This window comes from Dietzia sp. 179-F 9C3 NHS (genome assembly GCF_045369825.1).
Classification (GTDB): domain Bacteria; phylum Actinomycetota; class Actinomycetes; order Mycobacteriales; family Mycobacteriaceae; genus Dietzia.
Map to the genome: position 1 here is coordinate 391,869 of NZ_JBIQES010000001.1, position 55,631 is coordinate 447,499.

Annotated in this window: 55 protein-coding genes (1 of these 55 only partly in view); 37 read left to right on the top strand and 18 right to left on the bottom strand. The window is 72.2% G+C overall.

Going from position 1 to position 55,631, the window contains the following annotated elements:
* Positions 1-153 precede the first annotated feature (153 nt).
* The 4 genes from ACH0BZ_RS01940 (at position 154) to ACH0BZ_RS01955 (ending at position 2,808) form a co-directional block, all read left to right on the top strand.
* On the top strand, positions 154-1,275 hold the full coding sequence (locus tag ACH0BZ_RS01940) for an NDMA-dependent alcohol dehydrogenase (protein ID WP_406896217.1): 1,122 nt from the start codon (positions 154-156) through the stop codon (positions 1,273-1,275).
* Positions 1,276-1,424: 149 nt separating this feature from the next.
* Positions 1,425-1,691, top strand: coding sequence for a metal-sensitive transcriptional regulator (locus ACH0BZ_RS01945; RefSeq protein WP_406896219.1), 267 nt, complete (start codon positions 1,425-1,427; stop codon positions 1,689-1,691).
* 83 nt (positions 1,692-1,774) lie between these two features.
* The gene (locus tag ACH0BZ_RS01950) at positions 1,775-2,161 is read left to right on the top strand and encodes a DUF302 domain-containing protein (RefSeq protein WP_406896221.1); all 387 of its coding nucleotides are present in this window, start codon (positions 1,775-1,777) and stop codon (positions 2,159-2,161) included.
* 20 nt (positions 2,162-2,181) lie between these two features.
* A complete protein-coding gene (locus tag ACH0BZ_RS01955) occupies positions 2,182-2,808 on the top strand; it encodes a DUF1707 domain-containing protein (RefSeq protein WP_406896223.1) in 627 nt (208 codons plus the stop codon).
* Between the two features lie 12 nt (positions 2,809-2,820).
* Here the strand turns inward: ACH0BZ_RS01955 and ACH0BZ_RS01960 are convergent, their stop codons facing one another.
* The 3 genes from ACH0BZ_RS01960 to ACH0BZ_RS01970 are packed head-to-tail and all read right to left on the bottom strand — an operon-like array spanning position 2,821 to position 4,921.
* On the bottom strand, positions 2,821-3,336 hold the full coding sequence (locus tag ACH0BZ_RS01960) for a dihydrofolate reductase (protein WP_406896225.1): 516 nt from the start codon (positions 3,334-3,336) through the stop codon (positions 2,821-2,823).
* A 14-nt stretch (positions 3,337-3,350) separates the two neighbouring features.
* Positions 3,351-4,151, bottom strand: coding sequence for a thymidylate synthase (locus ACH0BZ_RS01965; RefSeq protein WP_406896227.1), 801 nt, complete (start codon positions 4,149-4,151; stop codon positions 3,351-3,353).
* A gap of 38 nt (positions 4,152-4,189) precedes the next feature.
* On the bottom strand, positions 4,190-4,921 hold the full coding sequence (locus tag ACH0BZ_RS01970) for an inositol monophosphatase family protein (RefSeq protein ID WP_406896229.1): 732 nt from the start codon (positions 4,919-4,921) through the stop codon (positions 4,190-4,192).
* A gap of 66 nt (positions 4,922-4,987) precedes the next feature.
* Here ACH0BZ_RS01970 and ACH0BZ_RS01975 point away from each other — a divergent pair, with 66 nt between their 5' ends.
* The 6 genes from ACH0BZ_RS01975 to ACH0BZ_RS02000 all read left to right on the top strand — a co-directional run bounded on the left by ACH0BZ_RS01975 (position 4,988) and on the right by ACH0BZ_RS02000 (position 13,381).
* Positions 4,988-9,622 carry an ATP-dependent helicase gene (locus tag ACH0BZ_RS01975; RefSeq protein WP_406896230.1) on the top strand — a complete coding sequence of 1,545 codons (4,635 nt, stop codon included), beginning with the start codon at positions 4,988-4,990 and terminating at the stop codon, positions 9,620-9,622.
* Between the two features lie 66 nt (positions 9,623-9,688).
* Positions 9,689-10,624, top strand: coding sequence for a cation diffusion facilitator family transporter (locus ACH0BZ_RS01980; protein WP_406896336.1), 936 nt, complete (start codon positions 9,689-9,691; stop codon positions 10,622-10,624).
* Between the two features lie 13 nt (positions 10,625-10,637).
* Positions 10,638-11,144: an N-acetyltransferase family protein gene (locus ACH0BZ_RS01985; protein WP_406896231.1), complete on the top strand. Its 507-nt coding sequence runs from the start codon at positions 10,638-10,640 to the stop codon at positions 11,142-11,144.
* Positions 11,145-11,206: 62 nt separating this feature from the next.
* Positions 11,207-11,671 (top strand): GNAT family N-acetyltransferase, encoded by a 465-nt coding sequence (locus ACH0BZ_RS01990; protein WP_406896232.1) that lies wholly within the window; start codon positions 11,207-11,209, stop codon positions 11,669-11,671.
* A 13-nt stretch (positions 11,672-11,684) separates the two neighbouring features.
* Positions 11,685-12,614 (top strand): DNA-formamidopyrimidine glycosylase family protein, encoded by a 930-nt coding sequence (locus ACH0BZ_RS01995; protein ID WP_406896233.1) that lies wholly within the window; start codon positions 11,685-11,687, stop codon positions 12,612-12,614.
* A gap of 11 nt (positions 12,615-12,625) precedes the next feature.
* Positions 12,626-13,381: an SDR family oxidoreductase gene (locus ACH0BZ_RS02000; RefSeq protein WP_406896234.1), complete on the top strand. Its 756-nt coding sequence runs from the start codon at positions 12,626-12,628 to the stop codon at positions 13,379-13,381.
* Between the two features lie 23 nt (positions 13,382-13,404).
* Here ACH0BZ_RS02000 and ACH0BZ_RS02005 read toward each other — a convergent pair whose 3' ends face one another.
* Together ACH0BZ_RS02005 and pgi are read right to left on the bottom strand one after the other, a co-directional pair.
* Complete coding sequence (locus ACH0BZ_RS02005) at positions 13,405-14,934, bottom strand: DUF222 domain-containing protein (RefSeq protein ID WP_406896235.1); 1,530 nt, start codon at positions 14,932-14,934, stop codon at positions 13,405-13,407.
* A 117-nt stretch (positions 14,935-15,051) separates the two neighbouring features.
* Positions 15,052-16,704 carry a glucose-6-phosphate isomerase gene (gene pgi / locus ACH0BZ_RS02010; protein ID WP_406896237.1) on the bottom strand — a complete coding sequence of 551 codons (1,653 nt, stop codon included), beginning with the start codon at positions 16,702-16,704 and terminating at the stop codon, positions 15,052-15,054.
* Here pgi and ACH0BZ_RS02015 point away from each other — a divergent pair.
* Positions 16,693-16,893, top strand: a complete 201-nt coding sequence (locus ACH0BZ_RS02015) for a DUF5701 family protein (protein ID WP_406896338.1) — start codon at positions 16,693-16,695, stop codon at positions 16,891-16,893. The two genes, pgi and ACH0BZ_RS02015, sit on opposite strands and share 12 nt — an antisense overlap.
* Here ACH0BZ_RS02015 and ACH0BZ_RS02020 read toward each other — a convergent pair.
* Positions 16,865-17,176, bottom strand: coding sequence for a chorismate mutase (locus ACH0BZ_RS02020; protein WP_406896238.1), 312 nt, complete (start codon positions 17,174-17,176; stop codon positions 16,865-16,867). The genes ACH0BZ_RS02015 and ACH0BZ_RS02020 overlap by 29 nt on opposite strands.
* A gap of 72 nt (positions 17,177-17,248) precedes the next feature.
* Here ACH0BZ_RS02020 and ACH0BZ_RS02025 point away from each other — a divergent pair, with 72 nt between their 5' ends.
* Entirely contained in the window at positions 17,249-18,673 is a 1,425-nt protein-coding gene (locus ACH0BZ_RS02025; protein ID WP_406896239.1) for an alanine/glycine:cation symporter family protein, read from the top strand.
* Between the two features lie 76 nt (positions 18,674-18,749).
* Positions 18,750-21,230 carry a UvrD-helicase domain-containing protein gene (locus ACH0BZ_RS02030; protein WP_406896241.1) on the top strand — a complete coding sequence of 827 codons (2,481 nt, stop codon included), beginning with the start codon at positions 18,750-18,752 and terminating at the stop codon, positions 21,228-21,230.
* Between the two features lie 34 nt (positions 21,231-21,264).
* Here the strand turns inward: ACH0BZ_RS02030 and ACH0BZ_RS02035 are convergent, their stop codons facing one another.
* On the bottom strand, positions 21,265-22,110 hold the full coding sequence (locus ACH0BZ_RS02035; RefSeq protein ID WP_406896242.1) for a M23 family metallopeptidase: 846 nt from the start codon (positions 22,108-22,110) through the stop codon (positions 21,265-21,267).
* 334 nt (positions 22,111-22,444) lie between these two features.
* Between ACH0BZ_RS02035 and sucC the strand changes: the two genes are divergently transcribed.
* The 6 genes from sucC to ACH0BZ_RS02065 all read left to right on the top strand — a co-directional run bounded on the left by sucC (position 22,445) and on the right by ACH0BZ_RS02065 (position 29,096).
* Complete coding sequence (sucC, locus tag ACH0BZ_RS02040) at positions 22,445-23,608, top strand: ADP-forming succinate--CoA ligase subunit beta (protein ID WP_406896244.1); 1,164 nt, start codon at positions 22,445-22,447, stop codon at positions 23,606-23,608.
* A gap of 22 nt (positions 23,609-23,630) precedes the next feature.
* On the top strand, positions 23,631-24,533 hold the full coding sequence (gene sucD, locus ACH0BZ_RS02045; protein ID WP_406896246.1) for a succinate--CoA ligase subunit alpha: 903 nt from the start codon (positions 23,631-23,633) through the stop codon (positions 24,531-24,533).
* A 138-nt stretch (positions 24,534-24,671) separates the two neighbouring features.
* Entirely contained in the window at positions 24,672-26,081 is a 1,410-nt protein-coding gene (locus ACH0BZ_RS02050; protein ID WP_406896247.1) for a DUF6350 family protein, read from the top strand.
* Positions 26,082-26,192: 111 nt separating this feature from the next.
* Positions 26,193-26,816 (top strand): phosphoribosylglycinamide formyltransferase, encoded by a 624-nt coding sequence (purN, locus tag ACH0BZ_RS02055; RefSeq protein ID WP_406896249.1) that lies wholly within the window; start codon positions 26,193-26,195, stop codon positions 26,814-26,816.
* A complete protein-coding gene (gene purH / locus ACH0BZ_RS02060) occupies positions 26,813-28,393 on the top strand; it encodes a bifunctional phosphoribosylaminoimidazolecarboxamide formyltransferase/IMP cyclohydrolase (protein ID WP_406896250.1) in 1,581 nt (526 codons plus the stop codon). Before purN ends, purH begins: the two co-directional genes overlap by 4 nt.
* Before the next feature lie 85 nt (positions 28,394-28,478).
* Positions 28,479-29,096, top strand: coding sequence for a TetR/AcrR family transcriptional regulator (locus ACH0BZ_RS02065; RefSeq protein ID WP_406896252.1), 618 nt, complete (start codon positions 28,479-28,481; stop codon positions 29,094-29,096).
* A 6-nt stretch (positions 29,097-29,102) separates the two neighbouring features.
* On the opposite strand, the gene ACH0BZ_RS02070 is transcribed toward ACH0BZ_RS02065, so the two are convergent.
* Together ACH0BZ_RS02070 and ACH0BZ_RS02075 are read right to left on the bottom strand one after the other, a co-directional pair.
* Complete coding sequence (locus ACH0BZ_RS02070) at positions 29,103-30,557, bottom strand: amidase (protein ID WP_406896253.1); 1,455 nt, start codon at positions 30,555-30,557, stop codon at positions 29,103-29,105.
* Positions 30,558-30,611: 54 nt separating this feature from the next.
* Positions 30,612-34,229, bottom strand: coding sequence for an indolepyruvate ferredoxin oxidoreductase family protein (locus ACH0BZ_RS02075; protein ID WP_406896254.1), 3,618 nt, complete (start codon positions 34,227-34,229; stop codon positions 30,612-30,614).
* A gap of 193 nt (positions 34,230-34,422) precedes the next feature.
* Here ACH0BZ_RS02075 and ACH0BZ_RS02080 point away from each other — a divergent pair, with 193 nt between their 5' ends.
* From ACH0BZ_RS02080 to ACH0BZ_RS02125, 10 genes are all read left to right on the top strand, one after another.
* Entirely contained in the window at positions 34,423-34,890 is a 468-nt protein-coding gene (locus ACH0BZ_RS02080) for an Lrp/AsnC family transcriptional regulator (RefSeq protein ID WP_406896255.1), read from the top strand.
* 144 nt (positions 34,891-35,034) lie between these two features.
* Complete coding sequence (locus ACH0BZ_RS02085) at positions 35,035-36,606, top strand: carboxyl transferase domain-containing protein (protein ID WP_406896256.1); 1,572 nt, start codon at positions 35,035-35,037, stop codon at positions 36,604-36,606.
* 8 nt (positions 36,607-36,614) lie between these two features.
* Positions 36,615-38,675 (top strand): acetyl/propionyl/methylcrotonyl-CoA carboxylase subunit alpha, encoded by a 2,061-nt coding sequence (locus ACH0BZ_RS02090; RefSeq protein ID WP_406896258.1) that lies wholly within the window; start codon positions 36,615-36,617, stop codon positions 38,673-38,675.
* Positions 38,668-39,813, top strand: a complete 1,146-nt coding sequence (locus tag ACH0BZ_RS02095; RefSeq protein ID WP_406896259.1) for an acyl-CoA dehydrogenase family protein — start codon at positions 38,668-38,670, stop codon at positions 39,811-39,813. Before ACH0BZ_RS02090 ends, ACH0BZ_RS02095 begins: the two co-directional genes overlap by 8 nt.
* Complete coding sequence (locus tag ACH0BZ_RS02100; RefSeq protein WP_406896260.1) at positions 39,813-40,340, top strand: MaoC family dehydratase; 528 nt, start codon at positions 39,813-39,815, stop codon at positions 40,338-40,340. The genes ACH0BZ_RS02095 and ACH0BZ_RS02100 overlap by 1 nt, the downstream gene beginning before the upstream one ends.
* Positions 40,341-40,345: 5 nt before the next feature.
* Entirely contained in the window at positions 40,346-41,203 is an 858-nt protein-coding gene (locus tag ACH0BZ_RS02105) for an HpcH/HpaI aldolase/citrate lyase family protein (protein WP_406896339.1), read from the top strand.
* Between the two features lie 48 nt (positions 41,204-41,251).
* The gene (locus tag ACH0BZ_RS02110; RefSeq protein WP_406896262.1) at positions 41,252-42,898 is read left to right on the top strand and encodes an AMP-binding protein; all 1,647 of its coding nucleotides are present in this window, start codon (positions 41,252-41,254) and stop codon (positions 42,896-42,898) included.
* 33 nt (positions 42,899-42,931) lie between these two features.
* Positions 42,932-43,708 (top strand): CoA transferase subunit A, encoded by a 777-nt coding sequence (locus ACH0BZ_RS02115; RefSeq protein ID WP_406896263.1) that lies wholly within the window; start codon positions 42,932-42,934, stop codon positions 43,706-43,708.
* On the top strand, positions 43,708-44,379 hold the full coding sequence (locus ACH0BZ_RS02120; RefSeq protein WP_406896264.1) for a 3-oxoacid CoA-transferase subunit B: 672 nt from the start codon (positions 43,708-43,710) through the stop codon (positions 44,377-44,379). Before ACH0BZ_RS02115 ends, ACH0BZ_RS02120 begins: the two co-directional genes overlap by 1 nt.
* 59 nt (positions 44,380-44,438) lie before the next feature.
* Complete coding sequence (locus ACH0BZ_RS02125; protein WP_406896265.1) at positions 44,439-45,188, top strand: lysostaphin resistance A-like protein; 750 nt, start codon at positions 44,439-44,441, stop codon at positions 45,186-45,188.
* Between the two features lie 11 nt (positions 45,189-45,199).
* Here the strand turns inward: ACH0BZ_RS02125 and ACH0BZ_RS02130 are convergent, their stop codons facing one another.
* The 5 genes from ACH0BZ_RS02130 to rpmB form a co-directional block, all read right to left on the bottom strand.
* A complete protein-coding gene (locus tag ACH0BZ_RS02130) occupies positions 45,200-46,180 on the bottom strand; it encodes an AEC family transporter (protein ID WP_406896266.1) in 981 nt (326 codons plus the stop codon).
* A gap of 180 nt (positions 46,181-46,360) precedes the next feature.
* Entirely contained in the window at positions 46,361-46,615 is a 255-nt protein-coding gene (gene rpsR, locus ACH0BZ_RS02135; RefSeq protein WP_406896268.1) for a 30S ribosomal protein S18, read from the bottom strand.
* Between the two features lie 10 nt (positions 46,616-46,625).
* Entirely contained in the window at positions 46,626-46,931 is a 306-nt protein-coding gene (gene rpsN, locus ACH0BZ_RS02140; protein WP_406896269.1) for a 30S ribosomal protein S14, read from the bottom strand.
* Between the two features lie 3 nt (positions 46,932-46,934).
* On the bottom strand, positions 46,935-47,099 hold the full coding sequence (rpmG, locus tag ACH0BZ_RS02145; RefSeq protein ID WP_007632789.1) for a 50S ribosomal protein L33: 165 nt from the start codon (positions 47,097-47,099) through the stop codon (positions 46,935-46,937).
* Position 47,100: 1 nt separating this feature from the next.
* A complete protein-coding gene (rpmB, locus tag ACH0BZ_RS02150) occupies positions 47,101-47,337 on the bottom strand; it encodes a 50S ribosomal protein L28 (RefSeq protein WP_406896271.1) in 237 nt (78 codons plus the stop codon).
* A gap of 370 nt (positions 47,338-47,707) precedes the next feature.
* Here rpmB and ACH0BZ_RS02155 point away from each other — a divergent pair, with 370 nt between their 5' ends.
* The 7 genes from ACH0BZ_RS02155 to ACH0BZ_RS02185 all read left to right on the top strand — a co-directional run bounded on the left by ACH0BZ_RS02155 (position 47,708) and on the right by ACH0BZ_RS02185 (position 52,547).
* On the top strand, positions 47,708-47,965 hold the full coding sequence (locus tag ACH0BZ_RS02155) for a type B 50S ribosomal protein L31 (protein ID WP_406896272.1): 258 nt from the start codon (positions 47,708-47,710) through the stop codon (positions 47,963-47,965).
* A 56-nt stretch (positions 47,966-48,021) separates the two neighbouring features.
* Complete coding sequence (gene rpmF / locus ACH0BZ_RS02160) at positions 48,022-48,192, top strand: 50S ribosomal protein L32 (RefSeq protein ID WP_406896273.1); 171 nt, start codon at positions 48,022-48,024, stop codon at positions 48,190-48,192.
* Between the two features lie 138 nt (positions 48,193-48,330).
* Positions 48,331-49,014 carry a response regulator transcription factor gene (locus ACH0BZ_RS02165; protein WP_406896274.1) on the top strand — a complete coding sequence of 228 codons (684 nt, stop codon included), beginning with the start codon at positions 48,331-48,333 and terminating at the stop codon, positions 49,012-49,014.
* Positions 49,014-50,405, top strand: coding sequence for an ATP-binding protein (locus ACH0BZ_RS02170; RefSeq protein WP_406896275.1), 1,392 nt, complete (start codon positions 49,014-49,016; stop codon positions 50,403-50,405). The genes ACH0BZ_RS02165 and ACH0BZ_RS02170 overlap by 1 nt, the downstream gene beginning before the upstream one ends.
* A 74-nt stretch (positions 50,406-50,479) precedes the next feature.
* Entirely contained in the window at positions 50,480-51,802 is a 1,323-nt protein-coding gene (locus tag ACH0BZ_RS02175) for a S1C family serine protease (protein WP_406896276.1), read from the top strand.
* 113 nt (positions 51,803-51,915) lie between these two features.
* Positions 51,916-52,377, top strand: a complete 462-nt coding sequence (locus ACH0BZ_RS02180; protein ID WP_406896340.1) for a molybdenum cofactor biosynthesis protein B — start codon at positions 51,916-51,918, stop codon at positions 52,375-52,377.
* Positions 52,374-52,547, top strand: a complete 174-nt coding sequence (locus ACH0BZ_RS02185; protein WP_406896277.1) for a hypothetical protein — start codon at positions 52,374-52,376, stop codon at positions 52,545-52,547. Before ACH0BZ_RS02180 ends, ACH0BZ_RS02185 begins: the two co-directional genes overlap by 4 nt.
* Before the next feature lie 69 nt (positions 52,548-52,616).
* Here ACH0BZ_RS02185 and mscL read toward each other — a convergent pair whose 3' ends face one another.
* The 4 genes from mscL to ACH0BZ_RS02205 all read right to left on the bottom strand — a co-directional run bounded on the left by mscL (position 52,617) and on the right by ACH0BZ_RS02205 (position 54,905).
* Positions 52,617-53,045 (bottom strand): large conductance mechanosensitive channel protein MscL, encoded by a 429-nt coding sequence (gene mscL / locus ACH0BZ_RS02190; protein WP_406896278.1) that lies wholly within the window; start codon positions 53,043-53,045, stop codon positions 52,617-52,619.
* Between the two features lie 116 nt (positions 53,046-53,161).
* The gene (locus tag ACH0BZ_RS02195; RefSeq protein ID WP_406896279.1) at positions 53,162-53,806 is read right to left on the bottom strand and encodes an SAF domain-containing protein; all 645 of its coding nucleotides are present in this window, start codon (positions 53,804-53,806) and stop codon (positions 53,162-53,164) included.
* Positions 53,807-53,965: 159 nt separating this feature from the next.
* The gene (locus ACH0BZ_RS02200) at positions 53,966-54,283 is read right to left on the bottom strand and encodes an FmdB family zinc ribbon protein (RefSeq protein WP_406896281.1); all 318 of its coding nucleotides are present in this window, start codon (positions 54,281-54,283) and stop codon (positions 53,966-53,968) included.
* Between the two features lie 37 nt (positions 54,284-54,320).
* Complete coding sequence (locus ACH0BZ_RS02205) at positions 54,321-54,905, bottom strand: 5-formyltetrahydrofolate cyclo-ligase (protein WP_406896282.1); 585 nt, start codon at positions 54,903-54,905, stop codon at positions 54,321-54,323.
* A gap of 63 nt (positions 54,906-54,968) precedes the next feature.
* Here ACH0BZ_RS02205 and ACH0BZ_RS02210 point away from each other — a divergent pair, with 63 nt between their 5' ends.
* Positions 54,969-55,631, top strand: partial view of a UTP--glucose-1-phosphate uridylyltransferase gene (locus ACH0BZ_RS02210; RefSeq protein WP_406896283.1) — the 5' portion only. 234 nt of this gene lie beyond the right edge of the window; only the first 663 of its 897 coding nucleotides appear in the window; the start codon lies at positions 54,969-54,971; its stop codon lies beyond the right edge, outside the window.

Consider the following 55,631-nt stretch of genomic DNA (forward strand, 5'->3'; position numbering starts at 1 on the left):
CTGGGGGAACGGGCGGATTCCCGCGCCTCCTCGCGTCGAAACTAGAACACGTTCCCGGTCCGGGTCATCTCCATGCAACAATGCGGATATCGTGATGAGAACACGTTCCAGCGCCGGACGGACATCCGCCCGGCGCACCCCGGAGGGAGTCGTATGAAGACCAAGGCCGCTATCGCCCGCGAACTGGGCAAGCCGTTCGAGATCGTCGAGGCCGAGCTCGACGGGCCCAACCACGGCGAGGTGCTGGTCAAGTGGAAGGTCGCCGGCCTGTGCCACTCCGATCTGCACATCACCAGTGGCGACCTGCCGGGCCGCCTGCCGCTCGTCGGCGGCCACGAGGGCGCCGGCGTCGTGGAGGCCGTGGGCGAGGGCGTGACCCACGTCCAGCCCGGCGACCGCGTGGTGGGCTCGTTCATCCCCGCCTGCGGACACTGCCCGGCCTGCTCGCGCGGCATGTCCAACCTCTGCGACGGCGGCCTCAACGGCACGATCGGCGAGATGGCCGACGGCCGCTACCCCTTCGCTCTGGCCAACGGGGAGACCGCGGGCGCGATGTGCACCCTCGGCACGTTCTCGCAGTACACCGTGGCCAACATGAACTCGGTGGTCAAGATCCAGGACTGGATCCCCTTCGAGGTGGCCGCGCTCGTGGGCTGCGGCGTCACCACCGGCTGGGGCTCCTCGGTCTACAGTGCCGAGGTCAGGCCCGGCGACACGGTCGTGGTCTTCGGCATCGGCGGCATCGGCATCAACGCCGTCCAGGGCGCCCGCCACGCCGGCGCACGGTTCGTCATCGCGATCGACACCGATGCCACCAAGGAGGCCAAGGCCAGGGAGTTCGGCGCCACCCACTTCTACACCGACGTGGACCAGGCCAAGGCCGAGCTGCCGGGCTTGACCTGGGGGCTCATGGCGGAGAAGGCCATCATTACGATCGGCGTGGCCGACGCCAAGGTCACCGCCGACGCGGTGGACATGGTCGGCAAGCGCGGCGTCGTGGTGCTCACCTCGATGGGTGGGCTCGGCAACCAGTCGATCAACCTCACGGGCCTGTTCGTCTCGCAGTACGAGAAGGTCGTCAAGGGCTCGCTCTTCGGCTCGGCCAACGCCTTCTACGACATCCCCAACATCCTGCGCCTGTGGGACGAGAAGCACCTCAAGCTCGACGAGCTCATCACCCACCGCTTCACGCTCGACACCGTGAACGAGGGCTACGAGCTCATGGAGTCCGGCGGGGAGGGCCTGGTCCGCGCCATCCTCGTGCACGAGGACTGACCGGCGCCCCGTCCTCCGGCAGGGCCCCGCGTCCGGACTGCTCGTCCAGACGCGGGGCCGTCGCCGTCGCTGATGCGACAACTTGATACCCCCAGCGGTACACTGGTCGGCAATGGTGGGCCGACGGGCCCGTGATCAGGAGGTGTGCGGTGGGCGACATCGACGCTCGGCAGCAGGTTCTCAACAGGCTCCGCCGCGCGCGCGGGCAGCTCAACGCGGTCATCGAGATGGTCGAGCAGGAGCGGCACTGCAAGGACGTCGTCACGCAGCTGGCCGCCGTGTCCAAGGCGCTCGACCGGGCCGGATTCAAGATCATCAGCGCCAACATCCAGGAGTGCATGGCCCGCGAGGGCGAGCCGGACGACGACGGCATGACCGTCGAGGAGCTGGAGAAGCTCTTCCTCTCCCTGGCCTGACCCGCCGCCCCGCCGCCGCCGGGCGTGGGACACTGGCGGGGTACCCGTAGGGCACAGCCGAGCAGATGTGGAGGTCGTACGTCATGGACGTCGGGATCGGAACGTTCACCGAGATGGACTTCGACGAGGCGGTGGAGGCCACCCGGAAGGCGCTCGCGGACCGAGGCTTCGGCATCCTCCACGAGATCGACCTCACGTCCACGTTCAAGCAGAAGGCCGACGTCGACATCGAGCGCGTCCTCATCCTGGGTGCCTGCAACCCGGGCTTCGCGGCCCAGGCGTTCGGGATCAGCAAGGACGTCGCGCTGCTGCTGCCGTGCAACGTCGTGGTCCGCGAGTCGGGCGGCGGCTGCATCATCGAGGCGCAGAACCCGGGCCTGCTCGCGCACGTGATCTCCGGAGGCCTGCAGAACCTCGCCGACGACCTGTCCGCCCAGATGCGGCAGATGATGCGCGAACTCACTCGCTGAGTGCCGCTACGCTCGTGGGCATGCAGCCCGGTGAGCACGGACAGAACCCGCACGAGCAGGACCCCCGCGTCCTCGCCCAGCGTCGCCTCGAGGTGATGGTGGGCCGGGGCGAGTTGACGCTGTCCGAGTTCTCCGAGCGAGCGGAGAAGATCTGGGCGGCGACCTGTCCCGCCGAGCTCGAGGAGGCGCTGAGCGGCCTGCCCGCGGCGCCCCTCGCCGAGCAGGGGCGGGCCGCCCCGCCTGCCGCCCACACCGGGTCGGCGATCACGGTCGACGCCAGCGCCAAGCGCACCTCCGTCTTCGAGACGATCAAGCGGGAGGGTCGGTGGGAGCTGCCCGACGACCAGCGGTTCACCAGCTGGTTGGGCGAGATCTACCTCGACCTGCGCGAGGCGGTCGTCGACCGGCAGCGCACGCGCCTGCAGCTGGACCTGTGGTGCGCCAACGCCAAGATCCTCGTGCCGCCCGGGGTCACCGTCGCGGTCACCGGCGATCGCACGATGTCCGAGCTCAAGGTGGACGAAGGCAGGTACGAGGTCTCCGGCGGGCCGCGCCTGGACATGGAGATCAACGGGTTCATGGCCGGGGCCAAGATCAAGGTGCTCGCGGCGGGGGAGAAGATCCCCAAGGCCTGGAAATGGTTCTGACCGGCGCGGTTGCTATGACGGCGAGGTGCGCCGTCGCCACACCGCATGCCGGTGCCGGACCTCGCCGTCGTACCCCTCCACCCGGCTGCGCGGGTCGGTGACCCACGTGCCGACCTCGACCCGCTGCCACTCCGGCCCGAGTTCGGGCGCGCGGACGTCGCCGGCGGCGTCGGCGTCGATCTCGGTGACCACGCACTCCTGCGCCAGCGGCAGCGCGGCGGCGTAGATCTGCCCGCCGCCGATCACCGCGACGTCGGGGCCCGCCGCGGCGAGCGCCTCCTCGAGCGAGCCGGCGCGCTCGGCGCCGTCGGCCGCCCAGTCGGGATCGCGCGTGCACACGATGTTGCGCCGCCCGGGCAGCGGCCGGAAGCGGTCGGGGAGCGACTCCCACGTCGCGCGCCCCATCACCACGGGCCGGCCGAGGGTGGCCTGCTTGAAGTGGGCGAGGTCGGCGGGCAGGTGCCACGGCATGGCCGCGCCGTCGCCGATCACGCCGTCGCGGGCCTGTGCCCACACCATCCGCACCATCGGACCGCGCCCCGTCAGACCGCGACTGGGGCCTTGATGCCCGGGTGGTGTTGGTAGCCCACGATCTCCATGTCCTCGAAGCGGTAGTCGAAGAGCGAATCCGCGCGGCGCAGGCGCAGCTCGGGGTAGGGGTACGGGTCGCGGGCGAGCTGGGTGTGGACCTGGTCGGTGTGGTTGTCGTAGATGTGGCAGTCGCCGCCGGTCCAGATGAACTCGCCCACCTCGAGCCCCACCTGCTGGGCCATCATGTGCGTGAGCAGCGAGTACGAGGCGATGTTGAATGGCACGCCCAGGAAGAGGTCGGCGCTGCGCTGGTAGAGCTGGCAGCTCAGTCTGCCGTCGGCCACGTAGAACTGGAACAGCAGATGGCAGGGCGGCAGGGCCATCCCGGGCAGGTCGGCCACGTTCCACGCCGAGACGATGTTGCGGCGCGAGTCCGGGTCCGAGCGGAGCAGGTCGAGCGAGGCCGAGATCTGGTCGAGGTGCCGGCCGTCCGGGGTGGGCCACGAGCGCCACTGCACGCCGTAGACGGGGCCGAGCTCGCCCCGGGCGTCGGCCCACTCGTCCCAGATCGTCACGCCGTTCTCCTGGAGCCAGCGCACGTTGGACTCGCCGCGCAGGAACCACAGCAGTTCGTAGGCGACGGACTTGAAGTGGACGCGCTTGGTGGTGATGAGCGGGAAGCCGGCGGCCAGGTCGTAGCGGAGCTGGTGGCCGAAGACGCTGCGCGTGCCGGTCCCCGTGCGGTCGGACTTGGGTGTGCCGTGCTCGAGCACGTGGCGGAGCAGGTCCTCGTAGGGGGTGGGGACGGTCATGCGCGCGAGTCTAGTGGCCCGGCGCGGCCGGTCCGGCGTCAGCCGCGCGCCGCGGCGATGATCTCCTCGGCGAGCTCGGGTCGGCAGATGAGGATGTCCGGGGCGTAGGTGTCCTCCTGGTTGAAGACCTTCTCGCCGCCGTCGAGCCGCGAGGCGTGCAACCCGGCGGCGAGCGCGACGGCCACCGGGGCGGCCTGGTCCCACTCGTTCTGGCCCCCGGCGTGGACGTACGCGTCGGCGTCGCCGAGCAGCACCGAGAGCATCTTGGCGCCGGCCGAGCCCATCGGCTTGACAGCCATCCCGGTGGCGCGCGCGACCCGCTCGGCCACCTCGGGCGGGTTGTTGCGGCTCACGACCATCGTCCCGGCGAGCGGGCCGTCGACGTAGGTCACCTGGTCGGAGCGGAAGACCCGCGTGGAGTCGGGCAGGCCCACCGCGGCCACGCCGGGGGCGCCGTCGACGACGAGGGCCACGTGTACCGACCAGTCGGCCCGCCCCGTGGAGAACTCCTTGGTGCCGTCGATGACGTCGATGATCCACACCCGCTGCTTGTCCAGGCGGGACAGGTCGTCGGAGGCGTCCTCGGACAGGACGCCGTCGTCCGGTCGGTGGACCGAGAGCACCTCGTCCGTCCAGGACTGGGCCACCTCGGTGGCGACCCGGGCCAGGGACCGGCCGTGGAGCAGTCCGCCGGCGCGGGTGCCCTTGACGATGTCACCGATGCCGGTGGCGAGGAAGTACGCCAGTTCCTGGTCGTCGAGATCGCGCATGCCCTCACTCTACGGAGGTCCGGCGGCGGGCGGACCCGTGTCGTATCGGTGCGTCATGATGAGTTCATGTCCGAGGCGCTCGAACGGTTCCACCCGGCCACCGCCGCGTGGTTCCGCGGGGCGTTCGGCGCCCCCACCGCCGCCCAGGTGGGGGCCTGGGAGGCGCTGGCGACCGGCGCGCACACGCTGGTCGTGGCGCCCACCGGCTCCGGCAAGACCCTGTCGGCGTTCCTGGCCTCCCTCGACCGGCTGGTCACCGCCGACGCCCCGGCCGACCGCCCCGCGGGTACCCGCGTCCTCTACGTCTCGCCGCTCAAGGCGCTGGCTGTGGACGTCGAGCGCAACCTGCGCGCCCCGCTCGCCGGCATCGCGCGCGAGGCGGCGGCTCGGGGCGCCGAGCCCCCGGCGGTGACGGTGGGCATCCGCACCGGCGACACCCCGGCCGACGAGCGACGCCGCCAGCGCACCCGGCCGCCGGACGTCCTGGTGACCACGCCGGAATCGCTGTACCTGCTGCTCACCTCCGCCGCGCGGGAGACGCTGGCCGGAGTGGACACGGTGATAGCCGACGAGATCCACGCGGTGGCCGCTACCAAGCGCGGCGCCCACCTCGCCCTGAGTCTCGAGCGGCTCGACGCGCTGCTCGCCCGCCCCGCTCAGCGAATCGGCCTGTCCGCCACCGTGCGCCCGCACGCCGAGGTGGCGCGGTTCCTCGCCGGCGAGCGCCCGGTCACCGTGGTGGCGCCCGCCTCCGACAAGCGACTCGAGATCACCGTCCGGGTCCCGGTCGAGGACATGGCCGACCTCGCCTCGGCGCGGATGCAGCCCGGCCGCGAGGTAGAGGCGCCGCCGGGCACACCCGGGCAGGGCTCGATCTGGCCGCACGTTGAGCGGCAGGTCGTGGACCTGATCACCACGCACCGCTCCACCATCGTCTTTGTCAACTCCCGCCGCCTCGCCGAGCGGCTCACCGCGCGGATCAACGAGATCCACGCCGAGGACACGGACCCGGATGCACTCGCTCCGGCGCCGCCGCGCCCGCCCGCGCAGATCATGGTCCCCTCCGAGGTCTCGCGGGGCGCGCCCGCGGAACTGGCGATGGCCCACCACGGCTCGGTGTCCAAGGAGCGCCGGGCGCTCATCGAGGACGACCTCAAGGCGGGGCGCCTGCGCGCCGTGGTGGCCACGTCGTCGCTCGAGCTGGGCATCGACATGGGCGACGTGGACCTGGTGGTGCAGGTGGAGTCACCGCCGTCGGTGGCCTCGGGCCTGCAGCGCGTCGGCCGCGCCGGCCACCAGGTGGGGGAGGTCTCGCGCGCCGCGGTGTTCCCCAAGCACCGCGCGGACCTCGTGCACTGCGCCGTGACGGTCGAGCGGATGCTCGCCGGCGGAATCGAGCGGATGACGGTGATCGCCAACCCGCTCGACGTCCTGGCCCAGCAGACCGTGGCCGCGTGCGCGCTCGACGAGCTGGACGTGGAGGAGTGGTTCGCCACCGTCCGCCGCGCCGCCCCGTTCGCGGGCCTGCCGCGGTCGGCCTTCGAGGCCACGCTCGACATGCTCGCGGGCCGGTACCCGTCCGCGGACTTCGCCGAGCTGCGGCCGCGGCTGGTGTGGGACCGCGACGCCGGGGTGCTCACCGGCCGCCCGGGCGCGCAGCGCCTCGCGGTGACCTCCGGCGGCACCATCCCCGACCGCGGGCTGTTCGGCGTGTTCATGGCCGGGGAGAAGGCCGCGCGGGTCGGCGAGCTCGACGAGGAGATGGTGTACGAGTCCCGCGTCGGTGACGTGATCGCGCTCGGTGCCTCGAGCTGGCGGATCGAGGAGATCACCCACGACCGCGTGGTGGTGACTCCCGCCCCGGGCGGCTCGGGCCGGTTGCCGTTCTGGCTCGGCGACGACCAGGGTCGGCCCGCCGAACTCGGCCGCGCCCTGGGGGCGTTCCTACGGGAGGTCGCGGGTGGCGGGGAGAGCACGGTCACGGGCCGGCTCCGCGAGGCGGGACTGGACGAGCTCGCCGTCGTCAACCTCCTCCGCTATCTCGCCGACCAGCGCGAGGCCACGGGCCACGTCCCGAGCGACACCACGCTGGTGGTGGAGCGGTTCCGCGACGAGGTGGGTGACTGGCGGGTAGTGTTGCACTCGCCGTTCGGCGCGCGTGTGCACTGGCCGTGGGCGGAGGCCGTGCGGGCGCGACTGGCCGCCGCGCACGGGTTCGACGCGGTACCGGTGGTGAGCGACGACGGGATCATCCTGCGGGTGCCGGACACGGTCGACGACGCCGGCGACCCGACCCCGCCGGGGGCGGAGCTGTTCGCGATCGGCGCCGAGGAGGCCGTGGACCTGGTGACCGAGCACGTCGGCGGCTCGGCCCTGTTCGCCTCGCGGTTCCGAGAGTGCTCCGCCCGCGCGCTGTTGCTACCGCGCCTGGACCCGGGCCGGCGGGCACCGCTGTGGCAACAGCGGCTCAAGTCGGCGCAGCTGCTCGACGTGGCGCGCCGCTACCCCGACTTCCCGATGATCCTCGAGGCCGTCCGCGAGTGCCTGCAGGACGTGTACGACGTGCCGGCGCTCGAGCGGCTGCTCGGCGAGCTCGAGGCGCGGACCGTCCGGCTCGTCGAGGTGGAGACGCCCACGGCCTCGCCGTTCGCGCGGTCGTTGCTCTTCGACTACGTGGGGGCGTTCGTCTACGAGGGCGACTCGCCGCTGGCGGAGAAGCGGGCGGCCGCGCTGAGCATCGACCCCACGCTGCTCGGGCAACTCCTCGGCCGGATCGAGCTGCGCGAGCTGCTCGACGCCGACGAGCTGAACGCCGTGGAGCGGCGGCTGCAGCACCTCGAGCCCGGGCGCACAGCGCGCGACGCCGAGGGCGTGGCGGACCTGCTGCGGCTGCTCGGGCCACTCACGCTCGACGAGCTCCACGGCCGCACCACGGACCCGGGGCTCGTCGACGGCTGGCTCGCCGCACTGGCCGACGCCCACCGAGTCGTGGCCGTGGACCACGCCGGCCGCACCTGGTGGGCCGGGGTCGAGGACGTGGCCCGCCTGCGCGACGGGCTCGGCGTGCCCCCGCCGCCCGGGGTGCCCTCGACGTTCCTCGAGGCGGCCGACGATCCGCTCGGCGACCTCGTCCGCCGCTACGCCCGCACCCACGGGCCGTTTACCGCCGAGGCGCTCGCCGACCGTTTCGGCCTGGGCGTGGCCGTGGCCCGCGGGGTCCTGGAGCGCCTCACCGCCACCGGCACCCTGCTCGCCGGGGAGTTCCGGCCCGGGGCGACGGGGCGGGAGTGGTGCGACGCCGAGGTGCTGCGCCAGATCCGGCGGCGCACGCTCGCGGCGCTGCGCAGCCGGATCGAGCCCGTCTCCCACTCGGCGCTCGCGCGGTTCCTGCCCGGCTGGCAGTCGCTCGGCGCCGGGCCGTCTGCCGGCCGTGAGTCGGGGGTCGACGGAGTGTTGGCGGTGATCGAGCAGCTCGACGGCCTCGCGCTGCCCGCCTCCGCCCTCGAGCCACTCGTGCTGGCGCCGCGCGTACGCGACTACTCTCCGGCGATGCTCGACGAGCTCCTCGCGAGCGGGGAGGTCCTGTGGTCCGGGCGCGGCCGCGCGGGCTCGCGGGACGGCTGGATCTCGCTGCACCCCGCCGAGACCGCGGGGGCCACCCTGCCGCTCGAGCGGCCCGCGCCGGAGGGGCCATTCCATCGCGCGATCGTCGAGTCCCTGCGCGGCGGCGCCCTGTTCTTCCGCGACGTGGTGGCGGCGGTCAAAGAGATAGCCGACGAGGCCGAATCGGTCACCGAAGCCGCGGTCCGCGACGCGCTGTGGGACCTCGTCTGGGATGGGGTCGCGACCAACGACACCCTGGGGCCGGTGCGGGCCGTGCTGGCCGGGGGCGGGTCGTCCGGCTCCGGCACCGCCCACCGCGCGACGCGCCCGGGGGCCCGCCCGCGCCGCGCCCGCCTCGGCCGCACGAGCATGGCGCAGCTGAGCGGTGCGGTGGCCGCGGGCCTGCGGACGCCGCCGATCCTCGCGGGCCGCTGGTCGCTGCTTCCGGAGGCCCTCGACGACCCCACCGTCCGCGCGCACGCCTGGGCGGAGACGCTGCTGCTGCGCCACGGCGTGGTGACCCGGGGCGCGGTGGAGTCCGAGGAGATCCCCGGCGGGTTCGCCGCCGTGTACAAGGTCCTCGCGCAGATGGAGGACGCCGGACGGTGCCGGCGCGGCTACTTCGTCGAGGGCCTGGGCGCCGCCCAGTTCGCGGCGGGCAGCACGATCGACCGGCTGCGGGCCGAGGACGACACCGCCGACGACACCCGCTGGCCCTCCGGCGCGGACGAGCCGTCGGTGCGCGTCCTCGCCGCGACCGACCCGGCCAACCCGTACGGCGCGGCGTTGCCGTGGCCGGCCACCGCCGCGTCCCGCCACCGGCCGGGGCGCAAGGCCGGCGCGCTGGTCGTGCTGGTGGACGGGCTGTGTGCGCTGTTCGTCGAGCGCGGCGGCCGGACCGTGCTCGTGCTCGACGGGGGAGCCGAGGCGGTGCCGCTCGCCGCGTCCGCGCTCGTCGACGCCGTCCGCGCGGGGGCCGTGGGCACGCTCACAGTGACCGCGATCGACGGCGAACCCGTCCACTCCTCGCCCCACGCCGCCGCGTTCGAGGCCGCGGGCTTCGGCGCCACGCCCCGGGGGCTGCGGATCCGTCGCTGAGTCGCTAACGTATGCATAAAGGCGCATATGTCGCAGGTGGACGGACCGACGGCGGGGGTGACGACGATGGGGGCGGGCCACAGCCACGGTCTCGGCCACGCACACGGTGCCGTGCGGCCGGCGGGCCACGCGGGAGCGCGGTACCGGGCGCGCCTCGCGGCGGCGTTCGGGCTCACGGCCGCGTTCTTCGTCGTCGAACTCGTCGCCGGCCTCGTCTCCGGCTCGCTGGCGCTGCTCTCCGACGCCGGGCACATGGCCGCCGACGTGGTGGCGCTCGGGGCGGTGCTGGCCGCCACGATGATCGCGCCGCGGCCGGACCGGACCGGGCGGCGCACGTTCGGCTCGTACCGCGTGGAGATCTTCGCCTCCGCCCTGGCGGTGCTCATCATGCTGGGGATGGGCGTCTACGTGCTGGTCGAGGCGGCCGGGAGGCTCGGCGGCGGGGCGGGCCCGGCGACCGGCACGATGCTCGCGGTGGGGGCGCTCGGCCTGGCGGTGAACCTCGTGGCGCTGGTGCTGCTGCGCGACGGCTCGCAGGAGAGCCTCGCGGTGCGCGGCGCCTACCTCGAGGTGCTCGCCGACGCCGCGGGGTCCGTCGGCGTGATCGCGGCCGCGCTGCTCATCCGGGTTACCGGCTCGCCGGTGTGGGACCTCGTCGTGGCGGTGGCGATCGCGGTGTTCATCGTGGTCCGCGCCGTGGTACTGGGCCGGCAGGTGCTGCGGGTTCTGGCCCAGCACGCCCCCGAGGGCGTCGACCCGGCCGCGGTCACCGCCGAGCTCGCCGGGATCGACTGCGTCGAACAGGTCCACGACCTGCACCTGTGGACGCTCACCTCCGGCATGGATGTGGGCACGGTGCACCTGGTGGTGAGCGAGGACGCCGAGCACGCGGCCGTCCTCGACGCCGCGCGCCACATCCTGCGCGACGACCACGGCGTCGAGCACGTCACCGTCCAGATCGAGACCTCAGGCCGTGCCGGGTGCCACGAGCTGGGATGGTGAGAGGGTGGACGGCGTGAGCGGTGACGGCGAGGTGGGCCACGACGGCGAGGTGATCCGGTCGCTGCGCGACGACGAGTTGCCGCTGCTCGCCGACGCCACCCTCATGAACGTCAACTGGACCGGGGAGCCCCGCTTCACCGCCGCCGACGTCGCGGCCGAGCCGACGCTCGCGCACTACACCGTGCTGGACCGCGGGCGCGGCGACGAGGCCCTGGTGGCGGTCGCGGGCGGCGAGACGGTCGGCCTGGTCTGGTACCTGTTCCTCGGCGGCGACGACCCCGGCTTCGGTCACGTGGCCGACGACGTCCCCGAGTTGAGCGTGTGCGTGTGGCCCGGCCACCGCGGCGCCGGGCTGGGGGAGCGGCTCGTCGAGGCGGCCTGCGCGCACGCCGCCGGCCGCGGGGTGCGGCGGATGTCGCTCAGCGTCGAGGCCGGCAACCCCGCCCGCCGGCTCTACGCCCGGCTCGGCTTTACGGACGTCCCCGGCGCGGCCGAGGGGACGATGGTCCGCGGACTGTGAGGCGCCCCCGCCAGGCGTCTCGCCCGGCCGGCGTCTAGCCTGGCCGGGTGGCGGAGCGAACGGTGACGGACCGACTGATCAGGCTCGCGACGGCGGCCGATGTGGAGCGCGTGGTGGACCTGCGCGAGAGCATGTTCCGCGACATGGGCGTGGACTGCTCTGACGACGCCTGGAAGGGGCCGTGCCGCGACTGGTACGCGGCCCGGATCGACGACCCCGCCCACCGGATCGTCGTGGTGGAGGAGGCGGACCGCGTGGTTGCCTGCGTCATCGGCTCGCTCCGCGACAGCGCTCCGGTGCCGGGGCTGGACGGCCACGGCGATGTCCTGGTGAGCACCGTGAGCACCGACTCCGACGCGCGCGGTCGCGGCCACGCACGGACGGCGCTCGAGCAGGTCCTGGACTGGGCCCGCGGCGCCGGGGTGGCACGCGCCGAGCTCATGACCTCGCCGGACGGGCGCCACCTGTACGAGGCGCTGGGCTTCCGCGTCACCGAGTTTCCCGCCATGCGGACTCCACTGGCGTAGAGGGCGGGTCCGCATGCCCGAGGGAGACTCCGTCCACCACGCCGCGCGGCGCATCCACGCGGCGCTCGCCGGCCGGCGGCTGGCCCGGGCCGAGCTGCGGGTGCCGCGGTTCGCGGCGGTCGATCTGCGGGGGCGAACTGTGGAGCGGGCGTACGCGCGGGGCAAGCACCTCTTCGTCGTCGTGGGACCCGACGCCGCGGGCCGCGACCCGGTGACCCTCCACGTGCATCTCAAGATGGAGGGCCGTATCCACGTGCACCGCCTCCACGTGCACAACAGCGGTGAGCCCCGCGCCGGGCGGCGGTGGCGGTTCCCCGCCCACACCGCGCGGCTCGTGCTGGCGACGGGGGACGACGACGAAGCGGCGGTCGAGGTGGTGGGCACCGAGCTGGGCTTGCTGCGCGCGCTGACCCCGGCTGAGGCGGCCGAGGCGGTCGCGCACCTCGGGCCGGACCTGCTGGACCCCGACTGGGATCCCGCCCGGCACTTGGAAGAGGCCGTCCGGCGGCTCGCGGCACGCCCGGACCGGACCATCGGCGAGGCGCTGCTCGACCAGCGCAACGTCGCCGGCATCGGCACCATCTACCGCGCCGAGGTCTGCTTCCTGCGTGGCGTTGACCCCCGCGAGCCGGTGGCGTCCGCGGGTGACCTGCGCGCCCACGTCGACCTTGCGCGACGCCTGCTGGCCACCAACGTGGTCCGTCCCGACCGCGTGACCACCGGCGACACCCGGCGCGGCCACCGACTGTGGGTGTACGGGCGCGACGGCCGGCCGTGTCGGCGGTGCGGGACCCTCGTCGAGACGTTCCGTCTCGGTGGGGGGGAAGACTCTCTCGACCGTGTGGCCTTCCGGTGCCCGTCGTGCCAGCCTCGGCGCGCCCCGTCTGAGGGGGGCCGTGCCACACTGGGGGATCCCGACCAGCGGGACCACGACCACCGGTAGGAGGCACCCCCGTGACCGACCGCAAGACCATCCTCATCACCGGCGCCAGCGCCGGACTCGGCGAGGGCATGGCCCGCCGCTGGGCCGCGCAGGGGCGTGACCTCGCTCTGTGCGCCCGTCGCCTCGACCGGCTGGAGTCGCTCCGGACCGAGCTCACGGCCGCCAACCCCGGGATCCGGGTGGCGGTGCGGGAGCTCGACGTGACCGACGGCGACGCCGTGCAGGCCGCGTTCGGCGAGCTCGACGCCGAGCTCGGCGGGATCGACCGCTTCGTGCTCAACGCCGGTCTCGGCAAGGGCGCCTCGATCGGCTCCGGCAAGGCGCACGCCAACCGCGAGACGGCCATGGTCAACGCGATCGGCACGCTCAACCAGGCCGAGGCTGCCGTGGAGATCCTCCAGCGACGTGGCGAGGGCCACGTCGTCTTTATCTCCTCCGTCAGCGCCCTTCGCGGCATGGTCAAGGCGCAGAACACCTACTCGGCGTCCAAGGCGTTCGTCTCCGCCCTGGCGCAGGGCCTGCACGCCGAGCTCGACAACGCCGGAAGTCGGATCAAGGTGAGCGACATCCTGCCCGGCTACATCCGCACCGACATCAACCGCTCGGTCAAGACCAAGCTCATGACCGAGTTCGACGAGGGCGTCGACGCGTTGGTCAAGACCATCGACGCCGAACCCGCCCGCGCGCTCGTGCCGGCCAAGCCGTGGAAGGCCATCGGCCCGCTGCTGCGCCTGCTACCGGAGAAGGCCAGCCGGAAGTTCATCTGAGGCGGGGCGAGAGGCGGCCGGGGTCAGAACGGAGGCTCGTCGAGGAGCTCCGCCAGGTCCCGTTCGATCCGGCTCTCGCGGCAGGACGCGGTCCGGCGACGGCTCGCGGCCGCGCGGTCCCGGGCCCGGGCGGCCCGCTCGGCACGGACGCGTCGGGCCCGCCGGTGGAAGTAGGTGGGCTCGGCTTCGGGCTCGGTGGTGGGCTCGGGCGAGGCGGGTTCCGGCGCGGCCGTGTTCTCGGCGGCCCGGCGGTCGGCTGTCCGGCGCTCGGCAGCAGCGCGGCGATGTCGCGCGAGCGGACCGGAGGGTCTGGTGACCATTCGTTTGCCGTCGGGCGTCTCGACGACGAGGGTGCCGTCCGGGAACATCCGGTAGCGCCAGTCCGAGAACGTCTTGAACCGGTGGTGCCGCCGGCAGAAGATGAGGTTGTTCCTCTCCGCCGTCGGACCTCCCCGTGCCGGGGCCGAGTGGTTGAACGGGACCAGGTGGTCGATGTCGCCGTACTCGGCCGGCGCAGAACACCCCGGGTGTCGGCAGGTGCCGTCGCGGAGCTCGACCGCCCGCGCCAGTGCGGATGATGGTCGGTACATGTGGGTGCGGTCGGGGTCGTCGGCGGCGCCGGGGGTCGGGTCCACGTGCTCGAGCGAGGAACCGTCCGAGGAGGCCAGCATGTCGAGCAGTGCCCGGATCGAGGACTCGCCGGTGCGTGGGAAGCGGACCTCGGGCTCGGAGCCATCGGCGGTCCCGACGACGGTGACCTTGGGGCGCAGCACCACAGAACCGGACTCCGAGCCGGGCACCAGGCCACAGGCGAGCGCCATGAGCGCGTCCGCGCGCCTCTCGGCAGGAGAATGCCTCGACATGTCCTCGTGGTCCCCGCTCTCGGCGAGGGCTGCCACGACCGCGTCCAGTCGCTCGGACAGGACGGCGGCTTCGCCCGAGGTGAGGGCGGCCCGCATCGTGCTCATCCCGTCGCCGTCCTTGCGGAAGGTGACCCCTCGGTCTCGCGCGGCGTCCTCGCGACGGCGCCGGATCCCGTCCGCGTCGAAGCGACGGATGATGTCGTCCACGCGATCGCGGATCGCGCCCGCCGAGAGGCGCTCACCCGATTCGAGGGCGGCGAGGAGATCCTCGACGACCCTGCGCTGCACCGCGGCGAGCGCACCGGGATCCACCGTCCTCATCTGCCGGGCGAGCAGTTCGGCGGCCTGGAGGTCGAGACGGCCTTCGCCGAGGGCCGCGAGGACCGCGGGGAAGCGCTCGGTGAGGTCGACGGCGAGACCGATCATCCTCTCCGCCCGCCCGCAGGAGATCGCGAACTCGGCCACGAGGTGACCGGCACACACGTCGAAGGGGTCGATCACCGCGTAGCCGGGCCGGCGATCGGCGAACGCGCCGGGGTCCTCGGATCGCACACACTCCTGGTAGAGCGCGTAGCAGGCGCGGAGACGCTCGGCGGCGGCGCGGTTCTCGGCGATCCGGGCATCACGGGCGCGGCCGGAGAGTGCGGCCAACGCCGAGGAGCCCGGCGATCCGGTCCCGACTCCGTCCATGGTCACACCCCCCGATGTCTCGAATATGCTTTCGATTCTATACGGCGGTCAGGTCGGGGGTCAAGGGAAAACTCGAACGGATTTTCGGTATGTGGCAGTCGTGCGCCGGGCGCGCACCTAGCGCCGTCCGCGGGCCTCGCGGTAGATGTCGACGAGCGAGTCGGTCGAGGAGTCGAAGGCGTCGCCGGGGTGCTCCTCGGCCGTGAGCAGTGGCAGCAGCTCGCCCGCCTGGGCCTTGCCGAGCTCGACGCCCCACTGGTCGAAGGCGTTGATGCCGAGCACGGTGGCCTGGACAAAGACGACGTGCTCGTACAGCGCGATGAGCTGACCCACGACCCCGGGGGACAGCGCCGGCGCCAAGATCGTGGTCGAGGGCCGGTTGCCGGGCATGACCTTGTGCGGGGCGAGCGCGGGATCCACGCCGTCGGCCAGCACCTCGTCCTCGGTCTTGCCGAAGGCCAGGACGCGGGACTGGGCGAAGAGGTTGGCCATGAGTAGGTCGTGCATCGACCCGGTGCCGTCGGCGGTGGCCAGGTCGTCGGCCGGGCGCGCGACGCCGATGAAGTCCACCGGCACGAGTTGCGTGCCCTGGTGCAGCAGCTGGAAGAACGCGTGCTGGCCGTTGGTCCCGGGCTCGCCCCAGTAGACCTCGCCGGTGGGGTAGGTGACCGCGGCGCCGTCGTGGCGCACCGACTTTCCGAGCGACTCCATGGTGAGCTGCTGCAGGTAGGCGGGAAAGCGCAGAAGGTCCTGGGCGTAGGGGATCACGGCCTTGGACTGTGCGCCGAGGAAGCAGGTGTACCAGATGCCCAGCAGAGCCATGATCACCGGCGCGTTGTGCTCCGGGGACTCGGTGGCGAAGTGTTGGTCCATGGTGTGGAAGCCCTCGAGGAGTTCGATGAAGGCGGCGGGGCCGGCGGTGATCATCACCGACAGGCCGATCGCCGAGTCCACCGAGTAGCGGCCGCCCACCCAGTCCCAGAAGCCGAACATGTTGTCCGCGCCGATCCCGAAGTCGGCGACCTTCTCTGCAGCCGTAGAGACGGCGACGAAGTGCGCGGCGACCGCGTCCTCCGATCCCAGGGCCTCGACGAAGTGGCGGCGCGCGGCGTGCGCGTTGGCCATGGTCTCCTGGGTGGTGAACGTCTTGGACGCCACCACGACGAGGGTCGTGGCGGGGTCGATCTCGGCCAGGACGGCCGAGAGGTCGGCGGGGTCGACGTTGGAGACGTAGTGGGCGGAGATCCCGGCCGTCTTGAGCGAGCGCAGCGCCTTGTCCACCATGACGGGGCCCAGGTCGGAGCCGCCGATCCCGATGTTCACCACCGTGTCGATCCGCTCGCCCGTGTGGCCGGTCCATTCGCCGGAGCGGATCCGCTCGGCGAAGTCGGTCATCCGGCCCAGGACCTCGTGCACGTCGGCCACCACGTCGCGGCCGTCGACGACGAGCTCGGCGTCCGCCGGGAGCCGGAGCGCCGTGTGGAGCACCGACCGGTCCTCGGTGGTGTTGATCTTGTCGCCGCGGAGCATCGCCGCCCGCGCGGCCGTGAGCTGCGCGGCGTCGGCCACCTCGACGAGGGCGGCCAGGACGTCGTCGGTGACGAGCTGCTTGGAGTAGTCGATGTGCAGGTCGCCGGCGGTGACGGTGAGCCGGCGTCCGCGATCCGGATCGGCCTCGAACAGTTCGCGGAGCGTCACCTCCCCGATACCCGGTACGAGCCGCTCGACGGCAGCCCACTGCTCGGTCGTGCTGATGTCCTGGTCGGTCACTGCCCACTCCTCACCACGTCGTCCCCGGTCGCCACCGAGGCTAGCGGGCGATGCTCCGCCGGGGCGGGAAGGCCGGAGCGCAGGGGCGCGCCCGAGGTCGGCTGGTGTCGGGCACTCAACCACCACACGTGGCTGGGGCTCGCGTCCACCGTCGGGCGCGTCAGCCCAGGCGCCCCCGGCCAAGCCTGAGCAGCATTCCGGCGAGGGTCTGGCCCTCCTGGCCGAGGACGGAGAAACGCTCGTACACCTTGAGCTCGCGCGTGTGGACGAGTTTGGTGCCACCGGACTTCATGCGCGTCGCGCCGATGCGCCGCGAGATCTCGGTGCGGCGCGTGATGGCCTCGAGGATCTCGGCGTCGAGACGGTCGATCTCCCGGCGCAGTTCCTGGATCTCGGCCTCGGACAGTGGATCGTCGGTCCCGGCCGGGTCGAGAGCCGGGGGGAGGGGCTCGGAGGACGGGTCGGTGCTCATGGACGGGAATTATCCCACGCGATATCCGTGTTGCCCACGAGGGACTCCGGAAGGGGTCTACTCTCCCTTCTCATGGAGAATTTCGCGTCGCTGCTCGGCGACATCGGCTCCGTCGTCTGGGGGCCCTTCGTCCTGATCCCGTTGCTCCTCGGCACGGGCCTGTTCCTCACCATCCGGCTCAAGCTCCTGCAGCTGCGCAAGCTCGGGCCGGCCCTCAGGCTCGGGTTCGTCCAGCGACACGACGAAGGAGCCGAGGGTGACATCTCGCAGTACCAGGCGCTCACCACCGCGCTCGCCGCGACGGTCGGTGTCGGCAACATCGTCGGTGTCGCCACGGCGATCGGCCTCGGCGGGCCGGGCGCGCTGTTCTGGATGTGGATCACCGCGCTGCTCGGCATGGCCTCCAAATATTCGGAGGCGTTCCTCGGCGTGCGCTTCCGCGTGACCGACGCGAAGGGCGAGCAGTCCGGCGGCCCGCAGTACTACCTGCACCGCGGATTCCGCGAGGTGTTCGGCGAGAAGGTCGGCAGGATCGGCTGGGTCCTGTCGATCGTTTTCGCGGTGTTCGCAGTGATCGCCAGCTTCGGTATCGGCAACATGACGCAGGGCAACGCCGTGGCCACCCAGCTCGAGAACTCGTTCGACGTGCCCCTCGAGGTCACCGGCATCGTCCTGTTCGTCCTCACCGGCGCCGTGCTGCTCGGTGGCATCAAGGCGATCGGCCGGGTGACGGCGGGGTTCGTGCCTCTCATGATCGTGCTGTACATCCTCGGCGGCCTGGTCGTGCTCGTCGTCAACGCCGACCAGATCCCCGGCGCCTTCGGTCAGGTCTTCGCCGACGCCTTCACCGGCACCTCGGCCGTGGGCGGGTTCGCGGGCTCGGCCATTCTGTACGCCATCCAGATGGGTGTCGCCCGCGGCATCTTCTCCAACGAGTCCGGCATGGGTTCTGCGGCGATCGCGGCGGCCGCGGCCAAGACCTCGCACCCCACCCGCCAGGGCCTGGTGTCCATGACCCAGACCTTCATCGACACGATCATCGTCGTGACCTTCACCGGACTCGTGCTGGTGACCACCGGTGTGTGGGAGCAGGGCGGCGACGCGTCGGGCACGATGACGGCCGAGGCGTTCCAGACCGCGATCCCGTTCGGCGACAAGCTGGTGGCCGTGTCCATCGCGTTCTTCGCGTTCTCCACCATCCTCGGCTGGTCCTACTACGGCGAGCGGTGCGCGGAGCGCCTCGTGGGCCGGGTCGGGGTCCTGCCGTACCGCATGATCTTCACCTGCGTCGTGTTCGTGGGCGCGGTGACCGAGCTCGAGGTGGTGTGGAACTTCTCGGACGTCATGAACGGGCTCATGGCCATCCCGAACCTCATCGGGCTCCTGGTGCTGTCCGGCCTCGTCGCCCGCGAGACCAGGCACTACCTGAACAACGATCCGAAGCTCGAGGCCACGAGTGCGCAGGTCGATCAGTTCATGGGGGCGGGCCGGCGCTGAGCCGGGCACGGCCGGGCGGTGCCGCACGCCGTGCCCGGGCGGGCGTGTCGGACCCGGTGGGTAGATTGGTCGGACGATGACGCACCCCGCCCCCACCCCCGCCCACACCGCCGGTCCCGCACCCGCCGCTCAGGCCGGGAGTCCGCTCCTCGCGGGCCTCAACCCGCAGCAGGCCGCCGCGGTCACGCACCGCGGCGGCCCGCTGCTCATCGTGGCCGGTGCCGGTTCCGGCAAGACCAGCGTGCTCACCCGGCGGATCGCCCACCTGCTGGCGGAGGGCGGGGCGCACCCGGGGCAGATCCTCGCGATCACCTTCACCAACAAGGCCGCCGCCGAGATGCGAGAGCGCGTCTCGGCGCTGGTGGGGCCCCAGGCCGAGCGGATGTGGGTGGCCACCTTCCACTCGATCTGCGTGCGGATCCTCCGGGCGCAGTCGGCGCTGCTCGGCACCCGCAACTCCAATTTCACGATCTACGACTCGGACGATTCGCGCCGCCTGCTCGGCATGATCGCCAAGGAACAGCACCTCGAGGTCAAGAAGTTCACCCCGCGCATGCTCGCGTCGGCTATCTCCAACCTCAAGAACGAGCTGATCGAGCCGGACGAGGCCAGGGATCGGGCGCTGGAGGACTCCGACCGGACCGCGCAGACCGTCGCGGCCGTGTACACCGAGTACCAGTCCCGGCTACAGGCGGCCAACGCCTTCGACTTCGACGACCTCATCGGCGAGACCGTCGCCCTCCTGCGCGCGCACCCGGACGTGGCGGCCTACTACCGGCGGCGGTTCCGGCACGTGCTCGTGGACGAGTACCAGGACACCAACCACGCCCAGTACGTGTTGGTCCGCACCCTGGTGGGGGGAACGGTGGGCGACGACGACGAGGTGGGCGTGCCCCCGGCGGAGCTCTGTGTGGTGGGTGATGCCGACCAGTCCATCTACGCGTTCCGTGGTGCCACGATCCGCAACATCGAGGACTTCGAGGAGGACTACCCGGACGCGCGGTCGATCCTGCTGGAGCAGAACTACCGCTCCACGCAGACGATCCTCGGCGCGGCCAACGCCGTGATCGCGCGGAACCCCGGGCGCCGCCCGAAGAACCTGTGGACGGATGCCGAGGGCGGCGAGCTGCTCGTGGGCTACGTGGCGGACAACGAGCACGACGAGGCACGGTTCGTGGCCGGGGAGATCGACCGGCTCGTCGACTCCGGCGACCACGACTACGCGGACATCGCGGTGTTCTACCGCACCAACAACTCCTCCCGCGTGGTCGAGGACGTGTTCGTACGCCTCGGGTTGCCGTACAAGGTCGTGGGCGGAACGCGCTTCTACGAGCGCAAGGAAATCCGCGACATCGTGGCCTACCTCAAGGTTCTCGCCAACCCGGACGACGCGGTGGCGCTGCGCCGCATCCTCAACACCCCGCGACGCGGGATCGGCGATCGCGCCGAGGCGTGCGTCGTGGTCCACGCCGAGCAACGAGGGATCGGCTTCGGCGAGGCGCTGCGCGACGCCGCCGAGGGGCGCGTGGCGATGCTGGGCACGCGGGCGGTCAACGCGATCTCTGCGTTCGTGGCGCTGCTCGACGAGCTGCGCGGCCGGCTCGAGGGGGAGGAGCACGCGGGCGGCGAGAGCTCGGTCCCCGACGTGGGCGCGCTCGTCGAGGCAGTCCTCGACCGCACGGGCTACCGCGCCGAGCTCGAGGCCTCCAACGACCCGCAGGACGGCGCCCGCCTGGACAACCTCAACGAGCTGGTGGGCGTGGGCCGCGAGTTCTCCTCCGAGGCGGCGCTGCAGCGGGCCGCGGCCGAGCAGGGCTTCGGCCCCGGCGCCGAGGGTGACGGCGACGGTCTGGACGCCCAGCTCGACGAGGGCGTGGCCGAGCCGGGCTCGCTCGCCGCGTTCCTCGAGCGGGTCTCCCTGGTGGCCGACGCCGACGAGATTCCCGACGACTCCCAGGGGCAGGTCACCCTGATGACCCTGCACACGGCCAAGGGCCTGGAGTTCCCGGTGGTGTTCCTCATCGGCATGGAGGACGGGCTCTTCCCGCACATGCGGGCGCTGGGCGACCCGGCCGAGCTCGCCGAGGAGCGTCGCCTGGCGTACGTGGGCATCACCCGCGCCCGCCGGCGGCTGTACCTCTCGCGCGCGATGATGCGCTCGTCGTGGGGCCAGCCCATGACCAATCCCGGATCGCGCTTCCTCGAGGAGATCCCCGCCGAAGCGATCGACTGGCAGCGAGAGGAGCCCGCCGGTGGCATCGGAGGGTTCGATGACGACGACGGGTTCGCCCCGCGTCGGCGCTTCGGCGGCGGGGGCGGCGGCTACCGGTCCGGCGGCTCCGGCGCGGGGCGGTCCACGGGAATCCCGCGGGCCAAGGCCTCTGGGCCCGCGCTCGAGCTGGCGCCCGGCGACCGCGTAACGCACGACAAGTACGGGCTGGGCAAGGTGCTCTCGTGCGACGGCTCCGGGCCGCGCGCGACCGCGACGATCGACTTCGGGGCGTCGGGGAAGGTGCGCCTCATGCTCATCGGCGGCGTGCCGATGCAGAAGTTGTAGGGGGGCAGGTCGCCCGCCGAGCGGGCCGGGCGGCTCAGCTCAGGGAGGAGCCGCCGCCGGTGCTGCCGTCGAGGCCGATGCCGTGCTGCGCCAGCCAGACCACCGGGTCGATGTGGTCATTGCCGTCGTTGAGCAGGACCTCGAAGTGCAGGTGCGAGCCGGTGGAGAAGCCGCGCGAGCCCATGCCGGCGATCTTCTGGCCGGCGTAGACGCGCTGGCCCACCTCGACGTCGAGGGTCTCCATGTGGCCGTAGACGGTCATGACGCCGTCGTCCGACATGATGCGGATCCAGTTGCCGTAGCCCTGGGCCGGGCCCGAGTCCACCACGGTGCCGTTGGTGGCGGCGAGGATCGGGGTGCCGACCGCGTTGGCGATGTCGATGCCGGCGTGCATGACGCCCCAGCGCATGCCGTAGGGGGAGGTGAAGGCGCCGACGGCCGGCAGTGCGATCTGCGGGCGGCGGGCCTTTTCCTCGGCGATCTCGCGCTGGGTGTTGATCTCCGTGCCCGCCTTGAGGGTGGAGACGATCGTCGAACGGAGGTCTTCGGCGACGTCGTCCGCGGCGACCACGGGGGCGGGCTGCGAGGGCGTAGCGACGGCGGGGGTTGCCGGGGCCTGCGGCGCGGCGGGGGCCGGGGCGGCCTCGCCGCCGGCGAGCAGCGCGATGTCGCCCGACTCGGTGGCCTGGGTGCCGCCCGCGCCGAGCGCGGAGCCGGCCGAGGCGGCGGAGACCGCGGCGCCCGCGGCCACCGCGAGGACCGCGGCACGGCCACGCAGCGCGTGGGGCGGGGCGGGGACACGATGCCGGCCGGTGCCGGAGGAGCCACGGGCGGGAATGACGACGGGGGTCGCGCTACCACCCTGATGCGACTCGTTCACCGTTGTCGTTTCCCCTCTGATCTCCGGTCGTGACCTTTTCGTGACTAAGACGTCGTCCAAGGTAACGGACCGGCAACGGTGCCGCAAGGTGAACGGCGGGGAAACCGGGAAGGTCTGATCGGAGCGCTGTGGCGGGTGGGGACGGTGTTCCCGCCTGGGTCGATAGATGCTGTTGTGGCAGCGCTTCGTCCGTCCGGGGTCCGAGGTTACTGTGACGCAACGCACAGGGTTACCCCCGGAGTGGGACGGGCGACACAGTCGGCGCCTAGTATGAGGCTCGACTCGGCTTTGAACCAGGGCCGGGCGAATCTACCCACGTCTAGATGGTGAGCTGATGGACCTCTTTGAATACCAGGCAAAGGCTCTCTTCGGTAAGCACGACGTCCCCACCACCCCGGGGCGCGTCGCGGACACCGCGGAGGAAGCCGAGAAGATCGCCGCCGAGATCGGTAAGCCGGTCGTCGTCAAGGCGCAGGTGAAGGTCGGCGGCCGCGGGAAGGCCGGCGGCGTCAAGCTGGCGGACGACCCGGCCGAGGCCAAGAAGCACGCGGAGGACATCCTCGGCCTGGATATCAAGGGTCACGTCGTCAAGCGTCTGCTGGTCGCCGAGGCCAGCGACATCGCGGAGGAGTACTACATCTCGTTCCTGCTCGACCGCGCCAACCGCAACTACCTGGCCATGTGCTCGGTCGAGGGCGGCGTCGAGATCGAGCAGGTCGCAGAGGAGACCCCGGACCGCCTCGCCAAGATCAACATCGATCCGACCGTCGGTGTCGACCGCGCCAAGGCGCGCGAGATCGCCGCTGCGGGCCACCTCCCCGAGGAGGTGCTCGACTCCGCCGCCGTCACCATCGAGACCCTGTACAAGGTGTTCATCGAGGAGGATGCGACCCTCGTCGAGGTCAACCCCCTCGTCCGCACGCCGGACGACCGGATCCTCGCGCTCGACGGTAAGGTCACGCTCGACGAGAACGCCGAGTTCCGACACAAGGACGTCTTCGAGGACTTCTCCGACGCGGGCACCACCGACCCGCTGGAACTCAAGGCCAAGGGGAACGACCTCAACTACGTCAAGCTCGACGGCGAGGTCGGCATCATCGGCAACGGTGCCGGTCTCGTGATGTCCACCCTCGACGTCGTGGCCTACGCGGGCGAGCAGTACGGCGTCGGCCCGGCCAACTTCCTCGACATCGGCGGCGGCGCCTCGGCCGAGGTCATGGCCAACGGCCTCGACGTGATTCTCGGTGACGATCAGGTCAAGAGCGTCTTCGTCAACGTCTTCGGCGGCATCACCGCGTGCGACGCGGTCGCCAACGGCATCGTCAAGGCCCTCGAGATCCTGGGCGACGAGGCCAACAAGCCGCTCGTCGTCCGCCTCGACGGCAACAACGTCGAGGAGGGTCGCAAGATCCTCGCCGACGCGAACCATCCGCTCGTGACCCTGGCCGAGAACATGGACTCCGGGGCCGCCAAGGCCGCCGAGCTGGCCTCCAAGTAAGGAAGAGAAGGAACCACAAGACATGTCGATCTTCCTCAACAAGGACAGCAAGGTCATCGTCCAGGGCATCACCGGCGGCGAGGGCACCAAGCACACCGCGCGCATGCTCGCGGCCGGCACCCAGATCGTCGGTGGCGTCAACGCCCGCAAGGCCGGCACCACGGTCGCCCACAAGGACGCCGACGGCAACGACGTCGAACTCCCCGTCTTCGGCTCGGTCGCCGAGGCGATGGAGATGACCGGAGCCGATGTGACGATCCTCTTCGTCCCGCCGCCGTTCACCAAGGACGCCATCATCGAGGCCGTGGACGCGGAGATCCCGCTCGCCGTGGTCATCACCGAGGGCGCCCCCGTGCTCGACACCGCCACCGCGTGGAACTACAACCTCGCCAAGGGCAACAAGACCCGCATCATCGGCCCCAACTGCCCCGGCATCATCACCCCCGGTGAGTCGCTCGTCGGCATCACCCCGGCGAACATCGCCGGCAAGGGCCCGGTCGGTCTCGTGTCGAAGTCGGGCACGCTGACCTACCAGATGATGTACGAGCTGTCCGACTACGGTTTCTCGACCGCCATCGGCATCGGCGGCGATCCGATCATCGGCACCACGCACATCGACTGCATCGAGGCCTTCGAGAACGACCCGGAGACCAAGATCATCGTGATGATCGGCGAGATCGGCGGCGACGCCGAGGAGCGCGCCGCCGACTACATCAAGGCCAACGTCACCAAGCCGGTCGTCGGCTACGTCGCCGGCTTCACCGCCCCCGAGGGCAAGACCATGGGCCACGCCGGCGCCATCGTCTCGGGCTCCGCTGGCACCGCGCAGGCCAAGAAGGAGGCCCTCGAGGCCGCGGGCGTCAAGGTCGGCAAGACGCCGTCCGAGACCGCCCAGCTCGCCAAGGAGATCCTCGACGCGATGTGATCCGGCCGGGCGCGGCGCCCCCGTGGTGCCGTCGGCCCGCCCGTCACGGACCGTTCCGCGACCCCCGCCGTCCTCAGGATGGCGGGGGTCGCGGCGTGCCGGGGGCGCCGCGGGCGAGGCTCTCTCTACGGTGGCAGGGTGAGTCCCCAACGCGTCATCCGGCCCGCCGCCCGGCGGTCGCCCGCGGGCGCACGTCCGCTGCTGTGGACGGCCGCCGCCGCGGCGCTCCCCGTCGTCGTCACCCTCCTCGTGCTCACCGCGGTCACGCTGGGCGTCCTGGTCTTCGCGGCGAGCGGGTTCGACGCCCTGTTCCCGGTGGTCGGCGTCGAGTGGCTCGTGGTCAACCGGGTACCGCTGACGATCGACGACGTCGAGCTCGGCGTCCTCCCGCTGCTGCCGCCGCTGCTGTACATGGCGATGCTCGCCCGCCAGACCCGGGTGGTCCTGTCCGACGTCGAGCAACCCGGCCCCCGCGAGGCCGGCGCGGCGATCGGGGGAGTGACGGTGACGGGGGTCCTCGTCACGGTCCTCGCCTGTTTCGTGATGGGTTCGGCGAGCTCGGACTTCGCGGTCCGCGAGACGGGGATGGCGCAGGCCGTGCTGTGGTCGGCGTCCGTCGCGCTCGCCGGCTCCGGGCTCGGGGTGTGGCTGTACTTCCGGCGCGACCTGCGCGAGGTTCTCCCGCTGTGGGTGCGCGGCGGGCTGCATCTGGGCGCGGCGTACGCGGCGGCGTTGTGGGCGGTGGCGGCCCTGCTCATCACGGTCGGCCTGGTCGTGGCCTGGGGCCCGGTCGGCGCGGTGTTGGAGATCGGCAAGGACTTCTGGGGCACGCTCTCGCTCACCGCGATCTCGGTCGGCTACCTCCCCAACCTCATCCTGTCGGCCGCGACGCTCGCCGTGGGTGGCGAGGCCCACCTCGGCGAGGCGTCGTACAGTGTGTTCGCGGTGTCGCGCGGGCCGATGCCGGAGGTGCCGCTCGCCGCGGCGTTGCCCGCCACCGGACCGCACTGGGCGATCCAGGGGCTGCTCATCCTCACCGTGCTCGTGGCGGCGGTGCTCGCCCGCGCGGTGGCGCACTGGTTCCGCTCGACCGCCGACGCGGTCAAGACCGCCTGGCTGGCGGCCGTGATCGTGGCGGCCGTGATCGCGGTGACGCCTGTGATCGCGGGCGGGCGGCTCGGCCTGCTCGGCACGGTCGGGACCGGCTCGCTCATCGCCGCCGGCATGGCGCTGCTGCTGTTCGGGGTGATCGGCTCGGTGACCATCGCGCTCTCGTTGGCCGGCCTCACGCGCCGCCGCGAGCGGGCGCAGAACGAGCTCGAGCGTCGCCGCCGCCGCGCCGGCATGGCCGGGGGCGCGGGAGCGGGTGACGACGACGAAGCCGCGGCCCCCGAGGAGGAACCCGTCGCCGAGGACGATGCCGCCGCGGAACACGAAGAGCGGGTGCCCGAGCCAGAGACCGCTGACGCCACCGCTGAGTCCACCGAGTCTGCTGACGCCACCGACGCGGCGCCGGACGACCCGCCCGCGCCCGAGCAACAGCGCTGACGCGGTCCGACACCGCCAAACCCGCCGCGGGTCGGCCGTGACCGCCTACTAGACTGCGAACCGGCGCCCGGGGACCGTCCGGGCGCTCGGGAACGACGGGCAGGAGTGGACGTGATCGGTGCCGAGTCCGGTGCATCCTGTTCGATCGTCCTCTTGGCCTCCGGGCCGGGCACGCTCGCGCAGAGCGTGCTCGATTCCACCGCGGACGCCGACTGCCCCTACCGCGTGGCCGCGCTGGTCTCCGACCGCGACTGCGAGGCCGTGGCCCGCGCCGAGCGCGCTGGGCGGCCGACCGCGGTGATCCGCCCGTCCGATTTCGCGGACCGCGCCGACTGGGACACCGCCCTGCGCGACGCCGTGGCGGTCCACGACCCGGACTGGGTGGTCTCGGCGGGGTTCATGCGCATCCTCGGGTCCGCGTTCCTCGAGCGGTTCGACGGCGTCGTCGTCAACACCCACCCCGCGCTGCTCCCGTCCTTTCCGGGCGCGCACGCGGTGCGGGACGCCCTCGCCTACGGGGTCACGGTGACCGGCTGCACGGTCCACGTCGTGGACTCCGGGGTGGACACCGGGCCGGTGATCGCGCAGCGCGCGGTCGAGGTGCGCCCGGACGACACGGAGGTCAGCCTCCACGAACGCATCAAGGTCGTCGAGCGCGAGATGCTCGTCGACGTCCTCGCGGCCGCCGCCAGGGGCCGACTCCACATCGATGGTCGAAAGGTGGTCCGCTCGTGACCTCTCAGCCGGACAACTCCCGCAGGCCCGTGCGCCGCGCCCTCATCAGCGTCTACGACAAGACCGGACTCGAGGACCTGGCGAAGGGCCTCGCCGAGGCGGGCGTCGAGATCGTCTCGACCGGCTCGACCGCGCAGCGGATCGCCGACGCCGGGGTCGCGGTGACCCCCGTCGACGAGCTGACCGGCTTCCCCGAGTGCCTCGAGGGCCGGGTCAAGACCCTGCACCCGCGCGTGCACGCCGGGATCCTGGCCGACACGCGCAAGCCCGAGCACCTCGACCAGATCGCAGAGCTGGACGTGCAGCCGTTCGAGCTCGTCGTCGTCAATCTCTACCCCTTCACCGACACCGTGGCCTCCGGCGCGGACTACGACGCGTGCGTCGAGCAGATCGACATCGGCGGACCGTCCATGGTCCGCGCGGCCGCCAAGAACCACCCGTCGGTGGCCGTGCTCGTGGACCCGGCCGGCTACGACGAGGCGCTCGAGGCCGTGCGGGGTGGTGGCTTCTCGCTCGAGCAGCGTCGGCGCCTCGCGGCCGCCGCGTTCCGGCACACCGGCGCCTACGACGTCGCCGTGGCCACATGGATGACCGAGCAGACCGCCGAGGGCACCGACGACGGCGAGGCGACGTATCCCGTGTGGCTCGGCCAGAGCCTGGACCGCGCCGCCACGCTGCGCTACGGCGAGAACCCGCACCAGAGCGCGGCGCTGTACACCGATCCCGCCGCGGCGCCCGGCCTCGCGCAGGCCGAGCAGCTCCACGGCAAGGAGATGAGCTTCAACAACTACGTCGACGGTGACGCCGCGTGGCGCTCGGCGTTCGACCACGCCGAGCCGTGCGTGGCGATCATCAAGCACGCCAACCCGTGCGGCATCGCGATCGCGGGCGACATCGCCGCCGCCCACCGCGCCGCCCACGAGTGCGACCCGGTGAGCGCGTTCGGCGGGGTGATCGCCGCCAACCGCGAGGTGAGCGTGGCGATGGCCGAGCAGGTCGCCGAGATCTTCACCGAGGTGATCATCGCGCCGGGCTACGCCGACGGCGCGGTGGAGATCCTCCAGCGCAAGAAGAACATCCGGATCCTGCGTGCCGACTCCCCGACCGGCGCCGAGCTCGAGCGCAAGCAGATCTCCGGCGGCGTGCTGGTGCAGCAGCGCGACGTCCTGGACGCCGCCGGCGACGTGACCGCGGGCTGGACCAGGGCGTGCGGGCCGGACGCCGACGAGGCCACCCTGCGCGACCTGCTCTTCGCGTGGCGCGCCTGCCGCGCCGTCAAGTCCAACGCGATCCTGCTCGCCCACGAGGGCGCCACGGTCGGCGTAGGCATGGGCCAGGTCAACCGCGTGGACTCCGCGCGACTGGCCGTGCAGCGCGCGGGGGAGCGGGTCGCGGGCGCCGTGGCGGCCTCCGACGCCTTCTTCCCCTTCGCCGACGGCCTCGAGGTCCTTGCCGGGGCCGGCGTGCGGGCCGTGGTCCAGCCCGGCGGGTCGGTGCGTGACGCCGAGGTGATCGACGCCGCCGAGAAGGCCGGGATCACCATGTACTTCACCGGCGCGCGGCACTTTTTCCACTGAGCTGGTCCGCTTCCGAGGCGATGATGGTCAGGCGCGCGAGAAGTTCGTTGGTCACGAGGTCAGGCGCTGGTGGCACCATCGAGAGATGACGGAGCAGCGTATGGGTGAGGCGGCAGGCGAGGGGACGCCCGCACTGACCCCGCGCGCGCAGGCCAAGGTCCGCCGGCGCGGCGAGATCCTGGTGGCCGCCGCCCGCCTCATGGCCCGCCGCGGGTTCCACGCGGTGAGGTTGGACGACATCGGTGCCGAGGTGGGCATCTCGGGTCCGGGGATGTACCGCTACTTCTCCGCCAAGGAGGACGTGCTCGCCGCGATGCTCCTCGACATCTCGCGGCGCCTGTGCGAAGGCGGCCGGGCCGCGGTCGAGCGGGGAGGCGGGCCGGCAGACGTTCTCGACGCGCTGCTCGCGGTCCACATCGACTTCGTGGCCACCGAGCCGGACCTCATCAGCGTGCAGTTCCGCGACCTCGGCGCCCTGCCCGCGGGCCCGCGCCACGAGGTGCGCCGGCTGCAGCGCGAGTACGCCGAGATATGGGTCGAGACCCTGATGCTACTGCGGCCGGACCTGCGGACCGTCGATGCCCGGGCCCACGTCCACGCCGTGTTCGGCTTGCTCAACTCGAGCCCGCGGCTGCCGGCGATGCCGGAGCCCGAGCTGCGCCGGATGCTCGCCGCGATGGCCGGGGCCGCGCTGCGCGCCTGAGACTCGCTACGGGCTTGACGGACCCCGCCCGCCTCGGTCCGCGTCGATGCGCCGCCACGGGTGGGCGGCCTCGATCTCGGCGGCCAGCTCCACGAGCAGCCGGTCGGCCCCGCACCGGGCGGAGAGCTGCACGCCCACGGGCAGGCCGTCGGCGGTCGCGCCGGTGGGCAGCGAGATCGCGGGACCGCCGGAGACGTTCTGCAGGGGCGTGAAGGTGACCCAGTCCGACACACGCTGGAGGTGCTGCTCGAAGCGCTGGTCGGCGTCCAGGTAGCCGGCCTCGGGGGTGACGTGGGAGACCACGGGGGACAGGATCACGTCGAGGTCGCCGAACGTCGCGTCGTAACCGGCCCCGACATGCTTGAGGTAGCGCAGGTGGGAGACCATGCGCCACAACTCGCGCAGGGCGAGCTTGTTGAGGCCCAGGGTGAAGGCGTCGAGGTCGCGCAGCGAGAAGCCCTTGCCGAAGCGTGTGTGGCCGGTGGCGCTCATGCCCAACGAGAGCAGCGCCCAGTAGGCCACGAACGCCTCGCGGAACCGCGCCTCGACCGGCGGGTCCGCGGGCTCCACGTGGTGCCCCAGATCCTCGAGCATCCGCGCGGTGGCCTCGAGGGTCGCCCGCGTGTCGGCGTCGATGGCCGGGCCGATCGGCGAGGCGTCGATCAGGCCGATGCGCAGGCGGCGCGACGGCGCGGGCTTGGCGGTGCCGATGGACGCCGAGAACGCGAGGTCCCGCTCGAGCGCGGCGAAGGTGGTCACCACGTCGCGCACGGACCGCGAGAGGATGGACTGCGAGGCCAGGTCGATGGGCATGCCGCCGGTCCAGTCGTCGGGCGGGAGCAGGCCGCGGGTGATCTTGAGGCCGACCAGCCCGCACGCGGCGGCGGGGATGCGGGTGGAGCCTCCGCCGTCGTTGGCGTGGGCCAGCGGCAGCGCGCCCGCAGCCACAAGTGCGGCGGCCCCGCCGGACGAGCCGCCGGAGGTGCGGTCGGTGCGCCACGGGTTGCGGGTGTAGAGGCCGCCCTGGCGTTCGGTGGCGGCGGTCCAGCCGAACGGCGGCATCGCGGTGGTGCCCACCGGGATGAGGCCGGTCGAGCGGAAGAGGCGGGCGATGGCGCCGTCGCGGGGGGCCGGGGTGGCGGCCACGGCGCGGGAGCCCTGGGTCATGGGCGTGCCCTCGACCAGGACGTTGTCCTTGAAGGCGGTCGGCACGCCGGCCAGCGGGTCGGTGAGGTCGGCGCGTGCCGCCCGTTCGCGGGCCCGGTCGTAGTCGGTGTGCGCGAGCGCGCCGAGCACCGGATCGACCTCCTCACAGCGGGCGATGGCGGCCTCGACCAGTTCGGTGGGCGAGACCTCACCCCGTTGCAGGCGGTCGGCCAGGGCGGTGGCGTCGTCGTGTCCCAGGGCGTCGTCCCGGAACACGTGCACCCGGGTGCGGACGTCGTGGTCGGTGGAGGACATGGCCCGATGCTAGGCGGCCCCGCGCCGACGCGGGGCCGCCTGGTGGACATCGGTTCAGAACAGGGCGGCCACGCCCTCGGCGAGTTCGGCGCGGTACGCCTCGGCGTTGCGCTCCTTGACCGATTCGTAGCCGCGCACCATGTCCGGCAGCGCCGCCACGCGCGCGGCGTCGGCGATCCACGACACGTGCTGCCGCGCCGCCGCGATACCGGAGGTACCCACAGCCCGCTCGAGGTGCGCGGCCATGCGGTCCACGAGCTGCTCGTACTCGGCGAGCAGCGACCGCTCGAGGCGCCGGACCCCGGCGAGGCCGAACACGTCGGCGCGGGTGCCGCGCAGCCGTTTGGCGCGGGCGAGGCCGGCCAGCGCGGGCCGAGCCCACTCGCCCACGGCGATCTTCCTCTGCAACCCCAGCGCCCGCAGGACCGGCGGGTGTAGGCGGATCGCCACGCGGGCGTCGTCGCCGAACTCCTCGGCGACCTTCGCCGAGAACGCGGTGTCCAGGGCGAGCCGGGCCACCTCGTACTCGTCCTTGTAGGCCATGAGCTTGTGGAGGTGCCTCGCCACGGCGTCGGTGAGCTCCTCGGAGCCGGGCACGGCGCGCTGCTCGGCGGCGCGGATCCGCTCGACCCGGTCCAGGTAGCGCAGCGCGTACGTCTCGTCCTGGTAGGCCACGAGCTCCTCGACCCGCAGCGCCACGGCGTCGCGCAGCCCGGCGCCGACGGGGCCCAGCCCGGCGAGGACGCGGAGCGCGGCGGCCGACGGCTCGGCCGGTGCCGGGGCGGGGTGCGCCGCCTCGAGCGCGGCGGTGAGCGCAGCCGGGTCGGCGACGGCCTGTCGCCCGCGACGGAACGCCTGGAGGTTGCGCTCCACGGCCACACCGTTGAGCTCGACGGCCCGCTCGATCGACGCCGCCGACACGGGTAGCGCGCCGGACTGGAACGCGGCGCCCACGAGGAGCATGTTGGCGGAGACGGTCTCGCCGAACAGCCGCTCGGAGAGTTCGCCGGCGTCCAGCCGCACGGCCCGGGCGCAGGCCCGCTCCACCGCGCCGGAGACCTGCGCGTCGGCGGGGTAGCCCACCGCGGTGTCCACGACCATCTGCCCGGTGGGGACCCTGGTCGTGGAGATGACGGCGGTGGTGCGGTCGCGGCCGGCCACCTTGAGGTTGACCGGGTCGGCGCCCACGAGTCCGTCGGCACAGAGGTACAGGTCGGCCTCACCGGTGGCCACCTTGGCGGAGAGCTCCTGTGGGCCCGCGGTGAGCGTGATGTCGGAGACCACGGCGCCGCCCTTCTGCGCGAGGCCGGTCATGTCGAGGGTGCGCGCCACGTGCCCGTCGAGCACGGCGGCGGTGGCCAGCACGGCCGACACGGTGACGATCCCCGTGCCGCCGATGCCGGTGATGCGTAGGTGGAAGGGGGCCTCGCCGGTGAGGGCCCGCGTGCCGGGTGCGGCCACCTCGTCGTCGTCGAGATCCGGGACCGTCACCGACGCGCGGCGCTTCTCACCGGGGGTCACGGTGACGAACGACGGGCAATCGCCGTCGAGGCAGGACAGGTCGAGGTTGCAGCTCGACTGGTCGATCCGCGTCTTGCGGCCGAACTCGGTGTCGACCGGGTGCACGGACAGGCAGTTGGATTTCTGCCCGCAGTCGCCGCAGCCCTCGCAGATGCGCTCGTTGATCACCACCCGCTCGGTGGGGGTGGGGACGGTGCCGCGCTTGCGGCCCCGCCGCTTCTCGGCCGCGCAGTGCTGGTCGTGGACCAGGACGGTGACCCCGGGGACGGCGGCGAGTTCGCGCTGGACGTCGAGCATGTCGGCGCGGTCACGGACCTCCACGTCCCGGAGCGCGCCCGAGCCGATCCCGGCACGGCGGGTGCGCCTGACGTCGTCGGTGGTGACGACGACCTTGGCGACCTTCTCCGCGAGCAGCAGCCGGCACGTCTCGGCGAGCGACTTGCCGCCGACCGTGTCCTGGCCGCCGGTCATGGCGACGGTGCCGTTGAACAGCAGCTTGTAGGTGATGTTCTCGCCGGCGCCCACGGCCGCGCGCAGCGCGAGGGAGGCGGAGTGGTCGAAGGTGCCGTCGCCGACGTTCTGGACGAAGTGCGTCTCGGAGACGAACGGCGCCATGCCGAGCCACTGCGCGCCCTCGCCGCCCATCTGGGTGATGCCGGTGATGTCGCCGACCTGCGACTCCGGCTGGAGCAGCACCATGGCGTGGCAACCGATGCCGGCGCCGACGAGCGTGCCCTCGGAGACCTTGGTCGAGGAGTTGTGCGGGCAGCCGCTACAGAAGTAGGGGCTGCGGTTGAGGACGGGCAGCTCGATCCGCCCGCGGCCCCGACCGGCGCCCCTCTGCCACGCCCGCACGGACTCGAGCCCGTGGACGGTGCCGAGCCGGTGCGCCAGGCCGCGGGTCACCGAGTCCACGTCGAGCTCGCCGAAGCGGCTGAACAGCGTGGAGCCGTCCTCGTTGGTCTTGCCGCGCACGTCGGGGGTGTGGGGGCGGTCGTAGAGGATCTCGCGGATCATGGTCTCGATGAAGTCGCGCTTCTCCTCGACCACGATCACCTCGTCGAGGCCGTCGACGAAGCGGTACAGCATCTCCCGCTCCATGGGGTAGACCATGCCCAGCTTGAGCAGGCGGATGCCGCGGCGGGCCAGCTCGTCCTCGTCGAGGCCCAGCCGGGCCAGCGCCGAACGGACGTCCAGGTAGGTCTTGCCGGCGGCGACGATCCCGATCCGGTCGTCGGCGGTGCGCGCGACCATCCGGTTGATGCCGTTGATGCGTGCGTACTCCAGGGCCCGCGGGATGCGGGTGGTGAGCTGGTTCTGCTCGAGCTCCATGAGGGTGGCGCCGAGCAGGCGGGCGTCCGGCACGTGCGGGCTGCGGCCGAGGTCGCCGAGGTGCGGCAGGACGCGGTCGGGGTGCACGACGGCCGTCGAGGAGCCGTCGGCGACGTGCGCGGAGATCTTGAGCGAGGTCCACAGGCCGGAGACCCGGCTCATCACCGCCGCGTGGACGCCCAGGTCGAGGATGTCCTGCGAGTCGGCGGGGTAGAGGATCGGCATGTAGAGGTCCGCGAGCGCCATCTCGGAGGCGCACGGCACGGTCGAGGACTTGGCACCCGGGTCGTCACCGACGAGCGCCACCGCCCCGCCGTTCGGGTCGGTGCCCACGAGGTTGGCGTGGCGCAGCGCGTCGGTCGCCCGGTCCAGGCCGGGCGCCTTGCCGTACCAGTAGCCCACGACGCCGGCGAGCTGCTCACCCGAGACCGGACCGCGGCCCAGGGTGCCGGCGCGCGAGGCGAGCTGGGCACCCATGACGGAGGTGGCGCCGAGCTCCTCGTTGAGTGCGGGGCGGTGCACCACGTCGTAGGGGTCGAGGTAGGTGCGGGCACGCCGCGAGATCTCGAGGTCGTACCCGGCGAGCGGCGACCCCTCGTAGCCGGAGATCAGCGAGCCGGTCGCGAGGTTCTGCCGGCGGTCCAGCCGGGCGCGGTCGCGGACCATTCGGGCCAGTGCCTGGATGCCCGTGAGGAACACCGTGCCCTCGTCGCGCGTGTAGCGGTCCTCGAGGGAAAAGGAGTCGGCGTCGGGCCGCCCGCCGTGGTGGTGGTCGCGGTCGTGGCGCCCGTCGGTGTGGTGGCTGGTCACGGAGGTCATCGGTGTCACCTGGCCTTGTGGGTCGGGTACGGCTGTGGCCGTCGTGTCCCCCGACCGTAACCGGCTATGTGACCGGCGTCACGCGGCCAGTGCGAAGACGGTACCGTTGGCCCGACGGCACGGTGGGGGGCGGAGAAATGGTGGACCAGTGGTCCACCGTTGGTCCGCCTGGGCGGACAGGTGGTGACGACGGATGACGACGGCGAGGCGGCTCGACGGACTGGATCGGCGGCTGCTGGGGCTCCTCATGAGCGAACCCCGGGCGGGCGTGCGCGAGTTTGCGCGCAGGCTCGGGGTGGCCCGGGGGACCGCGCAGTCGCGGCTCGACAAGCTTGTCGAGGGCGGCGTGATCGCCTCGTGGGCGCCGACGCTCGACCCGGCGGGGCTCGGCTACCCGCTGTCGGCGTTCGTCCACGTCCACCTGGCGCAGGCGCGGCTCGACTCCACCTGCGCCGGGCTGGCGCAGATCCCGCACGTGCTCGAGGTGGTGTCGGTGGCCGGCGAGTTCGACCTCGTGTGCCGGGTGGTGGCGCGCGACCACGAGCATCTCGAGGACGTCTTCGGCGCGATCATCGCCACCGAGGGCGTCCTGCGCACGCGCACGGAGATCGTCCTCACCCGGCGGGTGGGGCCGCGGGTGGCGCAGCTCGTCGAGGGGTGATCCGCTCGCGAGAGGGCCACCGCGGCGATGGGTGCGTCGTCACCCGCGGGGGGCGTCCTCCACTTTCGGGTATGGACAAGTGTGACCCGGCCCACTACTCTGATTTTCAGTTAATCCGACTTAACTGAAAGGGGAGCGGTGTCCATGACGGCCGCAACCAATCGACAGTCGCACCAGGAACTCCTCGCCGACCTGCGCGCCCGCCTCGACCGCGCCGCCCGGGGCGGCGGCGAGAAGGCCCGGGCCCGCCACCTCGAGCGGGGCAAGCTCCTCGCACGCCAGCGCATCGACGTCCTGCTCGACCCGGGCAGTCCCTTCCTCGAGCTCTCCCCGCTCGCCGCCGAGGACATGTACGGCGGAAAGGCCCCCGGCGCCGGAGTGGTCGCCGGCATCGGCCGCGTCTCCGGCCGGGAGTGCCTCGTGATCGCCAACGACGCCACCGTCTCCGGCGGTACCTACTACCCGATGACGGTCAAGAAGCACCTGCGCGGCCAGGAGGTCGCCCTGGCCAACAACCTGCCGTGCATCTACCTCGTCGATTCCGGCGGCGCCATGCTGCTCCAGCAGGACGAGGTCTTCCCGGACCGCGACCACTTCGGCCGCATCTTCTACAACCAGGCCACCATGTCCGCCAAGGGCATTCCGCAGATCGCGGCCGTCATGGGCTCGTGCACCGCCGGCGGCGCCTACGTCCCGGCGATGAGTGACGAGGCCGTGATCGTCCGCAACCAGGGCACGATCTTCCTCGCCGGCCCGCCGCTGGTGAAGGCCGCGACGGGCGAGGAGGTCACCGCCGAGGAGCTGGGCGGCGGCGACCTCCACGCCAAGACCTCCGGCGTCGTGGACCACCTGGCCGACGACGACTACGACGCGCTCATGAAGGTCCGCGAGATCGTCGCGACCTGCCCGCCCGCCCCCGAGCCTGAGTGGGAGGTGCTCGAGCCGGTGGACCCGGTGCGCCCGCAGACCGACCTCTACGACCTCGTGCCCACCGACTCGCGGACCCCGTACGACGTGCGCGACGTCATCGGCACGATCGTCGACGGCGGCGAGTACACCGAGTTCAAGAAGGACTACGGCACCTCCATGGTCACGGCGTTCGCGCGGATCCACGGCCACCCCGTGGGGATCATCGGCAACAACGGCGTGATCTTCTCCGAGTCCGCCCTCAAGGGCGCGCACTTCATCGAACTGTGCGACCGCCGCAAGATCCCGCTCGTGTTCCTGCAGAACATCACGGGATTCATGGTGGGCCGCCAGTACGAGGCGGGAGGCATCGCCAAGAACGGCGCCAAGATGGTCACCGCCGTGGCCTGCGCACGGGTGCCGAAGTTCACCGTCGTCGTCGGGGGGTCGTTCGGCGCCGGCAACTACTCCATGTGTGGCCGCGCCTACTCGCCGCGGTTCCTGTGGATGTGGCCCAACGCGCGCATCGCCGTCATGGGCGGCCCGCAGGCCGCCGACACCCTCGCCACCGTCCGTGCCGCCCAGGTGACCAGGGCCGGCGGGGAGTGGACCGACGAGCAGCACGAGGAGTTCACCGCGCCGATCCGCGAGCAGTTCGAGGAGCAGTCCACGGCCTACTACTCCACGGCCCGCCTCTGGGACGACGGGATCATCGACCCCGCCGACACCCGCGCCGTCCTCGGTCTGGCGCTCGCCGCCGCCGCCAACGCCCCCCTCGAGCCGGTCAACAACGGCGTCTTCAGGATGTGAGCTGACCAATGACCACCCGACTCCACACCGTCCTCGTCGCCAACCGCGGCGAGATCGCCTGCCGCGTGATCCGCTCCCTGCGCGCCGCCGGGATCCGCTCCGTGGCCGTCTACTCCGACGCCGACGCCGACGCCCAGCACGTGCGCATGGCCGACGCCGCCGTCCGGCTCGGGCCCGCCCCGGCGTCGCAGTCCTACCTCGACATCGACAAGGTCATCGAGGCCTGCCGCCGGACCGGCGCCCAGGCCGTCCACCCCGGCTATGGCTTCCTGTCCGAGAACGCGACGTTCGCCCGGGCGCTCGAGGAGGCCGACCTGATCTTCGTCGGCCCGCCCGCCACCGCCATCGAGACGATGGGCGACAAGATCACCGCCAAGGCCGCCGTCTCCGAGCGCGACGTGCCCACCGTCCCTGGCATCTCGCGGCCCGGACTGACCGACGACGAGCTGGTCGCCGCGGCCGACGAGGTCGGCTTCCCGGTGCTCATCAAGCCGTCCGCGGGCGGCGGCGGCAAGGGTATGCGGCGCGTCGAGGACGCCTCCGGGATGCGCGACGCCCTGGCCTCGGCCCGCCGCGAGTCCGCGGGTGCCTTCGGCGACGACACCCTGTTCCTCGAGCGCTTCGTGGACACCCCGCGCCACATCGAGGTCCAGGTCCTCGCCGACCGCCACGGCAACGTCATCCACCTGGGCGAGCGCGAGTGCTCACTGCAGCGCCGCCACCAGAAGGTCATCGAGGAGGCGCCATCGGCCCTGCTCGACGAGGACACCCGCCAGCGCATCGGCGCCGCCGCCTGCGACGCCGCCCGCTCGGTCGGCTACGTGGGCGCCGGCACGGTCGAGTTCATCGTGTCCGCGAAGAAGCCCGACGAGTTCTTCTTCATGGAGATGAACACCCGTCTCCAGGTGGAGCACCCCGTCACCGAGATGGTGACCGGTGTGGACCTCGTGGACTGGCAGGTCCGCATCGCCGCCGGCGAGGAGCTCACCCTGCGCCAGGAGGACGTGACGCTCACCGGCCACGCGATCGAGGCCCGCGTCTACGCCGAGGACCCCGCCAAGGGCTTCCTGCCCACCGGCGGCACCGTCCTGGAGCTGGAGGAGCCGTCCGGCGACGGCATCCGCGTGGACTCCGGCCTGCGCGTCGGCACCGTCGTGGGCTCGGACTACGACCCCATGCTCGGCAAGGTCATCGCCCATGGCGCCGATCGCGACGAGGCCCTGTCCCGGCTCGACGCGGCGCTCGCCGGCACCCACGTACTCGGCCTGCGCACCAACGTCGACTTCTGCCGCTTCCTGCTCGCCCGGCCCGAGGTCGTGGCCGGTGACCTGGACACCGGGCTGCTCGACCGGACGGTCGACGACTACGCGGCCACCCCGGCCCCCGAGGGCGCCCTCGTCGCCGTCGCCATGCACCGCACCGAGGAGCGGTGGGCCCGCGTGCCCGCCTCCCGCCGCGGACCGTGGGACGTGCCCAACGGGTGGCGCGTCGGCGGCCGCGCCGAGGTGTGGACCCGCCTCGACTCCGGGCCCGGCAGCGACGCCGTCACCGTGGGCCTCAAGGGCACGCCCGGCGACGCCGAGGTCACGCTCACCGACGCGACCATCGGCTCGACCGACGCCGCCCACGTCGCCTCCCGGCACCACGCCCGTGTCGCCCGCGACGGCGCCTCGCTGCGCCTGACCATCGACACCACCCAGCAGCGCTGGACCGTCGTGCGGTCCGCCGACACCTTCTGGGTGGCCGGCGACGGTGGCACGTGGGACCTGCGCCTGCTGCCGCTCATCGACTCCCGGATCCACGACTCGGGAGCGGCCGACGGTGAGATCCGCAGCCCCATGCCGGGCTCGGTCATCGCGGTGTTCGCCGCCGACGGCGACGAGGTCACCGCCGGCGAGAACATCCTCGCCGTGGAGGCCATGAAGATGGAGCACTCGCTCACCGCCCCCATCGACGGCGTGGTCCGCCTCCACGCCGCCGCCGGCGAGCAGGTGCCCGCTGACCACCTGCTCGCGACCGTCGAGCCCGCCGATTCCGACACCGACCCCGAGGAAGAGAACAATGCCTGAGCTGGAAGAGCACTACGCCGAACTCAAGGCCTCCGTCGCCGACTTCGCCGACAAGGTGGTCGCCCCGGTCGCCGCCGAGCACGACAAGAACCACACGTTCCCCTACGAGGTCGTCTCCAAGATGGGCGACATGGGCCTGTTCGGCCTGCCGTTCCCCGAGGAGTACGGCGGCATGGGTGGCGACTACTTCGCCCTCGCCCTGGCGCTCGAGGAGCTCGGCCGGGTCGACCAGTCGGTGGCCATCACCCTCGAGGCCGGCGTCGGCCTGGGCGCCATGCCGATCTACAAGTTCGGCACCGAGGAGCAGAAGCAGCAGTACCTGCCGAACCTGGCCGCCGGGAAGAACCTCGCGGGTTTCGGCCTCACCGAGCCGGGCGCCGGTTCCGACGCGGGAGCCACCAAGACCACCGCCAAGGAGGACGGCGACGAGTGGGTCGTCAACGGCTCCAAGCAGTTCATCACCAACTCCGGAACCGACATCACCTCGCTGGTCACCGTCACGGCCGTCACCGGAACCCGGGAGGGCGGCAAGAAGGAGATCTCGACGATCATCGTGCCGTCGGGCACCCCGGGCTTCATCGTGGAGCCGGCCTACGACAAGGTGGGCTGGAACGCCTCCGACACCCACCCGCTGACCTTCGACGACGCCCGCGTGCCCAAGGAGAACCTCCTCGGCGAGCGCGGCCGGGGCTACGCCAACTTCCTGTCGATCCTCGACGAGGGCCGCATCGCGATCGCGGCGCTGTCCGTGGGTGCCGCCCAGGGCTGCGTCGACGAGTCGGTCACGTACGCCAAGGAACGCGAGTCCATGGGCCAGAAGATCGGCACCTTCCAGGCCGTCGCCTTCAAGATCGCCCGCATGGAGGCCCGCGCCCACACCGCGCGATGCGCCTACTACGAGGCCGCCCGCCTCATGCTGGCCGGCAAGCCGTTCAAGAAGGAGGCGGCCATCGCCAAGATGGTCGCCTCCGAGGCGGCCATGGACAACGCCCGCGACGCCACCCAGATCCACGGCGGCTACGGCTTCATGAACGAGTACCCGGTGGCGCGGCACTACCGCGACTCCAAGATCCTCGAGATCGGCGAGGGCACCACCGAGGTGCAGCTCATGCTCATCGCCCGCGGGCTGGGGCTGTGATGAGCGAGCAGCCTGAAACCGCCCGCAAAGAGGTCGTCCAGCGCGGCCTGTGGTTCGAGGAGTACGAGGTGGGCACCGCCTACCTCCACCGTCCGGGCCGCACCATGACAGAGGCCGACAACGTCCTGTTCACCACGCTCACCATGAACACGCAGGCGCTCCACCTGGATGCCGCGTGGGCGGCGGACCAGCCGGGTTTCGGCGGCGAGCGGCTCATGAACTCCATGCACACGCTGTCCACGCTGGTCGGCCTGTCGGTCGCCCAGCTCACCCAGGGCACGATCGTCGCCAACCTCGGCTTCTTCGAGGTGAGCTTCCCCAAGCCGGTGCTCCACGGAGACACCCTCTACGCGGAGACCGTGTGCACGGACAAGCGTGAGTCGAAGTCGCGGCCGGGGGAGGGGATCGTCACCCTCGAACACATCGGCCGCAACCAGCACGGCGACATCGTGGCCAAGGCCGTCCGCAAGACACTCGTGCGCAAGCGGCCGGGCGCGTCCGACGCCGACGGCGGGGCCGCGTCATGAGCCCGATGAGCGCGGCGTGGGTCCCGCCGGGTCCGGCGATGCTGTTCTGCCCCGCCGACCGGCCGGAGCGCTACGCCAAGGCCGCCGATCGGGCGGACGTGGTGATCGTGGACCTCGAGGACGCGGTGGCGCCGGCGGGCCGGCCCGCGGCCCGCGACGCCCTCCGGGCGTCGAGCCTCGATCCGGCGCGCACGATCGTCCGCGTCAACCCCGTGGAGACCGACGACCACGCCGCCGACCTCGAAGCCCTCGCGGCCACCGACTACCGCTGCGTGATGCTCGCCAAGACCGAGTCGGCCGCCCAGGTCACCGACGTGCACTCCACGACCGGCGCGGCGGTTCTCGCCTTGGTCGAGACCCCGCTCGGCGTGGTCCGCGCCACCGAGATCGCCTCCGCGCCCGGGTGCGCGGGGATGATGTGGGGCGCCGAGGACCTGCTCGCCGGGATGGGTGGGACGACGTCGAGGTTCGCCGACTCCGAGGCAGGCGGCCCCCGTGTGGCCGGCGAGTACCGCGACGTGCCGCGTCATGCCAGGGCGGCAGTCGCCCTCGCGGCGGCCGCGTTCGGCCGGTGGGCCGTGGACTCGGTCCACCTGGACATCGCCGACGAGGCCGGCCAGCGGGCGGAGGCCCTCGACGCCGTCGCGCTCGGTTACGCCGCCACGGCGTGCATCCACCCCTCGCAGGTGGCGATCGTGCGCGCCGCCTACGCGCCGTCCGACGAGGAGGTCGCCTGGGCCCGCAGGGTGCTCGACGCGGCGGCCACCAACCCCGGCGTGTTCCAGCTCGACGGCCGCATGATCGACGGCCCCGTCTTCCGTCAGGCCGAGGCGACCCTGCGTCGCCACGAGGCCGCCAGCTAAGTAACCCGCCGGGCCGCCGAGCCCGTCCTCCACCCCAGGAGCCCCGAGATGACCACCACCGATCTCGACCCGACCACACCCGACCCGAACCTCGCCCACACCCGCGGCGAGACCGACGTCCCGCTGCTCACCGGGACGATCTGCGACAACCTCGCGGCGACCGTCGAGCGCTTCGGCGACCGCGACGCGCTCGTCGACGTCCAGGCCGCCCGCCGCTGGACCTACACCGAATTCCTCGCCGATGTCCGGCGCCTGGCCGCGGGCCTGCACCGCCTGGGCATCCGCAAGGGCGACCGCGTGGGCATCTGGTCGCCCAACCGCTGGGAGTGGGTGATGATCCAGTACGCCACCGCCGAGATCGGCGCGGTGCTGGTCAACATCAACCCCTCGTACCGGGTCCACGAGCTCGAGTACGTCCTCAAGCAGGCCGGCATCCGGGCCGTCGTGGCCGCGCCGCAGTTCAAGGACTCGGACTACACGGGCATGCTCGCCCAGGTCCAGCCGACCTGCCCGGACCTGGAGTTCGTGGTGCTCTTCGGCGACGAGGAGTGGGAGGCCATGATGAGCGGGCCCGGCGAAGAGGCGGTGCTCGCCGAGATCCGGTCCACCCTCTCGCCCGACGACCCCATCAACATCCAGTACACCTCCGGCACCACGGGCTTTCCCAAGGGCGCCACGCTCTCGCACTCCAACATCCTCAACAACGGCTTCTTTGTGGGCGAGACCATCAACTACACCGAGGTGGACCGGGTGTGCATCCCGGTGCCCTTCTACCACTGCTTCGGCATGGTCATGGGCAACCTCGCGTGCACCACGCACGGCGCGTGCATGGTGATCCCCGCCCCGGCGTTCGACCCCGAGGCCTCGCTGCGCGCGGTCTCGCAGGAGAAGTGCACGAGCCTGTACGGCGTGCCCACGATGTTCATCGCCGAGCTCGCGCTCGAGGACTTCGACTCCTACGACCTGTCCACGCTGCGCACCGGCATCATGGCCGGTTCGCCCTGCCCCGAGTCCACGATGCGGCAGGTCATCGACCGGATGAACATGGAGGAGGTCTCCATCTGCTACGGCATGACCGAGACCTCGCCGGTGTCCACCCAGACCCGCGCCGACGACTCGCTCGACCGCCGCGTCGGCACCGTCGGCCGCGTGGGCCCACACCTGGAGATCAAGATCGTCGATCCCTCCACGGGCGAGACGCTGCCGCGCGGCGAGGCCGGCGAGTTCTGCACCAAGGGCTACTCGGTGATGCTCGGCTACTGGGACCAGCCCGACAAGACCGCCGAGGCCGTCGAGGACGGCTGGATGCGCACCGGCGACATCGGGGTGATGGACGACGACGGCTACGTGCAGATCACCGGTCGGATCAAGGACATGGTGATCCGCGGGGGCGAGAACATCTACCCGCGGGAGATCGAGGAGTTCCTCTATACCCATCCGGACATCCTCGACGCCCAGGTGATCGGCGTGCCCGACGCCAAGTACGGCGAGGAGCTCATGGCGTGGGTGCGGCTCAAGCCGGGCAAGCACGACCTCACCGCCGAGGAGGTGCGCGAGTTCGCCATGGGCAAGCTCGCCCGCCACAAGATCCCGCGGTACGTCCACGTGGTGGACGAGTTCCCCATGACCGTCACGGGCAAGGTGCGCAAGGTCGACATGCGCGCCCAGGCCATCGAGATGCTCGGCATCGCCTGAGCGCCATCCGATCACCCAGGAGGAGCGACACGTATGTCTGACAAGCTCATGACCGCGGCCCAGGCCGTCGCGGACATCCCTCACGGGGCGTCCATCGCCGCCGGCGGCTTCGGCCTGTGTGGCATCCCGCAGATCGTCATCGAGGCGCTCGCCGCCCGCGACGTCGGCGACTTCGAGGTGTTCTCCAACAACGCCGGGGTCGATGGCAAGGGCCTGGGCATCCTCCTCGAGACCGGCAAGTTGCGCCGGATCGTCTCCTCGTACGTCGGGGAGAACAAGGAGTTCGCCCGCCAGTACCTGTCCGGCGAGCTCGAGGTGGAACTCACCCCACAGGGCACGCTCGCCGAGCGGATGCGGGCCGGTGGCTCGGGCATCGGGGCGTTCTTCACCCGCACCGGCGTGGGCACCTACGTCGCCGACGGCGGCATGCCGTGGAAGTACGCCGCCGACGGTTCGGTCGCGCTGGCCTCGCCGGCCAAGGAGACCCGCGAGATCCGCGGCGAGACCTACGTGCTCGAGCAGGCCATCGAGGCCGACTTCTCGCTCGTGCGTGCGGCTGTCGCCGATCGCAGCGGCAACCTCCGGTTCAACCTCACCGCCCGCAACTTCTCGCCGCTGGCCGCGATGGCCGGCCGGGTGTGCATCGTCGAGGCCGAGGAGATCGTGGAGGTGGGCGAGCTCGCGCCCGACGACATCCACCTGCCCGGCATCTTCGTCCACCGCCTCGTGGAGCTCACGCCCGAGCAGGTCGCGCAGACCAAGTGGATCGAGAAGACCACCACCAACCCGCCCTCGGAAGGACAGCGCTGATGAGCACCCCCGCCACACCCGCCCGCATCGGCCGCGACCGCAAGGCCATGGCCGCCCGCGCGGCACTGGAGCTGGAGGACGGCCAGTACGTCAACCTCGGGATCGGCCTGCCGACCCTCGTGCCCAACTACGTGCCGCAGGGCGTGACCGTGACCCTGCAGTCCGAGAACGGGCTACTGGGCATCGGCCCGTACCCGCACCCCGACCACGTGGACCCCGACCTCATCAACGCCGGCAAGGAGACCGTCACGACCCTGCCCGGCTCGGCGATCTTCGACTCGGCCATGAGCTTCGGCATGATCCGCTCGGGCAAGATCGACGTGGCCATCCTCGGTGCCATGGAAGTCAACCCCGCCGGTGACATCGCCAACTGGATGGTCCCCGGCGCGATGGTCAAGGGCATGGGCGGCGCAATGGACCTCGTCGTGGGCGCCCGCCGGATCGTCGTGGTGATGGACCAGGTGGCAAAGAACGGCTCGTCGAAGATCGTCTCCGAGATCACGCTCCCGCTCACCGGGCTGGGCTGTGTGGATCGGATCATCACCGAACTCGGCGTCTTCGACCGTGACGAGAACGGACTGACCCTCACCGAGCTCGTCGACGGCGTGACACTCGACCAGGTGAAGGCCGCCACCGACGCACCGTACCGGGTGGCCGACCACCTGCGCTGAGCCCGCCCGGTCGGCTCTCCTGAGCAGGTGACGGCTACAAAGGAGGGGTGCAGTATCCCGTGCCGCCTCCGCCCTCGCCGCCCGCGGCGGGCACCGTGACCTCGCCCGGGCTGTGGACGACCCCGATCCGTGGCCGAGTCGCGCTCGCGGCGATCGCCTGGGTGGCGCTCTACGGGCTCGGAGCGGCCGGGCTGGTCGTGCTCGGGATGGTGGGGATGCGCGTCGCCGGGGCCGGCCGTCCGGATCCGGCGATCCTCGCGCTGGTCGTGGTATGGGGATCGTCGCTGGCCGTGTTGCTCGCGGTGCGCGTGCACCTGCTCCGGCGACGGACCCTGACCTGGGCGGACGTGGGTCTGCGCGCGCCCGCACGCTCGCCGGCACATCTGGCGTGGCAGATCCCGGCGGTCATGCTCGCCGGCGCCATCGCGTCGGTTCTCGTGCTGGCCCCGTTCGGCCAGGAGTCCGCCGACGAGCAGCAGGGTCTCGGCGACCTGCTCACCGGCGGTCCGGTCGTCGCCGTGCTCGGGTTGCTCGGCGTGGCGGTGCTCGTACCGATCGTCGAGGAGGTGGTCTTCCGCGGCATCGTCCTGCCGGCCCTGCGTGCGCGGTTCCAGCCGGTAACCGGCCTCGTGCTGGCGGGTGCGGTCTTCGCCGTCGTCCACGTCCTCCCGCCGGCGCTGCCGTACCTGTTGGTCGTGGGGATCGCGCTGTGTGGGATGGCCGAGTGGTACCGGTCGATCGTGCCGGGGATCGTCCTGCACGGGGTGAACAACGCGATCGTCTTCGGCAGCCTGCTCACGACGCTGTAGCGGCGGCACACTCAGGCGAGCAGCGTCGAGACCAGCAGAAGTACCGGCAGTGCGCCGAGCGTGGTGAGTACGGCCGAGTCGCGGGCCAGCAGAATCCCGCGCCCGTAACGGGTGGCCACCACGAGCACGTTCTGCGCGGTGGGCAGCGCCGCGGCCACGACCACCGTGAGCAGCTCGGCCCCCTGCATTCCGAACACCCATGCCCCGAGCGCGTACGCCAGCAGTGGATGCACGATCAGTTTGAGGGCGCTCGCCAAGGCGATCTCGCGACGCGGCGAGGTACCGGCCTCGAGCACCTTGACGCCGTAGAGGGACATGCCGAACACCAGCAGCGCGCCGGGCACGGAGATCTGCCCCACGAGATGAACGGGCTCGAGCAGGCGCTCGGGCGGCGTCCACGGCAGTGCCGCCACGAGCACGCCGGCCAGCGCCGCCACGACGATCGGGTTGCGGATCGCCTGGACGAGCGCGTCACGTGCGCCGCCGCGGCCGGAATCCGCGCCCCCATGCGCAGCCCCGCCACCCGGAGTCCCGCCCGGGCCCTCGGCCGGCGTGGACCGCTCGAGCACGGCGATCGCGACGGGCTGCAGCACGACCACCTGGAACAGCAGTAGCGGCATGACGAACCCCAGGTCACCGAGCACATAGAGTGCAATGGGGATGCCGAGGTTGGCGGAGTTGACGTACCCGGCCGACAGGGCACCGACGACGAGGTCCGCGGCCCCCTGACGTAGCCAGAGGCGGGCCACCACGGCGTACGCGACCGCGATGATCACGGCCGACACCGCGGAGACCACGAAGACGCCGGTGAAGACGGCGTCGAGCGTCGTCCGGGCGAGCGCGTCGAAGAGCAGGGCGGGGGTGGCGACGAAAAAGACGAGGCGGTTGATGACCAGCCGGGCGTCGGGGCCGAGCACATCGCTGCGGGCGAGTACCCAGCCGAGCGCGACGAGCGCCACGATCACGGCGAAGCCGTTGAGCACTCCGGCCACGGCGGGCTCCTTCACAGTCGGGGAGGGCAGGGTTCCGGCGAAGGAAGTGCCGGTGAACGCCGATCGGGGCCGCGCTCTCCTGGGGAGGCGCGGCCCCGATCGGGCTGCTGTTGTCCGGTCGGCGCGGTGGCTACCGCGTGCGGGACGAAGGGTGCGCGTTCACGCGCGCCGGGCGTGAGCTCAGCGGCTGGTGAACGGCAGCAGGGCCATCTCGCGGGCGTTCTTCACCGCGACGGCCACCTGGCGCTGCTGCTGCGGCGTGAGGCCGGTGACGCGGCGCGAACGGATCTTGCCGCGGTCGGAGATGAACGTGCGGAGGGTGTTGATGTCCTTGTAGTCGACCGTCTCGATGCCCGCCACCTTCAGCGGGTTCTTCTTGGGACGACGACCCTCCTGGGCACGCAGCTTCTTGTTCGGGGTGCGCTTGTTCGCCATGGTTACCTACTCACCAACTCGACTTCGTGACACCGGGCAGCTCGCCGCGGTGGGCCATCTCGCGCATGCGGACGCGGGAGAGGCCGAACTTCCGGAGGTAGCCGCGCGGGCGGCCGTCGGCGACGTCGCGGTTACGGACGCGCACGGGGGAGGCGTCGCGCGGCATCTTGTTGAGCGCGGTCTGGGCCTCCATGCGGGCCTCATCGGTGCTCTCGGGGTTCTTGATGATCGCCTTGAGCTCGGCGCGCCGCTCGGCGAACCGGGCCACCTTGGCCTTGCGCTGCTCGTTACGCGCGATCTTGGACTTCTTGGCCACGGGTCAGCGCTCCTCTCGGAATTCGACGTGCTTGCGGACGACCGGGTCGAACTTCTTGAGGACGATGCGGTCCGGGTTGTTACGGCGGTTCTTGCGGGTCACGTAGGTGTACCCGGTACCGGCCGTGGACTTCAGTTTGATGATGGGGCGGATGTCGTTACGAGCCATCTCAGATCTTCTCCCCACGGGCGCGGATGCGGGCCACGACGGCCTCGATGCCGTCGCGGTCGATGGTCTTGATGCCCTTGGTCGAGACCGTCAGCGTGACGCGACGACCCTCGGAGGGCAGGAAGTAGCTACGACGCTGGATGTTCGGGTTCCAGCGGCGGCTCGTCCGGCGGTGTGAGTGCGAGACGGTCTTGCCGAAACCCGGCTTCCGTCCCGTTACCTGGCAATGCGCCGACATGGCGTGGTTCTCCTTCCGCCTCCGCGTGCGGTGGCGCGCGGCACCGGGACGCTCCGGGCGGCGGCGCCGGGGCGGAGCGGGATGCCACGTCGCGAACACCGTGGGAGGCGATAGCAAACGTGCAGACAACAGCGATGGTCTAGTTTACGGCGAGCCCGGCCGAAACGGTAATCGGCACGTCAGGGGCCGAAAGTGGCGGCGGGTCCGGCGTGGGGACCGCGCGACTTGGGTGCGCGGCCATCATACGGGTACGATCTACCGATGCGTGTGCTGCGACCGGATTCCCCGGTTCGGCCACTGGCCACAGCGCGCCCGGCACGGGTCGCGCGCCAGAGAACAAGTACTTCTCCCGAGCTAGAGGAATCTGAGCATGAAGAGCGACATCCACCCCGACTACCACCCGGTGGTCTTCCAGGACGCGGGCACGGGCACCAAGTTCCTCACCCGTTCCACGGCGACCAGCGACCGCACCGTCGAGTGGGAGGACGGCAACTCGTACCCGCTCATCGTCGTCGACGTGACCAGCGAGTCGCACCCGTTCTGGACCGGCGCGCAGCGCGTCATGGACACGGCCGGCCGCGTCGAGAAGTTCCAGCGCCGCTACGGCAACCGCGCCCGCCGCAAGTGAGCCGCGGGCCGGCGTGACGCCGGCCCACTCCACCCCCGAGACCACGAGGACGAATCATGGCAGTTCCCAAGCGCCGCCTCTCGCGCGCCAACACCCACTCCCGCCGTTCGCAGTGGAAGGCCGAGACCCCGGCCCTCCAGCAGACCAAGATCGACGGCCGCCCGGTCGCGATCCCGCGCCGCCTGGTCAAGGCCGCGAAGCTCGGCCTGGTAGACCTCGACCGCTGAGCCCGGCGGCGCCCGAGGCGCCGCACGCACACGCCCGGACGCGAGCCCGGCGGGTCCCCACGGACCCGCCGGGCTCGTCGGCGTCCGCCCGTCCGCGTCCTCAGGCGGTGTTCAGGCGGGTGCGCGAGACTGTGTCCCATGAAGATCCTCGTGGTGGACGACGACCAGGCAGTACGCGAATCGCTGCGCCGATCCCTCACCTTCAACGGCTACGCCGTGGAGTTGGCGGGCGACGGCGTCGAGGCCGTGGAGCTCATCGACGCCGACCGGCCGGACGCGGTGATCCTCGACGTGATGATGCCGCGGCGCGACGGCCTCGAGGTGTGCCGCATCCTCCGCAGCCGGGGCGACGACCTGCCGGTCCTCATGCTCACCGCCCGGGATGCCGTCTCGGAGCGGGTCGCGGGCCTGGACGCGGGGGCCGACGACTACCTACCCAAGCCGTTCGCGCTCGAGGAGTTGCTGGCGCGCCTGCGGGCGCTGCTGCGCCGCCGCGGCGCGGAGGCGGACGCCGCCGACGAGGTGCTCACGTTCGAGGACCTCACGATGGACCTGGCCACCCGCGAGGTGACCCGCGGGGACCGCCGCATCCAGCTCACCCGGACCGAGTTCTCCCTGCTCGAGCTGCTCATGCAGCATCCTCGCCGCGTCCTCACGCGCAGTCACATCCTCGAGGAGGTCTGGGGGTACGATTTCCCGACCTCGGGCAACGCCCTCGAGGTGTACATCGGGTACCTGCGTCGCAAGACGGAAGGGGAGGGTGAGGTCCGTTTGATCCACACCGTGCGGGGAGTGGGGTACGTGCTGCGCGAGTCGCCCTAGTGTCGGGGCGCCCGGCACGGAGGCCCAACTCGCCGATCAGCCTGCGCCAGCGGGTCACCCTGCTGGCGGCGAGTTCGGTGGGCGTCGCGGTGGCACTCATGGCCGTCGCGGCGTACTTCGTCGTGTCCGGATCGATGTACAGCGAGGTCAACAACCGCCTCGAGCGGCAGGCGGGCCAGCTGGTCAACAGCCAGCTCGCCTCGGAGTTCGCCCTCCAGTCCCGCAGCACGCTCATCGCCCTGCGGGCGTTCAACCCTGACCTCGACGCACAGATCGTCGCCCCGTCGGGGGTGCGGACCGCGACCGGTGAACCGTTCCAGATCGGCGCGCCGGAGATCGCGGTGGTGCGGGGGGAGACGGAGTCGAGCCTGCGGACCTCCGGCGGCAAGCAGATCTACGCGGTCGGGGTGCGGGACGGTTCGACGCTCATCCTCGCCCAGGACCTCCGGGGCACGCGGGCCGTGCTCAACCGGCTGGCGATCGTGCTCACCCTCGTCGGCACCGGCGGCATCGCGCTGGCCGCGGCGGCCGGCACGGCGGTGGGACGCACCGGCCTGGCGCCGGTGGGGCGCCTGACCCGCGCGGTGGAGCGGGTGGCACGGACCGACGATCTGCGCCCCATCCCCGTGTCGGGCGACGACGAGATCGCGCGTCTCACGACGAGCTTCAACCACATGCTCCACGCCCTGGGCGAGAGCCGGGACCGGCAGTCGCGCCTGGTGGCGGACGCCGGTCACGAGCTCAAGACCCCGCTGACGAGCCTGCGTACCAATGTCGAACTGCTCATCGCCGCCAGTCGACCGGGGGCGCCCACGATCCCGGACGGCGACCGTCGGGAGCTGGAAGAGGACGTGGTGGGGCAGATCTCCGAGCTGAGCCAGCTGGTGGGGGACCTGGTCGAGCTGGCGCGGGAGGACTCGGGGGCGGTGACGCTCGAGCCGGTCGGGGTGACCGAGGCGGTGGAGCGGGCGCTCGGACGGGTCCGTCGGCGCCGGCACGACGTGGATTTCGACGTGGACCTGGTGCCCTGGTTCGCGTTCGGCGACGCGGCCGGGCTCGAGCGCGCCGTGCTCAACATCTGCGACAACGCGGCCAAGTGGAGCCCCGCCGGCGGGACGGTGACCGTGCGGATGCAGCCGGTGTCCGACTCGGTCGTGGAGCTCACGGTGGCGGACCAGGGGCCGGGCATCCCGGAGGAGGACCGCGAACTGGTCTTCGAGCGCTTCTACCGCTCCAGCGAGGCGCGGGCGATGCCGGGCTCGGGCCTGGGGCTGGCGATCGTCCGCCAGGTGGTCACGCGGCACGGCGGGACGGTGGAGATCGTCTCCGCCGACGGCGGGGGCACCGAGTTCCGGGTGACGCTGCCCGGGAGCGGCCGTCCCACATCGTGAGCGGGGGCTGTCTCAGCGGGCGCACAGCCGGGTCGGGAAACATGGAGCGCATGGTCAACGAGAACAGTCGTGGTGTGGGTGATCCCCGTCCCGGCGACGGGTGGGCGTCAGGGTCGGGGGCCGGCCCGGGTGGCTACGGCCCCTATCGCGGGGAGGGACCCGCGCCGTCACCGTACGGCGGCGGGCCCGCCCACCAGCCCGGCCCCGCCCACCAGCCGCAGCCCGGCCACCCGGGCCAGTTCGGACACGTCCAGCCGCCGACGGCCGGCGGCCCCGGAGGCCCGGGCGATCCCGGCGCAGGCCCCGGACCCGGCGGGGAGCGCCGTCGGGGCGGGGGCCGCGGCGCGCTCGTCGCCGGACTCGTCGCCGCGATGCTCGTCTCGGGCGGACTCGGCGGGTGGATCGGCGCGTCGGTCGCGGGTGGCGGCACCAGCACCACCGGCTCGTCGCTGAGCGGGCCGGTCAACGCCGAGCAACCCGAGGGCACGGTGCCGGACGGCACGCTGGAGGCCGTGGCGGACAAGGTCCTGCCGAGCGTGGTCTCGCTGGACGTGGTCGGCCCCAACACCCGGGGCGAGGGCTCGGGGGTCATCCTCTCGGCCGACGGGCTCATCATCACCAACAACCACGTGGTGGGCATGGCGGAGCCGTCGGGCGGCATCACGGTGCGGCTCCACGACGGCACGCGGGCCCCGGCCCGGTTGGTGGGCGGCGACCCCGCCACGGACATCGCCGTGATCCAGGTCGAGACCGACCAGCCGCTCACCCCCATCACGCTGGGCACGTCGTCCACGCTCAACGAGGGCCAGGCGGTCGCCGCGGTGGGCTCGCCGCTCGGGCTGTCGGGCACCGTCACCACCGGCATCGTGTCGGCGCTCGACCGGCCGGTCCGGGCGGGTGGCGCGCAGTCGGACCAGAGCACCGTGATCGACGCGGTCCAGACCGACGCCGCGGTCAACCCCGGCAACTCGGGGGGCGCGCTGGTCAACATGAACGGCGAGCTGGTGGGCATCAACTCGGCCATCGCCTCGACCGGCGGCTCCGGCTCGATCGGACTGGGCTTCGCGATCCCCGTCGACCAGGCCGGCCGGATCGCCGACCAGCTCATCAAGCAGGGCTACGCCACGCGGGCGGTGCTCGGGGTCTCCGTCTCGGACAGCCCGCAGGGTTACGGCGCGCTGGTCCGCTCGGTGGAGCCCGGCGGCCCGGCTGAGCAGGCCGGGATCGAGGAGGGTGCGGTGATCACCAAGGTGGGGGACCGGGTGATCGACGACGGCGACGCGCTCGTCGCGGCGATCCGGTCCAGGGCGCCGGGGGACTCCGTCTCCGTCACCTATGCTGCACGTGAAGGCGCGGACACCACATCCACCGACGTCGCACTGGGAGAGGCGAGATGAGCACCAGATTCGACCCGAGGTCACTTCCCGGCGGCCGCCGCCTGCCCGCGACGGACTCGGGGTTCGACCCGGACGCGCAGGAGACCCCGGAGACCCCGCACGCCGGCCGGGCCATGGTCGTGGTGGTGGACGACCGTGTGGGCGGGCACCCCGACAGGATCGGGCCGCTCGTCACCGAGCTGCTGGAGGAGGAGGGCTTCCTCGTGGGCGGCGTCGTGGGCGTGGCCGCCGAGGAGGCGGAGGTCCGCAAGGCGCTCGAGACGGCCGTCGTGGGCGGCTTCGACCTCGTCGTGACCGTCGGCGGGACCGGCGTGGGCCCGCGCGACGTGACCCCCGAGGTCACCGAGGAGATCCTCGACCAGCGGCTGCCCGGCATCGCCGAGGCGCTGCGCTCGTCCGGCCTCACCGCCGGCGCGGTGGACTCGATCGTCTCCCGCGGCCACGTGGGGGTCTCGGGCAGCACGGTGGTGGCCAACCTGGCGCCGAGCCGCGCCGCGATCCGCGACGGCATGGCCACGCTGTGCCCGCTCGTGTCCTACGTGGTGGCGCAGCTCTCGGCCCTCGACGAGCTGTGACCGACCCCGCCGCGCCGGAACCGGACGCGCGCCGCCGCGCAGCCGACCTGGCGCGTCTGGACGCGGTGTTCGGCGAGACCCTGCCCGAGACCACCTCGGACGAGCGGGGGAGCGACGGCCGGATCGGCGACGACTGGTGGCGCGAGCAGCGCCCGCCCCACCACGACTGACCCGCCACCGACACAACGAGGGCCCCGCCGACCGGCGGGGCCCTCGTCGCGCCGGAACCGACGGGCGCGTCAGGAGTTGCTGGACGGGCTGTTCGGGTCGGCCGGGTGCGTGAGCGGGCGGCCGGCGAGCAGGTCGCGGATCTCCACGAGGAGATCGTTGTCCGAGGCGGGGGCCTCGATGCCCTTGCGCTTGGCGGCGGCCTCCTTCATCTTGTTCATCGGGCCGACCAGCACGAAGTAGATGATGGCCGCGATCATGAGGAAGTTGATGATCGCCGAGATGAGCAGGCCGAAGTCCATGACGGTGGCCGGGTTGTTCGGGAGGATCTGGACAGCGAAGCCGATCTCCTTGTCGCCGCCGAGCAGCGCGATGATCGGGTTGATGATCGCGGTGGTGAACGCGTCGACGATGGCGGTGAATGCCGCGCCGATGACGACGGCGACCGCGAGGTCGATCACGTTGCCTTGCATGATGAAGTCCTTGAAGCCCTTGAGCATTCGTTCCATCCTTCCGAGAGGGGGTATCGGAGCGCGTCCGACCACGACCGATGCCGTGAGCGCGAGACACACTACCAGGGTCTGTCAACGGATCCGTAGCCCGTGAGCGGCGCCCGTCACCCGTGGACGAGCACCGCGAGCGGCGCCCCGGCGGCGGTGGCGGCCAGGTGCGCGGCCTCGGCCTCCGGGACCTCGACCAACACGGAACGGTGCCCGCCGGGACGCGCGGGTGGGACCTCGCGCACCAGCGCGGCCCGGGCGACGGTGTGGGGGCCGGCGCTTCCCTCGTCCGGGGTGGCCGGGTCGTGGGCGGCGACGAGGTCGACGAGGTCCCCGGCGTGGAGTAGGTCGGCCACGGCCGGGTCGGCGAGTGGGACGGGCACGACCCGGCGCGGGCCCGGGGGACGTCCGTCACCGCCCTCGCCGGTCAGGCCGACGTCGGTGAGTACCTCGCCCCGCCGCACCGCCCGGGCCAGCCGCGCGCCGACGAGCGGCTCGGCGGCGGTGACGGCGCCGTCGGGGAGTGCGGACGCGGGCTGGGCGACCGTGGTGAGGTCGCCGGGGGTGAGGACGTGGCCCGCGGGAAGGTCCCGGGCGATCGCGGGCAGCTCCGTCGTCGTCGCACCTCCGCGCACACCCCCGCCGACGCCGCCGCCGACGAGCGGAGCAGCGACCACCAGGGCCGACGCCAGCGCGAGCCGGGCCGTCCGCCGCCCACGCCGGCCGCGCCGCGCCGCGGCGGCGCTGATGCGTGTGCCCATACCCGACCCCTCCCCGGCGTCGGCACCCTCGCCGTGCCGATCCGGGGGTGACGCTAGCCGGGGTGCGAGGCCGAACCGCCCCGATGCGGCCCCCGGGGCGCGAGCCTGTGGAGGCCTCCGGTCCCTGTGGAGAACGTCGGGAGGAGGGCGTGACCTGGCTTAGGAGGCGGAGGGGGAGGCGCCCGACGACGAGCCCGACGCCGCCGGGGCGGGGGACGACGAGCCCGAGCCCGACCCGCCCGAACCGGAGGAGGACGAGTCGCCCGAGGAGGACGAGTCGCCCGAGGAGGACGAGTCCGAGCCGCGGCTGTCCGTGCGGTAGAAACCCGAGCCCTTGAACACGACGCCGACGGTGTTGAAGAGCTTGCGCAGCGCGCCGCGGCACTGTGGGCACTCGGTGAGCGAGTCCTCGTCGAAGGACTGTTGGATGTCAAAGGCGACGTCGCAGTCGCGGCACCGGTAAGAGTAGGTGGGCATCGGGCCTCCGGGGGAAGAACGGACTCTGGCTGGCACTCTACTCTGGCGAGTGCCAGGTTCCGAAGTCGAGCAGGCCGTTCGGGGTGAGCACCCCGTGGACCGGCCGGTCGTGCGGCTCGGCGGGGACGTGCTCGAGCACGTCCTCGGGGTCGAGCACGGCGAGTAGGTGCGCGCCCGGGCCGGCGAGCGCCAGCGTGCGGTCGTAGTAGCCGCCGCCGCGGCCGAGCCGCCGGCCCGCGCGGTCGACGGCCACGGATGGCACCAGGACCAGGTCGGCGTCGGCGATCCGCTCCGGCCCCTCCGCGGGCGCCGACGGCACGGGGATCCCGAAGCGGCCGGGGCGCAGGTCACCGAGCCCGGCGAACGGCGCCCAGCCCAGGGGGCCCACGGCGGGGGAGACGGGCAGCAGCACGCGCGCCCCGAGGTCCGCGAGCGCCTGCGGCAGGTCCGGGCCGCCGGCCTCCCCGCCGTCGGGCACGTACGCGCACACCAGGGATCCGGGCCGGATCACCCCGCCGAGCAGGACGCGCACCGCGCGGTCGCGGGCCGCCCGCTCGACCGCGGGCACCGCCGATCGGCGGGCCAGCACCGCCCGGCGCACCTCGGGTTTGGTGGGTTCCATCACACCAGTGTGGCCCGGGCCGTGGCGCCACGGAGGACCGGCCCCGGAGACTATGGTGGGGGTATGACGTCCACCACGCCTGACTCCCAGTTCCGGACCGCCATCGTCCCGGCGGCCGGCCTCGGGACCCGGTTCCTGCCCGCCACCAAGACGGTGCCCAAGGAGCTCCTGCCGGTGGTGGACACGCCGGGGATCGAGCTCATCGCGGAGGAGGCCACGGAGGCCGGCGCCGCGCGGCTGGCGATCATCACCTCCGAGCGCAAGGTCGGCGTGATGGCGCACTTCTCCGAGGACACGGTCCTCGAGGGGACGCTGGAGGACCGCGGAAAGGACGTCCTGCTCCACAAGGTGCAGCGTGCGCCCGGCCTCATCGAGGTCGAGGACGTCCGCCAGGACGAGCCGCTGGGCCTGGGGCACGCGGTGGCGCAGGTCGAGTCGGTCCTCGGGGCGGAGGAGAAGGCCGTCGCCGTCCTCCTCCCGGACGACCTCGTCCTGCCCTTCGGGATCCTCGGCCGCATGTCCGCCGTCCGCGCCGAGCGGGGCGGCAGCGTCCTGTGCGCCTTCGAGGTGGACCCGGAGGACGTGTCGTCCTACGGCGTGTTCGAGGTGGAGGACACCGACGACCCGGACGTCAAGAAGGTCGTGGGCATGGTGGAGAAGCCGGCCCCCGGGGACGCGCCGTCCCACCTCGCCGCCGCCGGCCGCTACGTCCTCGACCGCGCGATC

Coding starts and splice junctions, on each gene's coding strand:
- ACH0BZ_RS01940 (WP_406896217.1), top strand. CDS start 154: ATGAAGACCAAGGCCGCTATCGCCCGCGAACTGGGCAAGCCGTTCGAG.
- ACH0BZ_RS01950 (WP_406896221.1), top strand. CDS start 1,775: ATGGACGTCGGGATCGGAACGTTCACCGAGATGGACTTCGACGAGGCG.
- ACH0BZ_RS01955 (WP_406896223.1), top strand. CDS start 2,182: ATGCAGCCCGGTGAGCACGGACAGAACCCGCACGAGCAGGACCCCCGC.
- ACH0BZ_RS01960 (WP_406896225.1), bottom strand. CDS start 3,336: ATGGTGCGGATGGTGTGGGCACAGGCCCGCGACGGCGTGATCGGCGAC.
- ACH0BZ_RS01965 (WP_406896227.1), bottom strand. CDS start 4,151: ATGACCGTCCCCACCCCCTACGAGGACCTGCTCCGCCACGTGCTCGAG.
- ACH0BZ_RS01970 (WP_406896229.1), bottom strand. CDS start 4,921: ATGCGCGATCTCGACGACCAGGAACTGGCGTACTTCCTCGCCACCGGC.
- ACH0BZ_RS01975 (WP_406896230.1), top strand. CDS start 4,988: ATGTCCGAGGCGCTCGAACGGTTCCACCCGGCCACCGCCGCGTGGTTC.
- ACH0BZ_RS01980 (WP_406896336.1), top strand. CDS start 9,689: ATGGGGGCGGGCCACAGCCACGGTCTCGGCCACGCACACGGTGCCGTG.
- ACH0BZ_RS01995 (WP_406896233.1), top strand. CDS start 11,685: ATGCCCGAGGGAGACTCCGTCCACCACGCCGCGCGGCGCATCCACGCG.
- ACH0BZ_RS02005 (WP_406896235.1), bottom strand. CDS start 14,934: ATGGACGGAGTCGGGACCGGATCGCCGGGCTCCTCGGCGTTGGCCGCA.
- ACH0BZ_RS02020 (WP_406896238.1), bottom strand. CDS start 17,176: ATGAGCACCGACCCGTCCTCCGAGCCCCTCCCCCCGGCTCTCGACCCG.
- ACH0BZ_RS02025 (WP_406896239.1), top strand. CDS start 17,249: ATGGAGAATTTCGCGTCGCTGCTCGGCGACATCGGCTCCGTCGTCTGG.
- ACH0BZ_RS02030 (WP_406896241.1), top strand. CDS start 18,750: ATGACGCACCCCGCCCCCACCCCCGCCCACACCGCCGGTCCCGCACCC.
- sucC (WP_406896244.1), top strand. CDS start 22,445: ATGGACCTCTTTGAATACCAGGCAAAGGCTCTCTTCGGTAAGCACGAC.
- sucD (WP_406896246.1), top strand. CDS start 23,631: ATGTCGATCTTCCTCAACAAGGACAGCAAGGTCATCGTCCAGGGCATC.
- ACH0BZ_RS02065 (WP_406896252.1), top strand. CDS start 28,479: ATGACGGAGCAGCGTATGGGTGAGGCGGCAGGCGAGGGGACGCCCGCA.
- ACH0BZ_RS02070 (WP_406896253.1), bottom strand. CDS start 30,557: ATGTCCTCCACCGACCACGACGTCCGCACCCGGGTGCACGTGTTCCGG.
- ACH0BZ_RS02075 (WP_406896254.1), bottom strand. CDS start 34,229: ATGACCTCCGTGACCAGCCACCACACCGACGGGCGCCACGACCGCGAC.
- ACH0BZ_RS02080 (WP_406896255.1), top strand. CDS start 34,423: ATGACGACGGCGAGGCGGCTCGACGGACTGGATCGGCGGCTGCTGGGG.
- ACH0BZ_RS02085 (WP_406896256.1), top strand. CDS start 35,035: ATGACGGCCGCAACCAATCGACAGTCGCACCAGGAACTCCTCGCCGAC.
- ACH0BZ_RS02090 (WP_406896258.1), top strand. CDS start 36,615: ATGACCACCCGACTCCACACCGTCCTCGTCGCCAACCGCGGCGAGATC.
- ACH0BZ_RS02095 (WP_406896259.1), top strand. CDS start 38,668: ATGCCTGAGCTGGAAGAGCACTACGCCGAACTCAAGGCCTCCGTCGCC.
- ACH0BZ_RS02100 (WP_406896260.1), top strand. CDS start 39,813: ATGAGCGAGCAGCCTGAAACCGCCCGCAAAGAGGTCGTCCAGCGCGGC.
- ACH0BZ_RS02105 (WP_406896339.1), top strand. CDS start 40,346: ATGAGCGCGGCGTGGGTCCCGCCGGGTCCGGCGATGCTGTTCTGCCCC.
- ACH0BZ_RS02110 (WP_406896262.1), top strand. CDS start 41,252: ATGACCACCACCGATCTCGACCCGACCACACCCGACCCGAACCTCGCC.
- ACH0BZ_RS02115 (WP_406896263.1), top strand. CDS start 42,932: ATGTCTGACAAGCTCATGACCGCGGCCCAGGCCGTCGCGGACATCCCT.
- ACH0BZ_RS02120 (WP_406896264.1), top strand. CDS start 43,708: ATGAGCACCCCCGCCACACCCGCCCGCATCGGCCGCGACCGCAAGGCC.
- rpsR (WP_406896268.1), bottom strand. CDS start 46,615: ATGGCGAACAAGCGCACCCCGAACAAGAAGCTGCGTGCCCAGGAGGGT.
- rpmG (WP_007632789.1), bottom strand. CDS start 47,099: ATGGCTCGTAACGACATCCGCCCCATCATCAAACTGAAGTCCACGGCC.
- rpmB (WP_406896271.1), bottom strand. CDS start 47,337: ATGTCGGCGCATTGCCAGGTAACGGGACGGAAGCCGGGTTTCGGCAAG.
- ACH0BZ_RS02155 (WP_406896272.1), top strand. CDS start 47,708: ATGAAGAGCGACATCCACCCCGACTACCACCCGGTGGTCTTCCAGGAC.
- rpmF (WP_406896273.1), top strand. CDS start 48,022: ATGGCAGTTCCCAAGCGCCGCCTCTCGCGCGCCAACACCCACTCCCGC.
- ACH0BZ_RS02165 (WP_406896274.1), top strand. CDS start 48,331: ATGAAGATCCTCGTGGTGGACGACGACCAGGCAGTACGCGAATCGCTG.
- ACH0BZ_RS02180 (WP_406896340.1), top strand. CDS start 51,916: ATGGTCGTGGTGGTGGACGACCGTGTGGGCGGGCACCCCGACAGGATC.
- mscL (WP_406896278.1), bottom strand. CDS start 53,045: ATGCTCAAGGGCTTCAAGGACTTCATCATGCAAGGCAACGTGATCGAC.
- ACH0BZ_RS02195 (WP_406896279.1), bottom strand. CDS start 53,806: ATGGGCACACGCATCAGCGCCGCCGCGGCGCGGCGCGGCCGGCGTGGG.
- ACH0BZ_RS02200 (WP_406896281.1), bottom strand. CDS start 54,283: ATGCCCACCTACTCTTACCGGTGCCGCGACTGCGACGTCGCCTTTGAC.
- ACH0BZ_RS02205 (WP_406896282.1), bottom strand. CDS start 54,905: ATGGAACCCACCAAACCCGAGGTGCGCCGGGCGGTGCTGGCCCGCCGA.